The sequence below is a fragment of the Capnocytophaga sp. oral taxon 338 str. F0234 genome, assembly GCF_000192225.1.
In the GTDB taxonomy this organism is placed as follows: Bacteria; Bacteroidota; Bacteroidia; order Flavobacteriales; family Flavobacteriaceae; genus Capnocytophaga.
Genome location: NZ_GL872413.1, coordinates 1,263,298 through 1,320,968, shown reverse-complemented (window position 1 = coordinate 1,320,968; position 57,671 = coordinate 1,263,298). Strand labels below are relative to the sequence as shown.

The window sequence follows — 57,671 nt, the reverse complement described above, 5'->3', positions numbered from 1 at the left end:
ACTGTTAGGCATAAAATTCAAAGTTTGCTTTCCTGTAAAAGGATTTGTCTTACAAGCTGAAAGTACTAATAATAACCCTGCAAATACTATTTTTTTCATATTCTTTACTTTAGATAAATCACGAGGCAAAATTACATTATTTTTTTGAATTATATATACCTAATTCAAAAGACACTTATTTTTTACATATAATATAACCTTATCTATATAAAAATGTTAAAATAATAAAAAAATACTTTTATATCGTTATTTTTTATATCTTTGCACCCAATAACAAATTAATGCAATTACGTATGAAACAGATGTTTTTACTATTAGTTATGGCTATGGCTCCTATAGCTATGAATGCACAAGACCGTACCACACAAGTACAACCTGAAAAGGCTACTACCCAAGCTTGTTGTAACAAAAACAAAAAGGATGGGGTTGCTTGCCACAAAGACAGTAAAGGAAAAGAAGCCTGCTGCAAAGATAAGAAATCTGAAAATACTTGTTATGACAAGAACAAGAAAACAGAATGCAAAAAGGATGATAAAAAAGGCTCTTGCTGTGCAGGAAGGAAAACTGCTTAGTACTCCCTTTGCAAAAATAAAAAGCTATCCCCTCATAAGGATAGCTTTTCTTTTTATAAAATAACCAATTGATATTCAATTTATTAAAAATGATTACTACTTACCAACAGCTTTTAGAACAAGCCACTCTCTCAGAGCAACAACTCGCTAAGAAAGCCCATATTATAGGAACAATACGGCTGATAATAGCACTGAGTACTTTAGCTGCCATTTATTTTATATTCAAAGAAAATTCATGGGTTTTCGGTACAATAACCTTACTTTTAATCATATTATTTTTCTATTTAGTAACTATCCATAAAAATACAAACCTTCTGCGTAAAATTGCTCAACAAAAAATAACTATTAACCAAAATGAGATAAATTTTTTACAGAAAAATCAATTTTTCTCAGCAAATGGAAAGGAATTTCAGGATGATTCACATCCCTATTCTTATGATTTGGACATTTTTGGAACACATTCTTTGTATCAATATATCAATCGAACTCATACTTTTTTAGGACGTAAAGCCTTAGCTGAACACTTCTTGCATCCTGAAGTATCAGAGATCGCTCCCTTGCAAGCCACAACTGAAGAACTCTCTCAAGAAGAACATCTTAGATGGCGACAGGAGTTTATGGCAACCACCACTCTAATAGAGGATACTAAGGATTTCTACCAGCAAATAAAGCAATGGGCTATGAAGAAAGAAAAACCTTTTTTCCCATCTCTTGCAAATCTTCGTATGGGGGGCTCCTCTATTGCTCATCATTAGCCTTATTGTAGGATATATGTTTGAATATGAGTTTTTTAAAACTATATTTAAAATATTAGCAGTAACAAACCTATTCATATTTTTTTCCTTCATCGGGAAAATGCAAAAAAGCAAACCTGGATTTGAAAACACCTATCATCTGCTATATGCTTTCAAAAGAAGTATCACTCAGATAGAGAAAGCAACTCATTTAAGGTCTGTACAATTTCAGCGCTTACGAGCACAATTACTTACTCGCTCGCAAAGTGCCAGCCAAAGTATTTCCCAACTTTCTCGCCTTTTGGATGATCTGGACAATGTGGGGAATATATTGGTCTCTATCCCCTTGAATTGCTTTACTTTCTATCATTTGCACACCTACAGAAAGCTCCTTGCTTGGAAAAGAATATATGCTGAACATATTGCCTCATGGTTTTCTGTGATTGCTGAGGTAGAGGTACTTAATAGCTTTGCCAACTTCAGCTATAATAATCCCTCCTTTGCTTTTCCCTCACTCAATGATAAGCAAATACTCTCTTTTGAATCCCTTGGACATCCTTTGATACCTGCCAAAGAGCGTGTAAGCAATACCATTTCCTTCACTTCACATCGTTTTGTTATTCTCACTGGTTCCAATATGTCCGGGAAAAGTACCTTCCTCAGAGCCCTTGGAGTGAATATGTTACTGGCAATGATGGGGCTCCCTGTATGCGCTAAGAAAGCTACTGTATACCCTATGAAATTATTGGTATCCATGCGCCTTTCTGATTCCTTAAATGACGGAAAATCATACTTTTTTGCTGAAATCAATCGCCTGCGATCCATCATAGAACAACTCGAAGAAGCGCCTTGTTTTGTCCTCTTAGATGAACTACTCAGAGGTACTAATTCCGAAGATAAACAGTTGGGAACCTTTAGGATTATAGAGAAAATGGTAGCTCTTAAAGCAATAGGTGTCATTGCTACCCATGACTTAGAGGTATGTTCTCTTAGCAATAAGTACCCTGATATACTGCAAAACAAGTGTTTTGAATCCCAGATTATAGCAGGAGAATTACATTTTGATTATACCCTGAAGGAAGGTATTTGCCAGAATAAAAATGCTACTTTTCTTATGGAAAAAATGGGCATTATCTAATATGCATAATCCAAAAAAATAATGTATCTTTGCCCCTTAAACGTGTTTTTACACCGATATATACCCTAACGAATGAAAAATATCCGTAATTTCTGCATTATTGCACATATCGACCACGGGAAGAGTACCTTAGCCGACCGTTTGCTCGACTTTACCCAAACCGTAACCGAACGCGAAAAACAAGACCAATTGCTCGACAATATGGACTTGGAGCGGGAGCGCGGTATCACTATCAAGAGCCACGCAATACAAATGGAATATGTGTACAAAGGCGAAACGTATATCCTCAACCTTATCGATACCCCCGGTCACGTAGATTTCTCTTACGAGGTATCGCGCTCCATCGCTGCTTGCGAGGGGGCGCTCCTGATCGTAGATGCTGCCCAAAGCATACAAGCACAGACAATTTCTAACCTCTACTTGGCTCTCGAAAACGACCTTGAAATCATTCCCGTACTCAACAAAATAGACCTACCCAGTGCTAACCCCGAAGAGGTGAAAGACGATATAGTAGACCTACTGGGCTGTTCGCCCGATGAGATTATCCCAGCCAGTGGTAAAACAGGTTTGGGCGTAGAGGCAATTTTAGAGGCTATTATAGAGCGCATTCCTGCCCCTACTGGCGACCCTAAGGCACCACTACAAGCGTTGATATTCGACTCGGTATACAACTCTTTCCGCGGGGTGGAAACCTACTTCCGGGTGATGAACGGTGAAATACGCAAAGGGCAGAAAATCAAGTTTATGTCCAACGGCAAAATCTACGATGCCGACGAAGTAGGTACCTTAAAGCTCAATCAAGTGCCTAAGCAAGTGATTGGCACCGGCGATGTGGGGTACCTTATCACCGGTATTAAGGACGCGCGTGAGGTGAAGGTAGGTGATACGATTACCTCGGCAGTAGATGGTTGCAAAGAAGCCATTGACGGTTTTGAGAACGTAAAACCGATGGTATTTGCAGGGATTTATCCGGTAGACACCGAAGATTACGAAGAACTGCGCGCCTCGATGGAAAAACTCCAACTGAACGATGCCTCGCTGGTGTTTACCCCCGAAAGTTCTGCCGCTTTGGGCTTTGGCTTCCGCTGTGGATTCTTAGGAATGTTACACTTAGAAATCGTGCAAGAACGCTTGGAACGCGAGTTTGGTATGACCGTGATTACCACCGTGCCCAACGTAAGTTACCACGCTTTTACCAAGAAAGAACCTGAAAAAGCGATTATCGTAAATAACCCTTCTGACCTTCCCGACCCGTCGAAATTAGACCGTGTGGAAGAGCCGTATATCAAGGCGAGCATCATCACCAAATCGGATTTTATAGGACAGGTGATGTCGCTCTGTATTGAAAAACGCGGACAAATAACTAACCAGCACTACCTCACCCCTGAACGTGTGGAACTGAACTTTGATATGCCACTTGCCGAAATTGTATTCGACTTCTACGACCGCCTAAAGACTGTCAGCAAGGGGTATGCCTCCTTTGACTATTCACCTATTGGGATGCGAGCTTCTAACCTTGTGAAGGTGGATATCCTCATTAACTCGCAGTCGGTAGATGCGCTCTCTGCCCTTATCCACGCCGATAATGCTTATAATATAGGCAAAAAGATGTGTGAGAAGTTGCGCGAGCTCATACCGCGTCAGCAGTTTGACATACCTATTCAGGCAGCTATTGGGGCTAAAATTATCTCTCGCGAGACTATTAAAGCCCTCCGCAAAGACGTTACCGCCAAGTGTTACGGAGGGGACATCTCGCGTAAACGTAAACTCTTAGAAAAACAGAAAGCCGGTAAAAAACGTATGCGCCAAGTGGGGAATGTAGAGATACCACAAAGTGCATTTATGGCGGTGTTGAAGTTGAATGATTGACCGTAGCACGGTCGGGCGGTTGCTTTGGTAAAGTTGGAAATTATTAGTGTAAACTACTATGAAAGAAGAAAAGAATATAAAAGCTTATAAAGGAAAAGAACACAAAATTTCAACAGTAAGAGGATTCCTCTATTTCATATTTAATTTTAATAAGGAAGAAAAAGTTGTAAGGAATATCTTTTATAGAGGACATTCTGACAAAACTTATGATTTAGAGCCCTCTATCTATCGAAAAGATAAAAAAACAAACAAACTTCTTTATATAGAAAATGAAGACAAAATCTATAGAGAGACTATAGCTAAAGTACCTTATGATTTTAATGGGAAAAATACCATAGAATCATTAGTACTAATGCAACATTATGGTGTTCCTACACGAATATTAGATTTAACAACCAATCCTTTAGTAGCTCTTTATTTTGCTTGTGTTGGAGATGAAGATAAAGATGGAGAGGTTATAGTATTTGATATTCCTAATGAAAGCGTTCGCTTTTTCGATAGTGATAGAATTGCTATTTTAGCTAATCTTGCAAAGTGTGATAATATTTTTTATACAAATGGAGACTTAGAAAAATACGAGCAATATAAAAATGATTTAAATATTTTAAAAAGAAAGGTTGATTTACTTGATAGTAAAAGTTTGAAAAAGTTACTTGGTTTAGAGGAAGGAAATCGAGTAAACTCTATTGAAGAAAAAATAGATAAGTTTGTTAGTCAAATAAAAGAAATAGATTTTTTAATCTCCACTGAAATAAATGATAAAATAACAAATTTTATTAAAGAGATTAAAGATTCTCTTAAAGAGAAAGAGAGTTCTTCAAGTGAAAAAGAGGACATAAAATCATTTTCCGTTTATCAAAAAAATATGAGATTTATTACTAAACTTGAAGATAAAATACTTTCTTTTATTAATAAAGAGATTTCTTGGATTAATATGCGTTATTTTGAAAAATTACTAAATTTTGTAAAAGAAGACAAACCTTATTTTATCTCTGTAATAGACCCAAGAGATGTAAGTAATGTTTTTGCAATTAAACCTAAACTGGACAATCCTCGTATTGTAAGACAACAAGGAGCTTTTCTAATATTTGGAATAGAAAAACAAGAAGTTCCTTATTGTAATGAAAACACAAAAAAAATGGCAAAAATTCCTTCTGAATGGGTAATTAGAGGGAAAATAGAGATTGAGGAAAACGAATTTGAAGACTTAGGAACAGATACTTCTTCTAAGTCTGATAAGCAGGTAGAGATCAAAGAGAGATTAATAATAGAAAGCTCAAAAAAAGAATTAATCTTAAAAGAATTAGATAAATTAGGAATAAACCAAAGCACTTTATTCCCTGAAATAGATAAAGTAGCTGATTATATTAAAGAAAAGTATACTCAAAAGGGAAACAAATAATTAACCATTTAATTTTATATTTTATGCCAGTAAAATTTAATGTAGTAGAGCGTAAGAATCTGTTAGATAAAACAGCAGCTCCCAAGTTTTATGCCAGTGCCAAAGCCGATGGCGAAGTCTCTTTGAAGGCACTTGCCAAAGAAATTGCACAGGGTAGCACCACCGTATCGGATACCGATGTGTTGGCTGTGCTTAACGACCTTACCAAAGTGCTGATTAGGCACCTATCGGAAGGCAAAATCGTGAAGTTGGGCGACTTTGGTAACTTCCAAATTACCCTTACCAGCGAGGGCGCTCCCACCGCCGAGAAGTTCACCGCTTCGCTCATCAAAGGCAACAAAATTCAGTTCCGCCCAGGTGCCGACCTCCGCGAGATGCTCAAAACCGTTAAGTACGAAAAATACAAGAAGTAGCACCCCGTATCACACCGATATATATGCGTGAGCCTACGGGTATATACCTATGGGCTCACGGGTATATACTGATAACACGACGGGTATATACCTGTGAAGTGATGAATATATATAGAATGATATATTATATGTTTTAGAATTGATATAACTATGGGATATCATATCATTAATATTACAGGAAATGGTATTAAAAGTGAGTATATTAAAGATATAAAAGAATTAATGTACTTAGATACAATTACCGAAGATACTATTATCTATCAAGGAGAACCACATTGGACACCCTTACAAGTGAAAGATACTGAATTTAAAAGCTATTGTATAGATTGGTATCGTGCTGGATTAAAAGCTCAAGAGTATTTTAAAATTCAAGCCAAAGAGGAAGGTCTTATTTTAGAAGAGCTTAATCAAGATAAAGAAAGTTTTCAGCAATATTTGGTTTCTGATAAATACATAGAAATTAAAAGAGGTGATTTTTTAGTAAGAAACTATGAGAATCTTGAGGTAGACGTAAAATGTAGAAGTTTTCGATACCTTTCTGATGGAGAACTTTCTTTCCATTTCAGTTGTAAAGATGTAGAGAAACATCTTAATATGCAAGAGTATACTCAGACACCTATTATTATAGCAGTATATCAAAGAAATGGAGATAATTTCAAAAAAGGAATTCCTTTTTTTATTTCCATAGATAGAATTAAAGAGCTTTCTTCTTCATTAGAGAAAGTTCTTGTTAAGAATATAGGTGAATGCTATGAAATTCCACTTAAATTAACAGTACAAAGTTTTGATTATATTATCGATTTTGACAGATATAATATAAGAAAAATTTATCCTATTGATAAAATGAAAGATACCTATCCTAATGCCGGTAAAAAATGGACAACAGAAGAAGATGACAAATTAGAAGTTCTTTATTGCGAAAAGACAAAAATCGTAGAAATTTGTAATATTTTAGAAAGAAGCAAAACCGCTATATTATTACGAATTGAAAAATTAGAGCTAAGAGAAAAGTATGATATTTAGGAAATAAGAATTCCTTATAATTAACAGAATATAATTATACCTAATACTATGGACTTTTTAACAGGAAAACCACTATCCGATACTATTTACGATACCCTTTTTAAGGCGGAAAAGGAGCTTATTATCATTTCGCCTTATATTCAGCTGGGAGATTACCTCAAAGACAATGTTTTTAAACAGCTTTTAAACAACACCAAACTGCATATACTCATTGGGTTTGGCAAAAGTACCTCTAATGGAGAAGAAAATTGTAAGCGTGAAGATATTGAGTACTTCTTGAGCTTCCCGAATATCACAATGGTGTATATTCCACAGTTACACGGACAATATTATGCCAACGAAAAACAATCGGTAATTACCTCTATGAACCTTTTGGATTACTCGCTGGAAAACAAGGTAGAGTTTGGCGTACTCGCCGAAAAAGCCCTCACCGACCTTGTAAACAAAAACAACTTCTTCGAGACTTCCAAAAACACCATTATGAGTGTACTCGACAGCGGTTATACTATCTTTGCCAAACGTCCTAACTACAACAAGAAGTTTTTAGGTCTAGCGAAAGACTATGTAGGCTCTACCGTGCATTTGGATTTGGTAGACGATGTATTGTCCAACAGAGAGGTGAAGCCTATCCGCTACTCCTCTTTTATACCCGAAAACTATACCCATACCGATAACAGACCACCCGTAGAACCTGAATCTACTCCTGAAAAAGTAGTACAAGAGGATACTCCGACAGAAAACCTACAAACAACCTCGCCTCAAGAGGCACCGCAAGCCACATCACAGGAAAAGAAAGGACACTGTATTCGTTGTAATACAGAAATACCCTTTAACCCATTGATGCCCTTGTGTAACAGTTGTTACCAAGAATGGGCAAAGTCCGGCAATCGCTTTTATGAGGAAAACTACTGCCATTGCTGTGGAGAGGAGAAGAAAGTAACGGTAGCGACACCTTTGTGTTATAATTGCTATGCCAAACAATCATAATAAATAAATGATGGCTCTTTTTTTTACAAAAGATAACATCATTGTTCAAAGGCATAATTATCTATAGACAGATTAGGGGATGTATCATCATATCATCCCCTACCTATCTGTTTTAAGATATGATGAGTAATAAGATAAGTGGGTTTCACTCCTATTAAGCCCAAACTACCAGAAGCTAAAGTACTACCTGTCTCCAAAGGGTTATCAGAAGCATAATAAGCATAGCGTACTTTGACATCTCTGCGGATGCTTTTACGAATTTTGGAAGCAGATTGTATGGCTTTTTGATAATGTGCTCCTTCCATCTCAAGACCTATCACATTCCAAGTGGATTTGTGGAAGTAAGTAAGTACATCTCTATTTTGCAAAGAAGTCCCTAAAACAGTAACCATTGTTCCCTCAAATACTCTGAGTCCATTACCTTCAAAATCGGATTTAGAAAGCTCGTTCTCAAAGGGATAGTTATCAGCAGTCCCTTCAAAGATATGTGCATTAGGAATCATAATATCACCCTTTTCCCCTTCCAAAATTCCTGCTTTTCCCATAATAGAGACAGAAATAACATTAAGGAAATAGCTTTTTCCTTCTACTTTATAAGGTTTGAGAAGTTCATCTATAGTTTCATAAGCCTGTTCTCCAAAAGCATAATCCATCACCAAAAGTACAGGAGCCTCTTCGGTAGTAGTTTTCTTGAAAAAATCATTTTCAGGAATGAGTGCCGTATCTACAATCTGCACATCTATATTGGTGCCCGATTTGTCCTTGATAAAAAGCATGCCATGTTGTAGAGCATAGTCCATCACCTTATCCCTAAGAGCATGATTCTTTTCCTCACTTAATGAAATATAGGTTGTCCACTGAGAATTCTCTTTCTCCTTGACAACCAATGCTTTCTTAGCAAAAAGAGCATTCATTACACTATGCATATTAGCACTGATAATATGTAAGGGACGTTCTAAAAGGCGATGTTCCTTGAGTGTTTTCTTCAAAGTATTCGCCCATATTTCTCCGTAAATATGGTGTCCCAACCTCTCTCTTAGAATAGGAGAAAAAGTAATTACCCGCTTATTGTCAGAGAGTATCTCCTCTAAGGCAATTTTGCCCAACCAATAAATAACTTGTATAAAACGTTCAGGATTTTTCTCTGTGGAAAGTTGATGATAAGCAGGAAGTATTTCTTCAAAGGTACGCCCCAGTACCTTCCCTATATGAATCAGCGCCAATTCTCGCTCGGTTTGGCTGAGCTTCTTCTTTTGGGCTAAGGACTCTATTTTCTCCCAATCACGACTGATTTTATTGCTTTCTTCCTCCAAAACACTATGGGCTATCTTATGAGATTCTATAAAAAGAAAAGTGAGATGGGTAAGTATATCATAAATATCGGAACGACCGCGAGTAATCTCTATATTCATCTGCTCATTATCTATACGATAGCAGTTTCTGCGACGTTTAGGAGGAATAATAGGTTCAAAATGAGACTGACGATACCCCTCATCAGAAATCATATTAATAAATCTACATTGTTCTATTCCAATAGGTAGACGATCAAGTACATAAAGTAATCCATTAAGCTCCGTTTGGTTTTGAGCAATGGTACCATATATCTCCGGACGCAGAAGCAAAAGAGACTCTCTGAGACTTTCCCCAGAAACTCCCATAGGCTTATAGAATCCTCGATTGAACAGGTGGCGCATAGTAGTATAGAGTTTCTCAATAGCATCGGTGGACTCTTGCGCACGACTTCGTTTCATTTGCATAATAAGTGTTTTTTAAAATCCTAAAATAATTTTAGCAATCATAAAATAGATCAAAATCCCTAAAATATCATTGCTAGTGGTGATAAAGGGACCTGTAGCCACTGCTGGATCTACTCCTTGCTTATCCAAAAATATAGGAATGAAAGTACCTATTACCGCAGCATTAATAATCACTGTTACTAAAGCTATACACACGGTAGCGGATTCCCAATAGGAACTCCCAAAAATAAAATGGCTCATAATCAGCACTAAAAATGCTAAAGCGAGTCCATTAATAAGCCCTAAGAGGAATTCCTTGAGGAGCCTACCTAAAAGGGCTCCATCTATACTTTTATTTGCCAAACCTTGTACCACTATAGCAGAAGATTGTACTCCTACATTCCCTGCTGTGGACTGTATTAAGGGAATGAACAGCAAAAGTACAGGGTAGGAAGTAAGCCCATCCTGAAATCCATTGATAATACTAGCCGCTCCTATCCCTCCAATCATTCCGATGAGCAGCCACGGCAGGCGCGCACGGGTAAGCTTCCAAATAGTATCATCTGCCTCTACATCTTGGGTAATCCCCGCAGCCATCTGATAATCATGTTCAGCCTCTTCCTTAATGACATCTACAATATCATCAATAGTAATACGTCCTACAAGGCGATGCATCTTGTCAACCACAGGAATAGCCTCCAAATTATACTTTTGCATTACATGGGCAACTTCCTCTGGAGTGTCATGCACAAAGACAAAATCCACCTTAGGAATGTAAATATCCCTGATATGTGCTCCTTGGGGGGAGGTCATTAAGTCCTTTAGAGAGAGACGACCCTTGAGTACTTCATCATTATCCACCACATAGATAGAGTGTACACGTGTTACATGTTGCCCTTGTTCTCGTATTTCCTTCATACAAGTATCCACGTCCCAGTTCTCATTGACCTTAACTAATTCCTTAGCCATGAGTCCACCTGCAGAATTATCATCATAACGAAGCAAATCCACAATGTCCTGAGCATGCTCCTTATCCTCCAAATGAGAGAGAATTTGTGTTTGTCTCTCTTCAGGAAGTTCCGCAATCAAGTAAGCGGCATCATCGGTATCCAGTTCCTGTAGGTCACGGGCAATCTCTTCATTAGAGAGATTATCCAAGATGTGCTCCAGCACTTCCTCATCTACCTCAGTCAATGTCTCAGAAGCTTTTTCTCGGTTCAGAAGGCTCACCAAGTAAGCAGCTTCTTCCAGCTCTAATTCACTGGTAATCTCTGCTATATCAGCAAAGTGAAGGGACTCAAGGTATTCCTTGAGTTGTTGCTTTTGGTCAGAAGCTATCAACTGACGAATATGAGCAATAATTTCTTCGGTGAGTTTAAATCCTTGCATTTTTTAGAGTGATGAATGAAGAATGAAGAATTTACTTTTTATTCTTCACTTTTCCCATTCCTTAATTATAGGGCGCAAAGATACAACATTTGAAGAGGAAAGTCAAGAAAATAAAGGTAAGAAATAATAAAAGGATTACTCAACATCGTTTACAAAAATAATACTTCCACCCCCTGAATTTCCCACTTCATTATCATAAGAGAGAATTATATTTTTCTTTAGAAAAAAAGCCATCCAATTCATGGATAGCTTTTTGTTAATTACTGAAAAACAGATATCTAATAAGTTACATTTCTTACCATTTGATATTCTTCAAAAGTTCTATTTGTTCTTTGATAGAAGCTGAATTAGGATTCTTCTTAAGTAAATCTTCCTTAATTCTCAACCCTTCTTCAGCCACTTTGCGAAGCTGTTTCTTTTGATCTTCACTTACCCAGCCAAATACATTTCCAAGAGTTTTAGTTACTTTCTTGGTAAGTTCAGTATTATCAGTACTCATAAGCCAAGTGAATCCTTCCTTGAAAGGAGCTTGATACTGTTCTGGATACAAAGGATAATAAATGACTCTATTGGCAAGTACGGGTAGATATTTGTCATTTCTACTCTTTAGGATATAAGGTAAAAAGAACATGAATTGTTGCCTATCAAGCTTATTCAAATCAATAATATCCACATATTGTCCTGCCAAAGAGGGATCTAAGGATACCAATCCAGAGGCAGCTGCTACTTTTATAGCACGAGAAGGTATTTTTACAGATTTTTCATACAATGGTCTAAACTTGGTATCTCTTGTACGAGAGAGTTGTGTAATAGCCGCTGCTTTCACCAAATTCTCAGGATCATTATTAGCTAAGTTCTCTACTATAGGAATCCATTCATTCATTCTATCTTGACTTAAACCTTGCATAGCTAAGATACGCAAACGGAAGAAAGGATCCTTAAGTGCTAATAAGAGAATGTCTGTATTTCCTGCATTTACAGCATACTCAACGGCTTGATTACGGCTCTTGAAATCTTTAGCATTTTTGTATTGGAAAAGATATTGTGCAGGAGTTTTGTAATCTGCTTCATCTCCAACGATAAGACCACGAGGATCTATATTAATGAGGCTATAAGAAGCAGATACAGGGAAACGGAATTCATTCTTGGCTTTAGCATCTACCCATACTTGTTTGCGTACATACTTACCACCGTCATATATATCCACCTCTAAAGGGAATTGGAACATAAGTTTTTCATCCTGAGTAATTTCCAATACTGCTTCTTTTTTAGTATTATCATAAGTAACTTTAGGAGTCATTACTACATTACCATGATTAAAGTACCATTGGTTAAAGAACCAGTTAAGGTCTCTTCCACTTACTTCTTCTAAGGCAAGACGTAATTGGTGTGCTTCCCCTGTTCCATATTGGTGTTCCTTAAGATATCTAGAAATACCTTCAAAGAAAGCTTTGTCACCTAAGTAATTACGAAGCATGTGAAGAATACTTCCTCCTTTGTTATAGGAAACAGCATCGAACATATCTTCACGCCCTTTATAGTCAAAGCGTACCAAATCCTTTTCGAAAGAGCCACTATTTTTGTAGCCTGTAATATCACGATATAGATGATAGTCTGCATAATCCTTCCCATACTTATACTCAAACCAAAGATATTCAGAATAATTAGCAAAAGATTCATTTACAGTAAGGTTAGCCCAGCTCTCTGCAGTTACCAAGTCGCCAAACCAGTGATGGAAAAGTTCGTGAGCTACTGTAGCTTCCCATATATTTTGGTCATTGAGTGCTTCAGCATCTTGCTGAGCCATAGAACTATGAAGAACAGCTGTAGTATTTTCCATAGCACCACTTACATACTCTTGAGCTGTAATCTGATGATATTTTTGCCAAGGAAAGTCATAGTTTAATCGTTTGGAATAGAATTCTATCATTTCTGAAGTTTTTCCAAAGATTCTTTTGGCTACATTGGCATATTCTTTTTCTACATAATATGAGATAGGTACTTTTCCCCTCCAGGGTTTATCCTTTACTTCTACATATTCTCCAGTTCCAAGGAAAAATAAGTAAGGAGCATGTTTTTTGTTCATCACCCAATAATCTGTACGCATACCTTTACCATCTTTGATGGAAGAAGCAAGGATTCCATTAGAAAGAGTAATAAACTGATTTGGAACTGTAATATACATCTCTTGAGTAGACTTCTGGTTAATCTCATCAATGGTAGGGAACCAGCAAGAGTTAGCTTTAGTTTCTCCTTGAGACCATACTTGAATAGGTTTTTCCTTATCTTCCTTATTGGAATTAATAAAGTATAATCCTTTAGCATCGGTAATAGCCAGACTACCATGCTTACCTACTTTTTCTGGCTGAGCAGTATACTTAATGTAAACAGTATATTTTTCTCCACGTTGGTAAGTCTTATTAAGATGGATAGTAAGCTTATCATCAGCATACTTATAAGTAAGAGGAGCCCCTTTGGTTCCTTTCTTATCACTTAGGTTAACACTATGAATAATCATAGCTTGTGCATCCAGCACTAAGGAATCCGTTGGATAGAAATAAGGAGAGGCAGTGAGCCACTCTTCCCCATAGAGCTCTTTCTTTTCAAAATTAAGAGATACACGCAATTTGGTATGGTCAAGAGCGTTGTACTTAGTAGCTTCGGCATGATATAAGGAACGTCCCGAAGTTTCTGTTTGTGCCACTGCAACCAAAGAAGAAGCAAACATGGCTAATAATAAATATTTTCGTATCATATATCAAAATAAATTAAAATATTTTCTCTATCTTAAATTCTATTTTCTTGGGTGATAAGTATTTATCACCTGTGAAAGATAAGAATGGTCAATATGTGTATATATTTCCGTAGTAATAATACTTTCATGTCCTAACATCAGCTGAATAGCCCTTAAGTTTGCCCCATTCTCCAACAGATGAGTTGCAAAAGAATGCCGAAAAGTGTGAGGACTGATCGTTTTAGTAAGTCCTATGGCAGAGGCGGCTTGCTTTATAATAGTAAAGATCATAGCTCGTGTAAGTTGCTTACCTCTTCGGTTTAAGAAAACAATATCCGAAAACTCTTTAACTATAGGAATATTTTTTCGCTGATGTAATATATAGTTATTAATTTCTTTTTGTGTATATTCACTAATGGGTACTAGGCGCTGCTTATTTCCTTTCCCTAACACACGTATGAACCCTTCTGAAAAAAACAAATCAGACAAATGCAAATTCACCAGCTCCGATACTCGCAATCCACATCCATAGAGTGTTTCTATAATAGCTCTATTACGATGTCCTTCCTCTGTAGAAAGGTCAATCCCTGCAATGATAGCATCTATTTCTTCCAAAGAAAGTGTATCAGGAAGTTTCATTCCAAATTTAGGAGTATCAATAGTCTCCATGGGAAAATCCTCTCGGTAATTTTCCAATAATAAGAACTTAAAAAAACTTTTTAAAGCAGAAATAAGCCGGGATTGAGAACGTGCATGTAACTCCTTCCCTACTTCATAAATGAACATACGAAGCGTCTCTGCTGAGATATTAACAGGTGTTTCTTCTATCTGATGAATAGCAACAAACTCACGGAGTTTCTCCATATCAAACAAATAGGAATGTACTGAATTCTCTGACATCCCTCGCTCTATCTTCAAATAATGTTCAAAATCTTTTAAAAGTTTCTTCCACATACCATAAAGCAAAAATACGAATTATTAATCAAAAAGACTAATAATCCGTATATTTTTTTTTAATTTCTTTATTTACTAAGATTCACAACTACTACAATTAACAAAATTCATAATCATTTCTTTGGCAACTGACTGACTTCGTTGGTAATAAAGACTCTTCACTCCCAACTTCCATGCCTCTAAAATTACTTTATTTACATCTCTCACAGGCATAGTAGGAGGAATATTGAGATTAAGACTTTGAGATTGGTCAATATACTGCTGTCGTTGTGCTGCCTGAGTTACTATCTCCATAGGAGAAATTTCCTTAAAAGTCTTAAATACATTTTTTTCATGAGTTGTAAGTTCCGATAAATGTTGTACAGAGCCATCCGAAAGACGAATACTGCGCCATACATCCTCATTATTAATTCCTTTTTCTTCCAACAGCTGAGTGAGATATCTGTTCTTTCTCATGAAATTTCCTTTGGAAAGTCCCACCTTATAGTAATTACTTGAGAAAGGTTCTATTCCAGGAGATACCTGTCCTAAAATAGCAGAACTTGAAGTAGTAGGAGCAACAGCCATAGTAGTTGCATTCCTTCTTCCATATCCTTTGAGTAATTCAGGTTCTCCATAGATGTGTGCCAACTCTTGTGTTGCTTTTTCAGCTTCATTTTGGATATGCATGAATGCACGTGCATTAAATTGAGTTGCCTCAAAACTCTCAAAAGGAATCATATTCTTCTGCAAATAAGAGTGATATCCCAATACTCCTAACCCTACTGCCCTGTGACGTATTGCAAAATTACGAGCTGACTGCAAATAATAGTTATCCTTCGTTTTTTCAATAAATTCAGAAAGTACGGCATCTAGAAAGAAAATAGCCAATTTCACGGCTTTGGTATCCTTCCATTCATCAAAAAGCTCTAAATTCATAGAAGAAAGACAGCAGATAAAGGATTCCTCTGCACTAGAAGGCAACATGATTTCACTACATAAATTACTGGAGTGGATGAACATATTATTATCCTTATATACCTGTGGACGTTTACGATTGACATTATCGGTAAAGAAAATATAAGGAAGCCCCTTTTGTTGGCGAGATTCCAATACCCTTGCCCATAGCTTTCGCTTATCGACATCACCATCAATCATTTCCTGTATCCAATAATCGGGAACACATACTCCAAAGAACAGATTCTGAATATGATAACCTGTATCCTTAATCTGCAAAAATTCTTCAATATCGGGATGATCAATATCCAAATAGGCAGCAAAGGCACCTCGCCGAACTCCTCCTTGAGATACAACATCCATAGCAGAGTCAAAAAGTTTCATAAAACTTACAGCCCCGCTGGATTTTCCATTATCAGTAACTGCAGAACCACGATGTCGTAATTCACCAAAATAACCAGAAGTTCCTCCTCCTATCTTCGTTTGCATAATTACCTCTCCAAGCTTATGAGTAATCCCTTCAATGCTATCGGGGATATGTACATTAAAGCAGGAAATAGGAAGTCCTCTTTCAGTACCCATATTTGCCCAAATAGGAGAGGAAAAACTAATCCACCCCTTGGTAATCATCTCCTTAAAAGCAGGTTGCAATTCAGGCTTAAATAATCGCTTGGCGGCAGCATAAGTAATACGGTCAATGGCTCCTTCTACACTTTCCCCTTTAAGGAGATAGCCACGATTAAGAATTTGTTCGGACTCTTCGTTGAGCCACCAAATTTGATTTTCTTGGTTCATTATTATGTACTTTTTATTTCCACTAATAGTAAAAAAGCTACCTAATAATAATAACTAGGTAGGATTTTATAAGTTAGAAAATAAATTGTTTTTACCTTTAGAGTGCGCAAAGATATAAAAATAAACTTTAAACACAATCCTCACAAAAGAAGATTTAACAATGTATTTTTATACCCAAAAAGTAATGAGATGTATATCTGATTTATAGATAAAGAATACTATCTTTCATTAACAATAGTTTAAGGGAAATATGTTTTTGATTCTTCCCATAGTTCATTCATCTCTTCTGAGGAAAGTTCTGTTATCTCTCTACCTTGCTCTTTGGCTCTATTCTCAAGGAAACCAAATCGTTGTATGAATTTTTCATTAGTCAAAGAAAGGGCATTTTCCGGATTTATCTTCAAAAAACGAGCATAATTAATCAGAGAAAAGAATACATCCCCCATTTCTCTTTCAGCTTCCTTTTTATTTTTTTTAGTTACTTCATCCTGAAGTTCTTGAAGTTCTTCATGAATTTTTTTCCAGACCTGTTCTTTGTGCTTCCAGTCAAAACCAACCCCTGCTACTTTCTCTTGAATACGATAGGCTTTTACAAGAGAAGGAAGACTCTTAGGAACTCCCGATAATACTCCCTTACTTCCTGTTTTGAGTTTTATCTTCTCCCAATTCTGCTTAACCTCCTCCTCATTAGCTACAGATATATTTCCATAGATATGTGGATGTCGCTCGATTAATTTTTCACAAATTGAATTAATAACATCCTCCAAATCAAAAAGCTGTGTTTCACTAGCTATTTTAGCATAAAAAACAATATGTAGCAAAATATCCCCCAATTCTTTTTGAATTTCTCTAGGATTTTCTTGGAGAATAGCATCAGTAAGTTCGTATAATTCTTCAATAGTCAAAGGACGAAGTGTCTGCATGGTTTGCTTTCTATCCCAAGGACACTTTTCACGAAGTTCATCCATAATATCAAGCAATCGTGAAAAAGCTTGCAATTGTTTTTCTCGTTCTACTTTCAAGGTCTTTAGTATTTAAAGTTCTATGTAACAAATTATTGGTGTATATGTTCCAAATCCAAGAGGAAGGCATATTCCCGAGCTATTTCTTTCAAAGATTCATAACGACCGGAGGCTCCACTATGTCCTGAGGTCATATCTGTATAGAGGAGTAATAGGTTATCATCGGTTTTGAGTTCTCTAAGCTTAGCAACCCACTTAGCAGGTTCCCAATATTGTACTTGGGAATCATAATATCCTGTAGTTACCAACGTATTGGGATATTCCTTTGCCTCGATATTATCATAAGGGGAATAGGACTTCATGTAGTCATAATATTGTTTATCATTAGGATTCCCCCATTCATCATATTCTCCTGTAGTAAGCGGAATAGAATCATCTAACATAGTAGTTATCACATCTACAAAAGGAACATTGGCTACTACTCCATGAAAGAGTTCAGAGGCTTTATTCATTACAACCCCCATTAGAAGCCCTCCTGCAGAACCTCCCATAGCATAAAGATGATTTGTAGAAGTATATTTTTCCTCTATTAAGAACTTAGCACAAGCTATAAAATCATCGAAAGTATTTTTCTTATGCAATAACTTTCCGTCATCATACCAAGGTCTCCCCAAATATTCTCCCCCACGAATGTGAGCAATAGCAAAGATAAAACCTCTGTCCAATAAGCTAAGCCGTGTGGTAGAGAAAGAAGGTTCTATAGTAATACCATAAGATCCATACCCATAAAGGAGTAAGGGATTGCTTCCATCTCGCTTGATTCCTTTATGATAAACAATAGAAATAGGAACTCTTGTACCATCCTCTGCAGTTGCCCAGATTCGCTGTGAAAGATAATTCTCCCTTACGAATTTTCCTCCTAAAACTTCCTGCTCTTTCTTGATTTCCCTTTCCTTAGTACGCATATTATAATCAATAATAGAAAAAGGAGTCGTCATAGAATTATAAGAATATCGAAGAATTTCAGTATCAAAATCTATATTAATCCCTGTAGCGGCTGTGTATGTTTCATTATCAAAAGGAATATATTCATCCTTAGTACCATCCCAGCTCATAATACGAATTTGGCTCAATCCTTTATACCGCTCGGAAACTACTAAATAATTCTTAAAGATATCTATCCCTTCCAGTAGTGTATCCTCTCGATGTGGAAGAACGTTATCCCAATACTCCTTTCCAGTATTGGTTATAGGTGTTTTATCCAACTTAAAGTTAGTAGCTCCATCTGCATTATTGAGAATATAGAAAAAGTCTTGATAATGAGCAATCTCATATTCCAAACCACGTATACGAGGTTGAAATATCCTAAACGAATCTAAAGGAGTATCCGCATCTAAAATTTGACATTCGGAGGAAAGAGTACTATCAGACTGAATAATAAGATATTTATCTGACTTTGATTTGTATATTTCTACATTAAAAGTATCATCTTTTTCATGAAAAACTAATACATCCTGCTTTGTACCCTGTCCTATTTGATGGCGATATACTTTATATGGGCGAAGTGTTTGAGTATTGATTTTAGTATAGAAAATAGTTTTATTATCATTTGCCCAACAACTATTTCCATCTGTATTTTTAATTTCAATAGGAAGAATTTCTCCCGTTTCCAAATTCTTAACAAAAAGAGAATACATTCGCCTGCCCTGTGTATCTACAGAGAAAGATGCCCATTTGTTATCAAGACTTACAGCATAATCCACCAGTTGATAGAAATCATATCCCTGAGCCATCTTATTAACATCAAAGAGTATTTCCTCTAGCATATTCTCTGAGTCTCTTTTACGCAGAAAGATGGGGTATTCTTTTCCTTGTTCATAACGGGTATAATACCAATAGCCATTATACTTGTAAGGAACAGATTCGTCATCCTCCTTGATACGACTTTTCATCTCCTCAAAGAGCCTTTTTTGAAAAGTTTCTGTGTGCTTCATCTCCTGAAAGAAATATTCATTCTCAGCATTTAAATACGCCAATACTTCAGGAGTATCACGCCTATTAAGCCAATAATAATTATCAATGCGCTTATCCGAATGAATTTCTAATATCTTTTCCTCTTTAGGTGCTTTAGGTGGATGTATATTCATAAAATTTTCATTTTAAAGTTAAATAAAAAAAGGGTTATTGAAACCCTCTTTGTCGTTGAATACTTTCATAAGCCTCTTGTATACGCTTGAACTTTTCTTCGGCGCCTTTCCTAATGGCTACATCATCAGTTTCTATACGGTCAGGGTGATATCTCTTGACCATATCGCGATAGGCTTTTTTCACTTCAGCATCAGAAGCATCCTTATTAATTCCAAGTATGGTATAATCATCATCTTTTTCTTGTCTAAACATAGCCTTTACACTCTCAAAATCCGATTGACTAATATTCAAATTTTTATTAATACGTTCCAATAATGCCATTTCATTCTCTTTAATACGTCCATCTAGACTGGCTATATCAAATAAGAAGTGAATAATAGATAAACGAGCTTCATAATTAGTACGAGCGCGAATATACAGACAAATGCGTGTAATAGGTACTTCTGCATGCTTTATCTGATTAAAAGCACGGAATATCTCATTGGCTTTTTCTTTTCCATAAAGAGAGACAAACTTATAACGTACATAATCCAATTCCTTTTGAGTAGGTTTAGTTCCATTAGCTTTAATAATGAGAGCACACAAGGAAAGTAGGTTTAATTCAAAGTCAGTAGGATTATATCCTCCTTCTAATATATTTTGAGGATTCAGATTTCCTTGATTACTACTCCTACCTTTAAAAATAGTTAAGCGAAGCAATAATCCTAAACATAAAATTGCTATTGCAATCCATATATTTCTAGTAATTATTCCTATAATTATAGCAACAATATACTCCAAATATTTTTCTACAATTCTTGACATATTTCTTCTTATTTTTCGCGGGCAAAGTTAAAGATTTAATTCTTTATACACAAATGATATTCTAAATTTTTGCAAAATATTTAATTTGGTTTTTAGTATATATCTTTAAAAAACTTTAGAGATAATTTGAATAACATTCTCCGATTTTCCCATAGAATAGTAATGCAGAGAAGGGACTCCTGCCCTTTTCAATTCCTTACTTTGTTCAATAGCCCATTCTATTCCTACTTGCTTTACTTCATTATTATTCTTACACTTTTCAATTTCTTTAACCAATTCCTCTGGAAGATCTAAGAAAAATGCTTGAGGAATTATATTAAGATGCTTTTTAATGGTGATAGGTTTAATGCCAGGAATAATAGGAACTTGAATACCTATCTGCCGTGCCTTTTCTACAAACTCGAAATATTTTCTATTATCAAAGAACATTTGGGTAACAATATAATTAGCCCCATTATCTATCTTTTCTTTAAGCTTCTCTAAGTCAAAAGTTTTAGAAGGGGACTCTATATGTTTTTCAGGATATCCTGCTACTCCTATACAGAAATCCATACCTGCATTATTCTCTAAAGTATCATGTAAATAGATTCCTCTGCGCAAATTATCTATTTGTTTTACTAAATCAAGAGCAAAAGTATGTCCACTTTTAGTAGGACGAAAGTATTTTTCTTCTTTCATAGCATCTCCTCTTAGCGCCATCACATTATCTATCCCTAAGTAGAAACAGTCCACCAAAAGATCTTCTGTTTCCTCTTTGGTAAAACCGCCACAAAGTACATGAGGAACTGTATCTACATTATATTTGTGCTGAATAGCTGAGCAAATCCCTACTGTCCCTGGTCGCATTCGGACTATCTTCTTTTCTAACAGTCCACTGGGATATTCTTTGTAGAAATATTCCTCACGAGAGGTAGTTACATCAATAAAAGGAGGCTTAAATTCCAATAAAGGTTCTATATTTTTATAAAGTTCCTCTATATTATTCCCTTTTTTAGGAGGAATTATTTCAAATGAAAAGAGCGTTTCTCCCTTTGCTCTTGCTATATGTTCTGTTACTTTCATCTAAACAATCCTAATAAGTTATCTATATTATTGATAATACTCAATAACACGCTCAGTTACCTCCACAGGTGTCCTATTCTTATATTGTGTTCTTTCTACCCAATTCCCTTTTTCATCAAAGGTATAGATGAAGGTTTTTTTCTCATCCAGTATTCCCTTACGAAATATCTGTTCTTCTGTTACATTTCCATTTTTAGCTCTGCTGTAATGAACTTCCCAAGCATCTTTTTCATTTTTATGCTTTTCTTTTACCAAATATTGGTTTTTATCATATTGGTAGAGTATTTCGGTATCGCCTAAATAATAAGATATAATATTTCCAGACTCATTATAGACAACCTTCAGGTCAAACCGTGTACCATTCTGATACAGATAACCTCCTGTCATATATCCTTTTTCATCATAATTAATTAAAAGATAATCACTGTCATTGAAATACATTTTTCCTTGTGTACGCCAGCCTCCTTTGTCATATTCATAAGCAAATGTTTTCTCATAACTATAGAGATTATCCTTATCATAATAAGTAATCCGGCTAAGATATCCCTTTTTAGTGAATATAGAAAGAGTATTCTGCCCATTATCTTTCTGCTTATGGTTTTGTCCTGTATAAGTCCTTACTCGTAAGGATTTCACTTCTCCTTTGAGTTCTTGGTTCGTCCAATCATTTTTTCGCACAGAAGAAGAAGATGGTTGTTTTTCAGGAGCTGTATCCATCTGAGCTATAGGCTCTCTAAGTTCCTTTTGACCTATACCATAGCCTATTTCTCTTTCTGTTAGGTAAGTTGCCTTACCATTAATATATTCAATTCTCTTAATCCAATTATTTTGTTTATCAAAAGAATACGTATAGGTATGGTTAGCGATTGTTTTTCCTTCTTTATCATACTTTTTTCTCTCGATCATATTATTTTCATTATCATAAAGGTAAGTATACCGAAATTTTAGTTCTCCCGTTCCTGTATAAAGATTACTCTCTGAACAAAGCCCTTCATTATTATAGATATTAACTTGCTTTTGCTCTAAATCTCCTTTCCCATTATAAGAGATTTCCTCCAAAGGATTCTGATTAGAATCATAGGTACGTGTCTCTTTCTCTATAAAGGCTCCTTCTCCATTATATGCATTTACCTCCAACTGATTCCCTTCTTGAACATAAGTATAGATGTACCTAACTTTCAAAGAACCATCTTCTCGAAATTCATTTACCAGTGCTCGCTTTCCTTTCATATCATACTGATAAGTAAATTTTCGTATAGGCTTATCTGTAGGAGAAAAAAGTGTTTTCTCCACCTGATTTCCCTTGTCATTGAATATTAGTAAGAAATTCTCTCGCTCAGTAGTTTTTGCTTTTTTCTCTACCTGATTGAATTTTTCTACTACTGTATAAGAGGACACCTTAAGCTGTTTAATCTCACCTTTTAGATATAATTGTTGTAAGTCATTTCTACTCTCCTTTCTACCACAATTAGTTAGAAAGAGAATACAAAAAGAAAAAAATAAAATCCTCTTCATAATAATATTTTTTTGGCAAAAATACATATTTTTTTAGTATTTACAAATTTTTAAAACAAAAAACTATTAATCAAATATGAAAATTTTTGGCATTCTTTTTGCAATTAACCTGCAAATAACTCTTGCCATTTTAAAGGATTCAATCTACAAAATGATAAAATATTTATATAAAGAATTTGAATAAAAGAAAAATGTAGTATATTTGTTGCGATTTTCCAATATAAAAATAAGTCTATATGATAAAAAAACTAATTATATTAATCTCACTCATAGTAACTTATCCCTGTTTTTCACAAAATGAAAGTGCTTATCAAGAAGGGGAATACCTCAAGTTCCGTGTGCGTTATGGTATTTTTAATGCCAGCTATGCTTCTCTTGTATTAAAAAATAAAACTTACGAAGGAAAGACCGTATACCATGCTTTAGGAAAAGGAGAAACTACTGGTTTGGCAAAGCTATTTTTTAAAGTAAATGATACTTATGAGAGCTACTTTGACAAGGTTACAAATAAACCCTATTTCTTCAATAGAAATATATACGAGGGAGGATATACGAAAAAACTTAATTTCTTTTTTAACTTTGCAAACAATAATGTACACATCAAAAATTTGGAGAATAACCAAGAAAAAAATATGCCCATTCAACCAGAAATAAAAGATGTGATCTCTGCTTTATATTATCTACGTAATAACCCTAAAATGAATACATTGAATATAAATGATGAAGTAAGTATGGACATGATTTTTGATGATGATGAAGTATTCAAATTCCGTTTGAAATTTTTAGGAAGAGAAAAGGTAGACACTCCTTTAGGGAAGATTGATACTCTCATCTTCAGACCATTAGTGCAAGATGGACGTGTATTCAAGGAGCAAGAAAGTCTTACATTATGGATTAGTGATGACCTTAACAAAATCCCTGTAAAAATAAAGGCTAGCCTTCGAGTAGGTTCTTTAGTAGGGGAAATTATTAGTTTTAATGGGTTAAAGAATCCTACTGTATTAAAGAATAAATAGTTATGGAAAAAGATTTAAGTAACTTACGCCTTGTATATTCACAAGGAGAACTTCTAGAAAAGGACTTGAAGGAGAATCCAATGGAACAATTTCAACAATGGTTTTTTCAGACTCAACAATCCAATACCGAGCGGGAGCCTAATGCAATGTCTGTTTCTACTATAGGGCTTGATGGGTTCCCGAAAACACGTATAGTATTGTTAAAAAAGTATACTGATGAAGGATTCATCTTTTACACTAATTACAATAGTGAAAAAGGGAAAGCTATCATCGCCAATCCTAATATCTGCTTATCCTTTTTCTGGCCTGTGTTAGAACGACAAATTATAATCAAAGGAGTAGCCGAAAAACTCGCTGAAAACCTTTCTAATGGTTATTTTGAATCTCGTCCCAGAGGAAGTCAATTAGGTTCTATTATTTCTGCACAAAGTGAAGTAATCCCCTCTCGTGAATATTTGCAAGAAAAACTTAATTCTTTAGAAAAGGAAATGGAAGGAAAACCTTTAAAACGTCCTACTCATTGGGGAGGTTTCCTAGTCAGACCCATATCCTTAGAATTTTGGCAAGGGCGTCCTAACAGATTACATGATCGCGTACGTTATACTCTTGAGGAAGACTATGATTGGAAAATAGAACGTTTAAGCCCTTAAAAAGTGTTAAACGAAATAGAATTAAGTAAAGAATCTAAAAAAATTATCAACAATATAGGTGTTTTTTTTCACATGTAATAAAAAATGTGTACTTTTGTGCCGAAAATTAAAAATCTCTAATAGATATTGACCTATGAAAAATTTAGATACTTATATAGAGGATTTATTATTCAAGCACCAATGTGTAATTATTCCTGAATTTGGTGCTTTTGTTTCCAATAGAAAAGCTGCTGAATTGGCGGCAGATAAGTCTTTTTCACCTCCTCAAAAAGAACTTACTTTCAATTCTCGCCTCACCTATAATGATGGTTTGGTAGCCAAGCATATTTCTGAGGTTGAACGCTCCTCCTATGAAGAAGCTCAGGAATATATAAAATCTGTCGTAAATCGATGGAAACAAGAACTTAGCTTAGGAAAAGAAATTCGTTTAGCTAATATAGGAAAATTCACCAAAGGAACTGATAACAATATTATTTTTACTTCTTTATCTAAAGAAAATTATCTTACAGATTCTTTTGGAATGTCCAATGTAACTACCAAAGAAATCAACAAAAGTGAATCAGGAGTTGAAGTAGCTAATCCCTTATATTCGAATGAACAAAATAACAAACCTGGATTAGTAGAAAATCCAAGTGTTACCCCTCAAGAAGCAGCAGCAGGGAAGCCCAAACCTAAAATGCCAATTTCTATAAAGTATGCTGCAGTCACTATTGTTGGGCTTTCTGCCATAGGATACGCCGCCTATTCAATTCTCACAACTCAAGAGAATCCTACAATAGTAGAAGTACAACCAGATCAAGCCAAAGTAGATGAACTTGTAAATCAGGAAATAGCAAAAGCAACTTACTTACCTGATGTACAACTAACCCCCACTACTGTAAAAGTAGTCAAAGACCCTGCTTTAGTAAAAAAGCGTAAGGAAGAGCTTAAAAAAGCTGAGAAAGAAGCTAAAGAAGCTGAGAGACGAGCCGCCATTGCTGCTCAGCAACAAACAAAGCAAACCAATAATACAAGCACTACGACCGTTTCTCATACAGATACCTCTAATAGTTCAAAAATCTCAGGAAATTTCTTCTTAATCGCAGGAGCCTTTAGCTCAGAAGCTAATGCTCATAATCGCATTAAACAACTTAAGAATGAGGGATATAGCACAGCAGGAATGGTAGGTCAGAATGAAAAAGGATATTACTTAGTAGCCTACAAAGGCTTCTCTTCAAGAGCACAAGCTGAAAGTTATATGCCTGAGATAAAGAATAAAGGCTTAAGTACTTGGATTTATCCTCCAGCAAAGTAAGCACTTGACTATGGTGAAAGGCTGTTCAAAAAATTAAAAAACCTCCTTTTCTAAAGGTACAAGGGAGAACGAGCATGTATAAGATTCAAGATGGCTTTCTAAAAAATGCTGTATATTAATACTTGCTTATGAAACTCCCTCCTTGAGAGAAGAATTCTTAAGATAATAAAAGAGAAAATGGTTAATAGTTATATTTTTGAACAGCCTTTTTTGTATTCATACATTTATATCTTTTTTATTATTTATATATATTGCTTTTTATGGAAAACTATGCAATGGTTGCGAAAACATTTTTCGGCTTTGAGGATATTTTAGAGGAAGAATTACGACAATTAGGAGCAATGAAAATAGAAAAGGGAATACGTAGTGTTTCTTTTTTAGGAGATAAGGGTTTTATGTATAAAGCAAATCTATGTTTACGTACTGCTCTGAAGATTCTCAAACCCATTCACTCTTTCTATGTTAGGAATGAAAAAGAATACTACCAAGCACTTTATGAATATCCTTGGGAGGGACTCTTTACTCCCTCACAAACTTTTGCTGTAGAAGTTACACTTGCTTCTGACTTATTCCATCATTCTCAATATATGACTCTTAGAGCCAAAGATGCTATTGTGGATAGGTTCCGTAACAAAACAGGAAAACGTCCTAATATAGATACATTACATCCTGATATACAGCTTTTTATTCATATTCAAAAAGAAAATAAAGTTATTGTATCTTTAGATACCTCTGGAGCTTCTTTGCATCATCGTGGTTACCGTACACAAACAAATATAGCTCCTATTAACGAGGTACTTGCGGCAGGTATTCTTCTCTTGAGTGGTTGGCAGGGGCAATGTGATTTTCTTGACCCTATGTGTGGTAGTGGTACTTTCCTAACAGAAGGTGCTATGATTGCTTGTAATATTCCTGCCAATCTTCATCGTAAAGAATTCGCTTTTGAGAAATGGGAAGACTATGATGTAGATTTGTTTGAAACTATTTTTGATAGTTGCCTAAATAAAGCAAAAGAATTCCCTTATCAGATTATGGGTTATGATAAAGCTCCTTCTGCAGTGAATAAAGCTAAAGAGAATGTGAAAAATGCACGACTTTCGGACTATATTGCTATAGAACAACATGATTTCTTCAAAACACAGAAACAGACAGAAAGACCTCTCTTTATGGCTTTTAATCCTCCTTACGGAGAACGCTTAGAAGTAGATGCTCCTACTTTTTATAAGCAAATTGGAGATACTCTTAAGCAACAGTATCCCAATACCCAGACATGGTTCATTACCTCCAATTTGGAAGCCCTAAAATGGGTAGGCTTACGGCCATCTCACAAAATAAAACTATTCAATGGAAAATTAGAAAGCCGATTAGTAAACTATAACATATATGAAGGAAGTAAAAAACAGAAGAAAAATTCATAAATTATAGAATTACATAGTCATTTTTGCTAAGTAATTATAATCCTCTCCTTCTTGTATAAGTTCACAATTAAGACCGTTATTACTAGCTGCTCTCTGTAAAGTATTATAATCTATAAAAAGCCAAGGAAAAGATTCCTTTTGTCCTTTATAATAGATAGTATAAATAAGTTCGCCATAATAATCAACTTCCTCATCCATAGGGATAATGTAACTACCATCTTCATCCTGGTCAAACATATAAATAATATCTGTAGATGTAGTAAGGATTTGTCCTCCTTCAGTAAGAAGTGATTTTAATTTTTGTAAGTATATATCTATCAAAGAAAGTCGCTTACAAATGCCTATACCATTCATGAGAAGGAGGATAGTATCAAATTTCCCTTGATAATCCAATATATCTCCTACAACTGTTCTCTTCACACCTCTTAACTTACAAGCTTCAATTGCTGAGGGAGATATATCCAATGCTACTGCTTCTAATCCTTGTTTTTGTAAGTATAATACATGAGAGCCCACTCCTGCCCCTACATCCAATACACGACCTTTAGCTAAAGTAAGTGCTTCTTGTTCTAAAGGAATCATCTGAGAGAAAGAGCGAAAGAAATGTGATCTAAAAAGATACTCACTTGCAGAAATATTAGTCTCCACACGTACATCACTTTCACGATCATTAAGCTGATAATCCAACAGAGATCTTCCTAATAGGTCTTTCATAAAATAAAGTTATTATACAAACTAATATTATTACTAATAATAAAGTTATAAAAGTTATGATTAGCTTTCTTCTTATTTTCTTCTCTTAAAGAATAATTTTTCAATAAAGTGCACCAATTCTCCAAAGTTACCTACAGGTTTATCCTCATTAACAAGTATTGTAAGATAAATACCCAAAGGTAATAAGAAAAATGTAGGTATCCAGGGGGCTATATAAGGATTGATATTACCATTAGTCGCCATATTTTTGGTAAGCAGTCCTGAAAAATAATAAGTAAGAAATAGTCCTATAGCAACCACCAAAGGCATTCCTATACCTCCCTTCCGAATAATTGCACCTAAAGGTGCTGCTACAAAGAAAAGCACAAAACAGGTAATTGCCAAAGCAATTTTATCACTAAAAGTAAGACGATATATATTAATCAACTTCTGTTGATATTCCACATTATCCTTATTATTATCCAAATTATTAATAAGGGAATTAATGTTATCTTTTGCAAGGTTATATACTTGTGAAAGTTTATCCTGCTCTTTATATTTTTCTAAGACAAGGCTCATCTCTCTTATGGAGCCTATCGGAGGAACTTTTGATACTTCGTCTTCCTCTTGTTCTAACAGATAAGGCATCCCTGTTCGTCTATAGAAATTATCTCCAAAATCTTTAGCTTCTTGTTTATAATTTGTAACAATAGAGTCCAATGCATGAGAAAGTTGATTTATATTCATTGTTTTGTAATAATCTCTTTCACCACTTTCATCATAACTAACTTCTGTATTAAGAGAACTAATATCAATATTAAGGGTATGTACCTGGAACTTTGCCTTTACAAAAGGAAAGGTAATATCACTATTCGCACTCTTAACATCTTCGTAATAAGTACCATCCTTTAAAATAAGTTGGAGCACATTAGAGCCTTTTTTATGTCCTGAAAGCTCTCCCTCTTTGGCTTTAATAACAGTACGACTAAGTCCATCTACCCCTAATTTATGTATCACAATATCATGAAGGAATTCTCCGTTTTCACCTGTTTTCTTTTCCACCTTAATAGAGAAATCCTGTACGTTATTGAATATGCCCTGACTAATAGCCAGCGATGGTTGCTTGTTCTTAATACTATCACGCAAAGCTACCGCTTTACGATTTGACCAAGGTTGCAAATTATTAAAAGTGAAAAATACCCCAATACTAAGCAAAAGCATGAAAAGAATAAGAGTACGAGTTCCCTTAAGTAAAGAAACACCTGAGGCTTTCATTGCTGCAAGCTCATAACTCTCACCAAAAGCACCTAAGGTCATAATGGAAGAGAGCACTACTGTAAGAGGAAGAATAAGAGGTATTAAGTTAGGAAGCATCAACGCTACAAACTTTATAATGATAAATATACTAAGTCCCTTCCCTGCTAACTCATCTATATAAAGCCAAATAGTTTGAAAAATAAATATCAGTATAATTATCAAAAAGGAACTAACAAAATTAAATATAAAGCGTGATAATATATAACGATCTAATATCTTCATAAAAAATATGCAAAGCAATCAAAGTGGCAAAGTTATAAAAAAAGGCGCAATTAATTGCGCCTTTACATAAAATTATTTATTAATGTAATAGCCTTGCTTTTTATACTTATCCTCATTGAAAACAAATTCATTTCCGCTTAGGGGCTGATTTGTTTTAAACTCATTAATTGTAATGGTTGTTTTTGCTTCATTTTTGCCCACCTGTATAAGGTTATAGATATGCTTAGTGGTAGTATCTATCCCTAGAAGAATAAGCTTGATATCAGAAGATTGTTTGATTGGTTTAAGTTCTATATACTGAATTTTTCTTCCTTTCACTTGTTGGACAATATCCCATTTGTAAGAAAAGTCTTTCTTATAGAAAGTAAGCATTTGGGATGGCATGATCATCTGCTCATCTTTATTATTAGCAGTCTCTATAGTAACCTCTTCGTTTTCAGGGATGATAGTATATATCTTTTTCCCATCAAAAAGTTTAGTAACCCCCATATAATTAAGCAGATATTTCTCACCACTTAAGGTTACATTACCCCGAGTATCCTGCTTAATATGTTCTTTTGAATTTTCAAAAGAATAGCGAAAATCAATATAAATATTTTTATAAGAAGACACCTTTTTATATACCTCATCTAACAGAGCCTTAGCCCTATTAGCATTTTGTGCTTGAGAAAAAGAAGTAACAAGTACAAAAAATAATATAAAACATTTTTTCATCATTTCCTTATTTATAAACAGCATTGGGTTATAGCAATAATTATGCCAAATTCTTGTTTAAAAAAATATATAGGTAATTTTTGTTAGCTAAAAAAATAGTTGTACTTTTGGCGCAAAATCTGGAAATTATCATTTAAAAATGAGAGCTTTATTTAAGAAGGAAATTCGTTATTTTTTCACCTCCACTATAGGATATGTCGTCATAGGTGCTTTCATACTTTTCAATAGTCTATTCTTATGGGTATTATCAGGAGATTATAATATCTTTGAAAGTGGTTTTGCCTCATTACAACCTTTCTTTTTGCTTTCTGCGTGGATTTTTGTCTTTCTTATTCCAGCACTCACTATGCGCATTATCTCTGAGGAGAAGCGCAATGGCATGCTCCCCTTGCTCTTTACTCGCCCTATCTCTATTTGGAAAATCGTTCTTGCTAAATATTTTTCAGTATTTGTATTTGTATGTATTCTTTTATGTTTTTCAGGTATATACATATATATAGTCTGGCAACTGGGGAATCCTAAGGGGAATATGGATATAGCCAGTACGATTGGGTCTTATATTGCTTTATTACTCTTAGATTCTACGTTTATAGCTGTAGGAATTGCCGCTTCTGCTATAAGCCAGAATCAAATCATTGCTTTTATTATCGCTACCTTCTTGAACTTCTTCTTTTTCTTTGGATTGGATGAACTTATAGGTATATTTACAGAAAATACTCTTTTCTCTTTTGGCTTTAAAACACATTTTGAAGATATAAGTAGGGGAGTCATTGATTCACGAAATATAATCTATTTTCTCTGTATTAGTTTCTTTTTCTTATACTTAACACAACTATCTTTACAATTAGAAAAAAAATGAAAAATATAAAACCTCACTTTATTTCCCTATTTTTAGTTATCATTAGCTTAGTAGTTATTTTAGGTATTAGCAGGGTTTTCTACCAACGATTTGACCTTACTTATGATAAGCGCTATACTCTCTCCCCTACTACCTTACAAGTACTCTCAAAAATAAAAGAGCCTTTGGTGATAAAAGTATTACTCAAAGGAAATATTCCTGCTGAGTACAAGCGTTTACAGATAGAAACACTTCAGTTACTAGAGGAATATAAAGCAAAGAACCAATATATTCGCTTCGAATTCATTAATCCTTTAGAAGGTAAAAAACCTGAAGATGAAATACAAAAACTTAGTTATGAAGGACTCACTCCCCTTATGATCACCTCTATGACAGAAGGTAAAACCTCTGAAGAATACCTATTTCCCTGGGCAATAATTACCAAAGGAGAAAAACAAGAGAAAGTCTCTTTACTTCGGAATAAGTTAGGAGCTACTAATCAAGAAAAAATACAGTTTTCTGTACAGAACTTAGAGTATGCCTTCTCTGACGCCTTATACAAGTTATTATTAGAAAAAGATAAAAAAATAGCAGTCCTCAAAAGTAATGGTACCCTTGCTGATATCCAAATTGCAGATTTCTTACGCTCAGAACAGGCATACTACCATATTGCTCCTTTTACATTGGATTCTGTAGCTACTTCTCCTGAGAGGACACTTAAGCAACTTTCAGAATTTCAGTTATGTATCATAGCAAAACCTACAGAAAGATTCACCGATAAACAAAAACAAGTTCTTGACCAATACATTATGAACGGAGGACGAGTATTGTGGTTATTAGATCCTGTAGCCGTTTCCTTAGAAGATATGTTTCACCAACAAGGTCATACTATGGCTATGCCTCTTGATTTGAACTTAGGAGACATGCTTTTCAAGTATGGCGTACGTCTGAACTATGACTTACTTAATGATTGGTATTTTACTCAAATTATGGTAGCTCAAGGTAGTGGAAGCCAAACACAATACACTCCTATCCCTTGGGTATACTCACCTATGATTCTTTCTTCTAATAATCACTTAATAAACAAAAACCTAGATGGAATTCGATTACAATTTGTCAGTAGTATTGATACCTTGAGTAATGGAATCAAGAAACAGATACTTCTCACATCCTCTCCTATCTCCAAGCAAGAAGGAACCCCAAGAGAAATTATTCTTGAATTCCCTGAAAAGACAATGGAAGGTTACGAAAAAGGTAATTTTCCTGTAGCAGTACTCTTAGAGGGTACTTTTTCTTCTGTCTATAAAAATAGAGTGAAACCTATTTCTCAAATAAAAGACAAAGACCTAAGTACTCCTACCAAGATGATAGTAATCTCTGATGGTGATATCATTAGAAATGATATTGTTCAAGGAGAACCTATCGAACTGGGCTATGATAAATGGACGAACCAATTCTTTGACAACAAAATTTTCCTTCAAAATTGTGTAAATTACCTCCTTGATGATACTTCCTTTTTACAACTAAGAAATAAAAAAGTTTCTTTAGCTTTCTTAGACAAAAAGAAATTGGAAAAAGAGTCAAATTATTGGAAATCAATATCACTTATAATCCCCTTAACTTTTCTTCTATTCATAGGTTTAATTAGTAAGTTCTGGTATAAGAAACGATTTTCTTAATTTTTAGTGAAAAATTTTATAGTTCCCTTTTTTTGAAATATCTTTGCATTTATTTTTACTAACGCAAACAAACGTCATGAGATTTATTGTATCAAGTTCGTATTTGTTGAAAAAACTTCAAATTATAGGTGGAGTTATCAACACCAATAATACTATGCCTATCTTAGAGAATTTTCTATTTGAATTATCCGGAAATAAGCTAGTGGTTTCTGCTTCTGACTTAGAAACAACTATCAAAGGAGTCATTGAGGTGGAAAGTTCTGATACTGTAAGTATTGCTGTTCCTTATAAAATTCTAATTGAGACTCTTAAAACATTTACCGAACAAGCACTTACTTTTATTATTAATGATAATAATACTGTTGATATCGTTTCCAATAATGGGAAATACACTTTAGCTTATTTAGATAGTGCAGAATTTCCTACTATAGTAGAAATAGAAAATGCTAATCATGTAAGTCTTATGGGAGACATCTTAGCTACTGCCATACAAAGTACCCTTTTTGCTACAGGAAATGATGATCTGCGTCCTATTATGAATGGTGTTTTCTTTAACCTTACAGAGGATGCCCTTATCTTTGCAGCTACCGATGCTCACAAATTAGTAAAATATGAACGACAGGATATAAAATCTGAATACCCTGCTTCTTTTGTTATTCCTAAGAAACCTCTTAACCTTCTCAAAGGTATTTTAGCAGGAAGTGAAAGTGAAGTTACCATTGAGTACAATGAAAGTAATGCTAAATTTTCCTTCGATCAATTAGATTATGTATGTCGCCTCATTGATGGTAACTATCCTAATTATGAGGCTGTGATTCCTAAGGAAAATCCAAATAAACTAATTGTGAACCGTAATCTCTTGATGAACTCTACCAAACGTATTTCTAACTTTGCTAGCAAATCCACTCATCAAATGCGTGTAAAAATAGTGGGAAACTCCTTACAAATCTTTGCTGAAGACATAGAATATAATAATCGTGCTAATGAAACTATTCCTTGTAATTATGAAGGTGATGATATGGAAATTGGTTTTAACTCAAAATTCTTTATAGAAATGCTCAGTAACCTCTCCTCCGATGAGGTGCTCTTGGAAATGTCCTACTCCAATCGCCCAGGAATCCTTACTCCTGCCGATGGACTGGATGAAGGAGAGAAAGTGTATATGCTTGTAATGCCCACAATGCTTTCCAACTCATAAACATGGTTATTAATTTGAAATTCCACTTTTTTAAAAGCTGTCTTTAATAAGATGGCTTTTTTAATACATATATGTTCAAATTAAGTAATACACTTTCTATATCAATATATCTTAAGTCAATAACTTCTTTTTGCAATTTTTATAAATTTTGTCTATTACAAAGAATATTTCAGTAATTTTGTCTGTTAATTATATAGAGGATATTTTTTAGTTAAACTATTGATTTACAAATAGATAAGTTACTAAGAATATTTCTTTTCTCAAAAGTTTTTCTTACATAGAACCCTTGTTAATATTATCCTATGAAAATATACAAATTTGGAGGCGCCTCCGTAAAAGATGCCAATAGCGTACGCAATGTAGTGTCTATCTTAAAGAAAGACAACCAAAAGAATATTCTTATTGTTGTCTCTGCTATGGGAAAAACAACCAATGCTCTAGAAAAGGTTGTAAATAGTTACTTCAATGATAAATCTTCCTTAGAAGAGAATCTGCAGAAAGTAAAAGATTTTCATTACCAAATTATCAATGAACTTTTTGAAAACAAAAATCATCCTGTATATTGGAAAATTGATGGTTTTTTTGGAGAAATTTCTTCTTTTTTAGAGAAGAACAAATCTCCAAAACATAGCTTCGTATATGATCAAATTGTTAGTTTTGGAGAACTTATCTCTACCAGTATTATTAGCCATTATTTAAATGACCAAGGAATTCGTAACACTTGGTTAGATGTACGCAATTTGTTAAAAACCAATAGTAATTATAGAGAAGCTGAAGTAGATTGGCAAGAAACACAGCGTAATATTTCTGATAATATCAACCCTTCTCTAATGTACATTACACAAGGATTTATAGGAAGTGATCCCAATTTTTTTACCACCACCTTAGGCCGAGAAGGCTCTGACTATTCTGCTGCTATTTTTGCCTATTGTTTGCAAGCGGAGAACGTCACTATTTGGAAAGATGTTGCAGGAGTACTCAATGCAGATCCTAGATATTTTTCACAAACACAATTACTTGAGAAGATTCCTTATCAGGAGGCTATTGAGCTTGCTTTTTATGGAGCTTCTGTAATTCACCCCAAAACTCTCCAACCCTTACAGAAAAAGGGAATTCCTCTGAATGTTCGTTCTTTCTTACAACCTGAAGCTTCAGGCAGTTCTGTTTGCAATACCAAGGAATTAATTCCTAAGATTTCATGCTATATTCGCAAGCAAAACCAACATCTTCTTTCTCTTTCTTCTTTAGATTTTTCTTTTATTGCTGAGGAAAATATTAGTTTTATTTTCAATCTTTTAGCTACTTATCAGATAAAGGTAAGTTTATTACAAAATTCTGCTATTAGCTTTAATCTTTGTATAGAAGACAAATTCAATAATCTTCCCTTTCTACTTGAAAATCTGCGAGAAAAATTCAAAGTGAGCTGTATTGAAAATGTTATTTTGTATACAATTCGTCATGCTAAAGAAAGTGATTTTGACTTTCTAAAAGAAGACAAAGAAATCCTCTTAGAACAATTTTCATTAGATACTTTACAGAAAATAGTACGTGAATAAGTAAATAAAATAGTTGAAAAACTATAAAATAATGTTAATTTCTTAGATTTACCATTATTTTTCGGTTTTTATTTTTTCAAATCAAAAAAAGGTCGTAAATTAGCACCTTGAAATAAAAAGAAGATTTTACAATGGTTGAAGGAGAAAAACTCATTCCTATTAATATTGAAGACCAGATGAAGAGTGCCTACATTGATTATTCAATGTCGGTAATTGTTTCACGTGCTTTACCTGATGTGCGAGATGGATTAAAACCTGTACATCGCCGTGTCCTTTTTGGTATGCACGAGTTGGGGGTTCGTAGTAATACTCCTTATAAGAAATCTGCCCGTATTGTAGGGGAGGTATTAGGTAAATATCACCCTCATGGAGATTCCTCTGTATATGATACTATGGTGCGCATGGCTCAGGACTGGAATATGCGTTACATGCTTGTAGATGGGCAGGGAAACTTTGGTTCTATTGATGGAGATTCTCCTGCTGCTATGCGTTATACGGAGGCGAGAATGCGTAGAATGGCGGAAGATATGCTCATTGATATTGAGAAAGAAACTGTTGATCACAGGCTTAACTTTGATGATACTTTGGAGGAGCCTACCGTTCTTCCTACACGTATTCCTAACTTACTTGTTAATGGGGCTGCAGGGATTGCTGTAGGAATGGCTACGAATATGCCTCCTCATAACCTCTCTGAAGTTGTAGATGGGATAGTTGCTTACCTTGAGAATCAAAATATCACGATAGATGAGCTCATTGAATATATCAAAGCCCCTGACTTTCCTACAGGAGGTACTATCTATGGTTATGATGGAGTAAGAGAAGCGTTCAAGACAGGACGTGGACGAATCATCATTCGTGGAAAAGCCCACTTTGAAGAGGTGGATAATCGCGATTGTATCATTGTTACAGAAATTCCCTATCAGGTAAATAAAGCCTTGATGGTAAAGCAAACTGCTGACCTTGTCAAAGAAGGAAAATTGGATGGCATAGCCGATGTATTTGATGAAACAGGCAAAGGAGGGATGCGAATTGTATATGTCCTTAAAAAAGATGCTATACCTAACGTAGTATTAAATAACCTATTCAAGCACACCCCCTTACAATCCTCTTTCAGTGTTAATAATATTGCGTTAGTTAATGGGCGCCCTGAACAGCTGAACCTTAAGGATCTAATATATCATTTTGTAGAACACCGTCATGATGTAGTATATAGGCGAACCGAATATGAACTAAAGAAAGCTAAGGAAAAAGCTCATATCTTGGAGGGTTATATGAAAGTTATTGCCACCCAAGACACATTGGATAGAGCTATTTACATTATTCGCCATTCAGATAATCCCCAAATAGCTAAAGAAGAACTCATCAAAGAATTCGAACTTTCTGAAATTCAATCGCAAGCAATATTAGACCTTCGATTAGCTCGCCTCACAGGAATGGAACTTAACAAAATTCGTGAGGAATATGAACAGATTATGGCGCTAATTATGGATTTAGAAGATATCCTGGCTCATAAAGAACGTCGTACTGAAATTATAAAAAATGAGCTTATAGAAGTGAAAGCCAAATATGGAGATGATCGCCGCTCTATTATTGAATATTCAGGAGGAGATATTTCTATGGAAGATATTATTCCTAATGAACAAGTGGTTATTACTATTTCCAACGCAGGATATATTAAGCGAACTCCCGTTAATGAATATAAAACACAAGCCCGTGGGGGGGTCGGTCAAAAGGCGTCCGCCACTCGTGATAAGGACTTTATAGAATATCTGTTTGTAGGTACTAACCACCAATATATGCTTTTCTTTACTGAAAAAGGTAAATGTTTCTGGCTCAGGGTATATGAAATTCCTGAAGGAGGAAGAAATACTAAGGGAAGAGCCATCCAAAACCTTATCAATATTGATTCCGAAGATAATGTAAAAGCATTCATCTGTACACAGGACTTAAAAGACCAAGAATATATCAATAGCCATTATGTAATTATGGCTACCAAAAAAGGTATCATCAAAAAAACTGCTTTAGAGCAATATTCCCGTCCTCGCCAAAATGGTATTGTTGCCATCACTATCAAGGAAGATGACGAATTACTGGAAGCACGCCTTACGACAGGAAGTAGTCAAGTAATGATGGCTGTGAAATCAGGTAAGGCTATTCGATTCCCAGAGGAAAAGGTTCGTTCTGTAGGGCGAAGTGGATCAGGAGTGCGAGGAATCTCTTTTGATGATGAAAAGAATGACGAAGTAATTGGTATGATTACCATTGAAAATCCAAAAGAGGAAACTGTACTGGTAGTCTCTGAAAATGGATATGGAAAGCGTACTTTTATAGATGACCCTGAAACAGGAGAAGCTGTATATCGTATTACCAACCGAGGTGGAAAAGGAGTAAAAACTATTTCCATTACTGAGAAAACAGGAAAGCTTGTGGCTATTAAAAGTGTTTCTCAGGAAGATGATCTAATGATTATTAACAAATCAGGAATGGCTATTCGTATGTCTGTAGAAGCTCTTCGGGTTATGGGACGTGCCACACAAGGTGTCAGACTCATCAATATCAAGGAAAATGACTCAATTGCTGCAGTAGCTAAAGTAATGAAAGAAGATGATAATGAAATAGACAGCGGTGAGGAGAAAACTATTTCTAATGAATAAATAATTATAAGTTTAATATAAAAATTAAGTTACAATGAGAAAAAGTGTTTTATTAATAGCAACTCTTGCACTTTCTGCTGTTTCTTTTGCTCAAAAAAAAGAATTAAAAGAGATTAAAAGAGCCATTGACAGGAACAATCTTTCCCAAGCTCAAGAACTATTAGAAGGAGTGAAGAGTGCTGCATTATCCGATAGAAAGTTTTCAGCTGAATATTACTTTTTAAAAGGAGAGATTGCCTTAAGAAAAGCTATTGCAGGAAAGGATGTGATGAACTCTTTAACTGAAGCGTCCACTTCCTTAGCTGAAGCTAAAAAAGCAGGAGGTAAAATATCTACGGAGGTAGAAAATCTCAAAGCAGATGTAGCTAAGCTCGCCGTAGATAAGGGTCAAGCTTTCTATCAAAAAAATGATTTCAAAAATGCAGCTATTGCTTTTGAACAGGTTTATCGTTTCAGTCCTAAGGATACCTTATTCTTATATAATGCCGCTGTCTCCGCCAGCCAAGCCAAAGAAAATGATCTAGCATTAAAGTATTTCTTAGAATTGAAGAATTTAAAGTATGATGGATCTGAAATCCTATATGCTGCTAAAAATAAAGAAACTGGGCTCATAGAAAAATCTGCTGATAAGAATACTCGTGACATGAAGATGAAAACAGGTAATTATAGCGACCCTACTCAAGAGAGAACCCCTTCCAAAAAAGCAGAAATTATACAGGCTATTGCTTATATTTATGTAGCACAAGGAAACAAAGAGGAGGCAATTAAAGCTTTTGAATATGCTCGTAAGCATTATCCTAAAAATGCAAACCTTATTATGCAGGAGGCTAATGTATATTACCAATTGGGGGATATGAATAAGTTTGAAGCTCTTATGAAAGAAGCCACTGAACTCCAGCCTGATAATGCTGATGCTCAATATAATATTGGGGTAATGAACCTTCAACAGGGTAAAAATGAGGAAGCAAGAAAGTATTTCCAAAAAGCACTAAAAATAGCTCCTGACAATGCAAACGCAGCCTTAAATTATGCCATTAGCTATACCAATGAGGGAAATGCTCTTGTAGAACAAATGAATGCTTTGGGAAACACTGCTGAAGACATTAAGCAATATGATGAGCTTAAGAATCAAAAGGATAATCTGTTTAGAAAAGCAACCGATGTATTGAATGATTATATAAAGAATAATGCCAAAAAACCTAATCACGATGTTCTAGAACAACTCAAAAACATCTATATGGCTTTGAATGATATGGATAATTACAAGAGGATTAAAACATTACTTGAAAAAAATAAATAGACATTTTCTACAAAAGAGAGAGGCTACCCGAAAAGGGTAGCCTCTCTCTTTTACACTAAACTCACTAAAAATCTACTTATCAGACCATTAAGTAGGCTTCTCCGTTTCTTACTTTAGCTGCAAAATATTCTATACTGTGCTTTTCTAATTCTTCTAAAAATCGTACTTTAAAAGGTTTTACTGCATAATGCATTGGACAAGGAATCTCCTCAGAACACGACCTTATTCCTAAAAGACAAACAGCAAATTTATCACTACCATCTATATAATGAACTATACTCGCTAAAGGAGCTTTTGCTTTTTCTTCCGTTAAATAGAATCCCCCTCCTGGTCCTTTTGTTGAACAAATAGCTTCTTTCTTTGCTAAAACCTGTAGAATCTTAGCTAAAAAAGCAGTGGGAATCTGTAATGTCTCTGCTATCTCCTTTACTCCTTTCTTATTATTTACCGATGAATTGATAGCCAGATATAACACGGCATTAATTGCATATTTACTTGAATTTGATAACATACTCTACTGCTTTATAATTAAACTTCCTTAAAAATTAATTTTCTTATTCTGTTACTACAGTGTAAGCATCTCCACCATTGGTATTTTCAATAACAGAAATAAGATTTTTTATAGAAAGTTTATGACTATCATAAGAGATAACAGCTGCTTTTGTATCAAAATTCACCTCAGCCTCCTTTACTCCTTGCGTATTTTTAAGATTTTTCTCTATCATGGCAGCACATCCATGAGGACATTTCATACCCTCTATTTTGAGAGTTATTTGTTCTGTTTGTAAAGCAGTAGTCCCTTCCTCTTTAGAAACTTTTTCTTTCTGCTTGGATTCAGGTGCACTTGAATTAGCACAATTACTTAGAAAAAAAGAGAAGACAACTATTAAAACAATCTTTTTCATATAATTAATGATTAGTATATATTACAATTAGTTAGAAAATCAACACAAAAAGCCCTTCACATGGAAGAGCATTTAATATTTTTTTAAATCTATCATTAGAAGAATAATCTCCTCCTTACAGTTTGTTGTTCTTCTGCTGAAGGTACATAACTGTCCTCTACAGCTTTGAAGAATTTTTCATGTAACATTTTTGTAATGGCAATATTGTATTTTGTTCCATCAAGAATCAAATGTACCAAGAACTGGCGATTTTTAGAGGAAAATAACACATGTAACTGTTCTTTAAGGGCAATTTCAATACGTTCAATATTTTTATCATTAAGCCCTTCTACATATCCTAATGCTTTAGTGGCTTGTCTTAAAATTTCTACTTGGAAAGCACTGGACAAGCGATTATCAACATTAGAAGCTGCCTCATACGCAATAGTATTACCATCATTTGTACTTACCACAGTGATAGAAATAAAACCAGGCACCTCCTGGTGCATAGCTTTTACATAAGTTTCAAATAGATTTGTATCCATAAAATTACTCTTTTACTTGTTTAAATTTTGCACAAAGGTATAAACTTTTTTCTTATTTGAAAATAAAATACTACTTTTTTTATTTTTTTTCTAAATTTATTTTCTTAGGTACCCAATCTTATTTTTATCAAAAGAAAAGGCAACTCTTAATAATTACTAATTAATAGTTAATAAACAAACATTTTTCTCTTCTAAAATACTAATTACACATAATTTTTGTTAACGTATTTACAACTATTTTTTAAAAGCTTTCTTATTAAAAATTATCAACAATCCCACAGCTATACTAATAGAAGCATCGGCAATATTAAAAACAGGATCAAAAAATGTAAATCTACTTCCTCCATAATAAGGTACCCATTCCGGAAGGGTGGTATCTATCAGAGGAAAATAAAGCATATCCACTACTTTACCATGAAAAAGTGTCCCATAAGGATGGTTACTCATGAAAGTAGCTACATTATTCACACTACTATCAAAAATCACTCCATAAAGTATAGAATCAATAATATTTCCCAAAGCTCCAGCAAAAATAAGAGCAATGGAAATAATTAAAATCTTAGGAGCTTTCCTCTTTACTGAATCCCATAACCAATAACCAATCCCCATGATTGCTATGATTCTAAAAATAGTCAGAATAAGTTTACCATACATTCCTGGTATCTTAACTCCCCATGCTGCTCCTGGATTTTCAATGAAACGTATATGGAACCAATCGAATACATGGATAGACTGATCTATCATGAAATGGGTTTTTATATATATCTTACTGACTTGGTCTAACAATAATACCAAGAATATTATAAGGCTAGCATGTGATAATTTCATAATTAAATAAAAGACAAGGTAAAAAAATTATAGCTAATTACATTATACTATCCACTCACCCAAATGGAGTACAAAGATACAACTTTTTAATGATTAGTGCTCAATAATTAGTGATAATTTTTAGAAAATTATTTAAAGATAAAAATCAGGAAGTTCTTTAAGGAATATATACGCTTTCTTTTCACCATTTATTTGATAAAAAATGTGTTTCAATCCATTGGTTATCATCAAATTTTCCGCTTTCAGTGTCATATTATAGCGAGCTATTTGATCAAATACCTCTTGAGTTATCTCCATATGTGGTGCCTTACATTCCACCACCAAGAAAATGCTACCATCAGAGCGATAAAGAACTATATCATACCGTTTAATAAGATGATTAACTTGTATTCTTCTCTCTACATTCATTAAGGATTTTGGGTATTTCTTCTCTTCTAAGAGAAAATGTATAACATGTTGCCTAACCCACTCCTCTGGAGTGAGCACCACAAATTTTTTTCGGATAACATCAAAAATATATGATTTATTTTCATTACTTTTGAACCGAAATTCATATATTGGAAAATTCAATGCTTGCATAGGTGCAAATATACAAAAAAGAAGCTTACAAAAATAACATGAACGAAGTAGAAAAAATCTTAGCCGAACTGAAAAAAAATAATTATAGTCCTATTTATTATCTCTCAGGAGAAGTACCTTATTTCATTGATCTTATCAGTAATTATATTGAAGAGAATGTACTTTCTGAAGAGGAAAAGGCTTTCAACCAACAGGTTATTTATGGAAAGGATATCACTATAGATTCACTTATCCACTATGCAAGAGAGTATCCCATGATGGCACAAAGAAGAGTAATCATTGTTAAAGAAGCACAGGAACTTAGCCGTACCATTGCACAACTACTCCCTTATGTAGAAAATCCTTCTCCGACAACTCTCTTGGTACTATGTTACAAATATGGAAAAATAGATGGAAAGACCAAATTAGCTAAAGAACTTAAAAAGTATGTCTATTTTGAAGGTAAAAAACTATATGAAAATGATACAGCAAAATGGATTAGTAGCTATTTAAAGGAAAGTGGATATACTATTACCCAAATAGCCAGCCAACTACTCATTAGCTTCTTGGGGACAGATCTGAGTCGTATTGCCAATGAACTGAATAAACTAAAAATAATCCTTACCAAAGGTACTGAAATTACCCCTGCTCATATAGAGCAGAACATAGGTATTAGTAAGGATTTCAATGTATATGAACTACAAAATGCCATCGGACAAAAGGATATTCCCAAAGCCATACAAATTATTAAATACTTTAATGAAAATCAAAAGGATAATCCCATAGCTATGATTACAGAAAATCTATACAGATACTTCAGAAACCTATTTATCTACTCTAGTTCTACTGGAAAATCCGATGCAGAATTGGCAAGAGAAATGGGAATAAATCCCTATTTTTTGAAAGATTACAGGCTTGCTGCTGCCAAATATCCCTTGAGAAAAATCAGTTTTTGTATGGAGGTTATTAAAGAAGCTGACCTTAAAAGCAAAGGTGTGGAAAGTGGTTCTATCTCCTTCTATGATATTCTTAAGGAACTTATGGTGAAAATACTTAACTGATAATACCAACAAAGTTAATCATTGGGTGATTTGTCTTTACTCTCTGCCCTTTATTTGATTAAAAAGTTGCACTACCTCACTATAAGAGACTGTTTTATTCTTAAAGTATGTTATGATTTGCTGCTTTTCCTCTGAAGTAGCGCCTAATTGGTTAAGGATGTTTGCTAAGTGCATTTTCATGTGTCCCTTTTGAATACCATGAGTAATTAAGGAACTCACTGCTGCAAAGTTCTGTGCTAATCCCACACAAGCAATAATTTTCATAAGTGTTTCTGCTGAAGGATTTTCAAGAATTTTCATAGCTGTCCTAACCATAGGGTGGAGCTTGGTTAGTCCTCCTACTGTACCTATAGCTAGAGGAATTTCTATACTAAAATGAAAAATATCATCCTTGATACAGGCTTGAGTAAGACTCTTATATCTACCGTCTTTAGTAGCATAAGCGTGAGCTGCAGCCTCCACTGCGCGAAAATCATTTCCGGTAGCAATAACTACAGCATCTATTCCATTCATAACACCCTTATTATGAGTAACTGCCCTATATACATCGGCATTGGCTATAGCTATAGCGCGAACAAAATCAGTGGCAAAAGTAACACCTTCTATATCCTCAAATGACATCTGGGAAACAGGAGTTGATACCTCTGCTTTCACTAAGCATTGAGGAGTATAGTTGGAGAGGATGCTCATAAGCACTTCTAAGGAGCCTTTGGTCAAGCGAGCTATTGACTCTCTTTCTATCGTTTTGGTCATCTGTTCCAGACATGAATTGATAAAGTTAGCTCCCATAGCATCCCCTGTGAGAAAAGTAACAAATACTTGATAGTAATGTTCTAAGGAATCTGTCATATCCTTAAGCATAATGGAAGAAATTCCTCCTCCTCTCCTTCGCATATTTTCAGTAAGTGGCTGGGTCTCTTTATATAACAAGGGCTCTATCTGGCTAAAGAACTGAAATAACTCTTGTTTATTACCATCAAAAAATAAGTGTATATGCCCCACTTTTTCCATGCTACGTACCCGACAATGGAAGCCTCCATGCTGCGACCAGAATTTAGCAGCTTTACTTACTGCTGCCACTACAGAACTTTCCTCCAATACCATGGGAACTGTATAACAATGGTCGTCAATAAAGAAATTCGGAGCTACTGCTAAGGGTAGCACATAGTTTCCTATTGTATTTTCTATGAAATCATCATGTAGCTTCTGTAACTTATCATCAGACAAATCATAGATAGAGAATACTTCTTCCGGAAAATATTGGAAAAGATAGTTCTGGTAGATCCATTGTCGTTTTTGTTTCTTAGTAAGTTTTGAGAAACCGTTAATCATTTTTATTAGATTAGATTAGATAAAATTAAAAAATACACTTTGATTGTCTGAGACACACTACAATCAAAGTGTATTTCTTCAATCAATTATTTATTCTGCATAAAAACGCATTGTCCTTTCTATAGCACGAGTACATACAGGACAAAATTCATTGCTCTGTATGGACTTCATTCTACAATCCTGCATAGGGCTATACATCCCCTTAGAGAGATATCCCCCTCCTTCAAAAGCGCCTACCTTGTCTTTGTATTTCTCCGTACGTGGAGTAGGGATTGGTGTTTTTTTATCTACTAGATCCTTCCATTTACTTTGGAAGTTCACTAAGGTAGTAATATTTGCTTCCCAAGGTTCTATTTTTAGATTGTAACGACTTCCCATTCCCTCTTCATAATAATATTCATCTGCCAAACCTACTAATCCATGACCAAACTCATGTACAAAAGTCTTTTCGGCATATTTGTTATCTGATACATTCAGATTTATTAAATTATAAAAGGCTCCTCCTCCATATTCTTTTGTATTGACAATTACAAATAACTGGTCATAAGGCACTCCACTGGCAACATCTGCCACCTTAAATAAGGAGGGGCAGGTTAGGTATCTGTCCAAGCCAAAGGAATAAAAATGAGAATCAAATAACGTATTCTTATAATTGGTTGGGCTTCCCTCCATATCTGTCCCACTTTCCTGAGAAGGACTTAATATAGCATAAATATTAAAATTTTTCTTATACTTATCATATGGAGCAATAGAGAAAAGATAATCAAAAAGTCTTTTTGCATCTGAAAGGAACTTATCCATCTCTGCTTGAGTATATCCTTCGGGAAGTACAGCAATATCCAATTTCTTTTCATAACTTCCATTCTCAAGAATAGTTTTGATGGGATACTGAGGTGGAGTATCCTTTATAATTCTATAGTCAGTAGGATCTATTTTCGTTTGGAAAATAGTCTGAAAGCTACCGTTTCTGAGCCTTCGATCAAAGGTTACCTCTACCACTTGTTTAGGAAAAGGTACTTGGCAGGGAATTTCAAAGAATTCTACTTTTTTATCATCTGTCTCCATACTTTGCCATTCTTCAAAGAGCGTAACCATTCCTTTGGAATAAAGTACTTTATGAGAGTCTTTCTCCTTCACTTGTACTCGATATTCTCCCTGATTAGGATGTATCAGATGTGTATGAGAACCGCCAAAAAGAGGTTCTTGCTTAAGCCCTTTAAGGGTGGCATTGATTGTATTTTTCGTTCCATAAAGGTAAAAATCCAATCGCAACGCCTCCTTTGTAAAATAAGTGTCATAGGACTGTGCCTGACTTACTCCTACGAATAATAAGGCTACAAGGGTGATAATTTTTTTCATTATGTAATAGAATTAATGTTACTCTCGCAAAATTACAATTTTTTTTGAAAATAAACAATCTTTTCTACGATTATATTATATTAATTATCGTTTTCCTATACATTTTCTTTAAAAAGTAAATTCCTTATATTCTTTTTTTAAATTGTATCCATTCAATATCCAATAAAAATAGGATTCATGTACAAAATAAAAACTTATTCTAAATCATATTGTTTTATTTTTCGGTAGAGCGTTCTTTCAGAAATACCTAGTTCCTTAGCAGCTTCCTTACGCTTACCACGATGCCGTTCTAATGCTTTCCTTATAAGTTCTACTTCCTTATCTTGCAGGGAAATAGGTTCTTCTTCTTGAATCTCTTCAGCAAAATCATAATGGCGATGCCCACGCACCAAAGGAGATTTTTCATGAGAGAGTAACATCATAGCTGGTTCGCTATTTGTATCAGAATAAGGGGTTCCCTGTGAGCCATACAGCTTGTGAATAAGTGTTTGATTTTCCTCCTGTACTTTAGGCGTATTACCTTCTTCAATAAGTTTAAAGGTAAGTTGCTTAAGGTCATTCAGATCATTACGCATATCAAAGAGTACCTTATAAAGAATTTCTCTCTCAGAGGCAAAATCACTTTCCGTTTTAGTTTGTGAAATCATAGCTGGCAAATTACTACCTCCTTCTTGAGGTAAATAGGAAAGAAGCGTTTCAGCAGAAATTTCTCTTTTTTGTTCTACCACGGAAATTTGTTCTGCAATATTCTTAAGCTGACGAATATTGCCAGGCCAGCGATAACGAATAAGTTCTTTTACAGCTTCTTCAGAGAGTTGTATAGTAGGCATTCGGTACTTCTGTGCAAAATCCGAAGCAAACTTTCTAAATAATAGATGTATATCCTCCTTTCTATCTCTTAACGGTGGCAAGAAAATTTCTACTGTATTAAGTCTATAATATAAGTCTTCACGAAAGCGCCCTTTCTTGAGAGCTTCTTGCATTTTTACATTCGTTGCTGCCACAATACGCACATCGGTTTTTCGAGGAGTAGAGTCTCCCACACGGATGAACTCTCCATTCTCCAACACCCGCAAGAGTCGTACCTGTGCTGAAAGAGGGAGCTCCCCTACTTCATCCAAGAAAATAGTGCCTCCATTGGCTTCCTCAAAATACCCTTTTTTATCCTCTTTCCCTGCATGAGTAAAACTTCCAGCCTTAAAACCAAATAACTCAGAATCAATAGTTCCTTCTGGAATAGCTCCACAGTTAATAGCTATGTACTTGCCATGTTTTCTGCTGGAGAGGGTATGTATAATATGTGCAAATGCCTCCTTTCCTACTCCACTCTCACCTGTTATCAGTACAGAAACATCGGTGGGAGCTATACGGACTGCCTTTTCTATAGCAAGATTTAGTTTGGAGTCATTTCCTATAATTCCAAAACGTTGTTTTACAGATTGAATGTCCATTCTATGGATTTTCCTTGATTAAATATAAAAACTTTGCAAATGTACAAAATTAATTTACAATATGCAATTTTAAAGAACTTTTTGATATTTCTAAAGGATATTTTAGTACCTTTGCACACGTCAAACAGAACCTTTGAGAAGATGATACAATCCATGACTGGCTTTGGAAAAAGCACGCTTCAATTAGAAGATAAGAAAATTACTATTGAGATAAAGTCCCTTAATAGTAAGGCAATAGATCTTAATACCCGCATTGCTCAAGTTTATAGAGAAAAAGAACTTCCTTTAAGGAAACTTATTTCAGATACTTTAGAACGTGGAAAAATTGATTTTATCCTTACAGTAGAAAACACCTCTGAGAGTACCAACTCTACTATCAATGCTCCTATTGTACAAGGATATATCAAACAAATGCAAGCCATTACTCCCAATGCCCCTCAATGGGAACTTCTGAAAATGGCTGTACGTATGCCTGATGCCCTTACTATTCCCATAGAAGAAGTTGATGAAGAAGAATTCACTCAGATAGAGATACATTTACTTGAAGCACTCAAGCAGTTACAGGAGTTTCGTACCACCGAGGGAGCTATTCTTGAAAAGGACTTCGTACTACATATCCAAAATATTCAACAACTCCTACAAGAAATAGAACAGCTAGATTCCGAAAGGTTAGCAGCTATCCGCAATCGTATGGAGAAAGCCATTGAGGAAATAAAAGACCGAGTGGATGAAAATCGCTTTGAACAAGAGCTAATCTTTTATTTTGAAAAACTGGATATCACTGAAGAAAAAGTGCGCCTTGCCAATCACCTAAACTATTTCCTTACTACTTTAAATGAACCTCAATCCAGCGGACGAAAACTTGGCTTTATTGCTCAAGAAATAGGGAGAGAAATTAATACATTAGGTTCAAAAGCCAATCATGCACAAATGCAACAAATTGTTGTACTAATGAAAAACGAACTAGAGAAAATAAAAGAACAAGTACTCAATATCTTGTAAAGAAAAAAGTAAAAGGTAATAGAACATTATTAACTACTATCTTTTACCTTATTAAAAAATGTCTCCCTCCTTAAGTTTTTCAGTATTTTCAGCCAATTGAAGTTCGTCAATAAGGCGCTGAATATCTCCATTGATGATATTGCCTAAATCGTAGAGGGTAAGCCCGATGCGATGATCAGTAACACGCCCTTGAGGATAGTTATAAGTACGTATTTTAGCACTTCTGTCACCACTGGACACCATACTCTTACGACGAGCTGAGTCGGCCTCCATCTTCTTAGCAAGTTCCATCTCATATAGGCGAGAACGGAGCACTTTCAGTGCCTTATCAAGATTCTTATGTTGAGACTTTTCATCTTGGCAACGTACTTCTATTCCTGTAGGGATATGTTGAAGTTGAATAGCTGAATAAGTTGTATTGACAGACTGCCCTCCAGGACCTGTGGAAGTAGTTCGGATAATCTTAACGTCCTCCATATTAAGTTCTACATCAAACTCTTCTGCCTCAGGCAATACTATAACAGTGGCTGCAGAGGTATGTACACGTCCCTGTGTTTCAGTTTGTGGCACGCGCTGTACCCTATGTACACCTGCTTCAAATTTCAATGTGCCATATACATCCTCTCCGTTGATTTCCAAGATGATTTCCTTAAATCCCCCTGAAGTACCTTCATTCATATCCATTACAGAAACACTCCATCCCTTATCCTGACAATACTTACTATACATACGATAAAGATCTCCTGCAAAGATTGATGCTTCATCTCCTCCTGTCCCTGCACGGATTTCCATCACTGCATTCTTACTATCCTCAGGATCTTTAGGAATAAGTAAGAATTTTATTTCCTCTTCAAGCTGAGGAAGTCTTTCTTTGGCTTCTTCCAATTGAAGATGTGCCATCTCTACCATTTCAGCATCACTTCCGTCCTTTATGATTTCCTCTGCCTCAGCAATATTTCCTGTTATAACAATATATTCCTCACGCTTATCCATAAGTTGTTTAAGCTCCTTATACTCCTTTGTAAGCTGTACATAGCGCTTTTGGTCAGCTATGATATTCGGTTGGATAATAAGGTCAGAAACCTCATCAAATCGTTGTTTTACAATATCTAATCGTGCTAACATATCCCATATTATTTTATCAAGGTGCAAAAATAATACAATTTTGTGAAATGAACACCGTTTTCTCCTAATCTTTTAACATATCACAAAGATACAACATTATTAAAGTAACTGAAAAAGGAATTGTTAGAAGCGTGCAATATTCTATTGAAAGCAATAATCTACCTATCCCTATTATCGCAGGTAGCGATACAATAATTGTTATTATCGCTTAAAACAAAGACGAAGAATAAGAAAAATACTTATACAAAAAAGAAGAAGAAAGATGATGTAAAAGAGATCGCTATCATCGCCAGTTTTTCAAATTATTTATCATCAAAAGTTTTTATATCTTATTGTTTTAATAAATTTTTAACTTGACAAAACTTCAAAAATGTCGTACATTTACAATTGGATTGTAAGGTTTTATTAAAAGAAAAAACAGAGATATGTGGAATATCTCTGTTTTAAAGCTAATCAAAAATTATTTTATGAGACTTCTGAGGATTGCTATTTTTTTATAATGCTATCATTGATCGCTTGAAAAGTGCCTTGTGGAAGCATACTTCCTCTCTTCATTGTGGGAAATGAAGAGAAATTGACTACCTTTCCTGAGGGGACAAATAACTTTATATACACTTCCTGAAAGCGAAAAGGGTTTCCCTTTTTTAGTGAAAATCCATTAGGAATTTGAATATTGTTATCTTTAATCTCTAAAGGGAAGTTTATTTTTTGGGCATTCTCTAAAGCATCATCTATATTTCTCCCTTTAGAATAAGTCTCCACAAGTAAAAAGGGCGTTTTCTCCTGTGTAGAGGCTAATTTTAAGAAATGTACTTTTCCACTTTTACCATCACCTTTACTATCCAAGAGTATGCTATATTGCCAGGGAGCTATATGCTTTTCCTGAATGAAAAGTGTATCGGAAGAGACGTTTATTGGTATTTTTTCCTCTGCTCTATTCTCAGCCACAAAGTTCTTACAGACACTTGCTGCAAGAGTAAGCCCTCCCAGAAGAGAAAAAACAAAGAGTAGAATATTTGCCAAGAACCAAGCCTTTGGCGTTTTGTAATGCGATGAGGAAAAGATTTTGAAACAGAATAATACAAGTATAGAAAACAACAACACAAAAGCTATTGCTAAAATAATATAAAATAATACTTTTTGCCATTCTGATAAAATAAAAGGAGCATAATCAGTAAGCAATACCGAGGTAATTCCTCCCGCAAATCCTACTCCTAATAAACTGAGGAGCAATGATAAAAATACAGAAAATAGAACTATAAAAATAATCGTAGCAATAAAATATCCTATAGCTTTAAAAAATATTCTAAAAAAACTCCAAAAGAAAGAGGAACTATGGGACTCTTTAGAGATTTTGTCACTACTCTCCTTCACTGCATTTCTATTTTTTTCATCTTCTTTTCCTTCTTTCTTAAGCAAAACCCATAAAATAAGGTAAAGAATAACAGGAAAGAGCATCCCCACATTCCTTGTGAAGAAGAAAAGTAAGCTAAAGATAACATATCCTATTCTCAGCCAAGTGCTGTTGAGCGAATAACACTGAGCAAAACCTCCCAACACGCCTCCTAATTTCCAATCTGTCACACTTCTATACCATTCTTTTCTCTGAGAATGAGTATTTTCCTTGAATGAGGAAAGTGTATCCAAATTCACTGCTACTCCTTTCATCTCCAACTTTTCTGCAGTTGTATTGGCTGGTGGCACTACTACCCAAAAAATAATATAGAGCAATAACCAGAAAGAAGTACTAAAGAAAAAGGCAAAACTATTAGTTAAGAACAGTAATAAAAAGATAATTCGTAACAAAGAAACATCTATCTGGAAATAATAACTAATTCCAGAGAGTACTCCACCTATTTTTTTATCATCCATATCGCGGTAGAGCTTTCTTCCTTTAAAGGAAAATTTAGTCCTTTTCTCTTCGGTAATAGCCTCTTGGGATTCATCTACATATTGTTCTGGCTTACCCAAAACTTCTATAAGGTAATCCACATCTTCTTGGGTAACCACTTCAACTGTTTGTGTATGAGCTTTTAGTAGTTCTGCCATACGTTGCTCTACATCAAAGATAATCTCATTGGTATCGGAGGAGTCTCCTAAAAATTGACGCACCTTCATAAGATAAGTGGAGAGTTTCTGATAGGCATCATTTTCTATTGTAAAAGAAAAACCGCCTAAGCTAATATTATGTGTTTTGTCCATGATTAAATAAGTTTGGCTATTGTTGTTTGTAATTCATTCCATGAGGCAAGGGCTTCCCTAAGGAAGGAATATCCCTTGTCAGTAAGTGTGTAATACTTTCTGGGTGGTCCTGAGGTGGATTCTCGCCAAGAATAGTTTAGCAGTTCAGCATTTTTCAGACGAGTCATGAGTGGATAGAGGGTACCCTCCACTACAATCATGTCTGCTTGTTTGAGTGCTTCCATAATGTCCGATGCATATACTTCCTCCTTCTTATGAATAATGGAGAGGATACACATCTCCAATACACCCTTTCGCATTTGGGTTTTGATTTTTTCTAAATTAATAGCTTCCATAAGTATCCTTTTTGTGCTACAAAATTATAAAAAAAATTCAGTACCTTGCAAAACAAAGTAGTATTATTTTTTAATATTTTTTATTTTTTGTTATAACTATAAGAATATCAGCGATTAAAGAAAAGTTAAATTTGATAAGGAATATATTTAATAATTAATTATTATTTTTATTTAATTAATCACTAATCATTTAACCAATAATCATTATTATTCGTATTTTTGCATCCTTAAAAAGATTACCATGCACACCCTACAACAAAGAATACAAGCCTTTGCTACTTTAGGCAATATGCTTAATGACTTTTTCCTATGTGGAAAACAGGCTTCACTGTATCATGATTTAGAAATAGTGCTACAGAAGGCTGAACAACACAATGCTTGGTTTAATAGAGAAAACTGTCTTTTTGCATTACAGCATTGGACAAACCTCCTGAAAGAAGAAAGTTTAAGCAAATGGCTTTCCGCCTATTCTATTAAGAAAAAATCTCCTAAACAGGTAGCTCTTATCTTAGCAGGAAATATCCCCTTAGTAGGCTTTCATGATCTACTCTGTGTACTCCTTTCTGGCAATAAAGCTATTGTCAAGCTCTCCTCCCATGATGAGGTTTTACTCCCTTTCCTCATGGAAAAGCTCAAAGCTATCAATTCTATTTTTGCAGATTTAACTCACTTCTCTCAAGAGAGAATTACCGACTTTGATGCCGTCATCGCAACAGGAAGCAATAATACTGCTCGTTACTTTGAATACTATTTTGGAAAAAAACCTCATATTATTCGTAAGAATCGCAATTCAGTAGCTGTACTTACTGGAGAAGAAACTCCTGAGGAGTTGCATAATTTAGGAGAAGACATTTTTAGATATTTTGGTCTAGGTTGTAGAAGTGTCTCTAAAATATTCGTACCTGAAACATATAATTTTAATCCCTTCTTTGAAGCTATTTACTCCTATCATACTCTATTACAGCATCAGAAATATCTCAACAACTACGATTATAACAAAGCAGTATACCTTATGAGCCTCTTCAAACTTTTAGAAAATGGATTTCTTCTACTGAAAGAAGACCAAAAATATGCCTCTCCTATCGCAACTCTTTTTTATGAACGATATAAAAATATATCGACACTCACACAACACTTAGAGGCTGACAAAGAGCAAATACAATGCATTGTAAGCAAGGGAAATATTCCTCACACTATTCCCTTTGGACAAACACAAATTCCTTCCTTATCTGACTATGCCGATGGGGTGGATACAATGACTTTCTTAAATAATATTAATTAATTTGTTTACCTTATTTTTTAATAGTACTTTTGCCCCGTTTTCTTAAATAAAACCCTTATTAAGAGACAAATTTGTACCTTATTGTTAAGAGAGAAAATTATTATAGAGATAAATACGTTAAATAAAGGAATATGAAAAAACATAATTTCAATGCAGGTCCTGCTATCCTGCCTTCTTCTGTATTGGAAAAAGCATCTCAGGCAGTTCTTGAGTTAGAGAGTACAGGACTTTCTATTTTGGAAATATCCCACCGTAGTAAAGAATTTGTTGACATCATGGAACGTGCCAGAGACTTAGCTCTGGAATTAGCAGGACTCACGGGAAAAGGATATCAGGCATTATTTCTACAAGGAGGTGCTAGCCTCCAGTTCTACTCCACTGCTTTGAACCTGCTTGAACACAAAGGAGCTTATATAGATACAGGTACCTGGTCTCACAAAGCCCTTACAGAAGCTCAATTTGTAGGAAATATTGATATTGTTGCCTCTTCCCGAGATAATGGATATAGGAATATCCCTACTTCTTACACAATCCCTAAAGATGCTGATTATTTGCATATTACTACCAATAATACTATTTATGGAACAGAATATTTCGAGTATCCTGAGGTAAATATTCCTTTAATTGCAGACATGAGTTCAGATATTTTTTCTAAAGAAATGCCTTTTGATAAGTTTGCTCTCATCTATGCAGGGGCTCAAAAGAACATAGGAAGTGCGGGAGCTACTTTAGTTATTGTTCGCGAGGACATACTAGGAAAGGTAACCCATAAAATTCCTACCTACCTCAACTATCAAGTACATATCAAGAACCAAAGCATGACCAATACTCCTCCCACTTTTGCTGTGTATACATGTTTGCTTACTATGGAATGGCTCAAGAAGCAAGGAGGTATCAAAGCTATCGAAGCTAAGAATAAAGAAAAAGCACGTATTCTTTATGAAGAAGTAGATAGAAATCCATTATTCAAAGGCTATGCTGATATAAAAGACCGTTCTCGTATGAATGTAGTCTTTAATCTTACTAATGAATCCCTCACTGATCGCTTTAATACGCTTTGGAGTGAAGCAGGTATTAATGGCATTAAAGGTCACAGAAGTGTAGGAGGTTACCGAGCTTCTATCTATAATGCTTTGCCTATAGAAAGTGTACAACTTCTGGTTGATGTGATGAAACATTTTGAGAAAACTGTATAAAAAATACTTATGAAAATATTAGCCAATGATGGTATCAGCCAACAGGCAATAGATACACTCAGTAAGGTAGGTTTTGAAGTGATTACCACCAAAGTAGCTCAAAACCAATTAGCTGACTTTATTAATAAGGAACAAGTAGAAATACTCCTAGTACGTTCAGCAACCCAAGCCAAGAAAGATCTCATAGAGGCTTGCCCATCTCTTAAACTCATCGGACGAGGGGGGGTAGGGCTGGATAACATAGATGTAAAATATGCACAAGAAAAAGGTATTAAAGTAATTAATACTCCCAATGCTTCCTCCTATTCAGTAGCAGAACTCACATTTGCTCACCTCTTCAATGGCGTACGCTTTCTCTACGATGCCAACCGAAACATGCCCTTAGAAGGAGATACTCATTTTGCTCAACTTAAGAAGAATTATGCCAAAGGACAGGAACTCAGAGGAAAAACCTTGGGTATTATAGGATTAGGACGTATTGGGAAAGCAGTAGCCACTATCGCTTTGGGATTAGGAATGAAGGTCATAGCTCATGATCCTCATCATGAAAAGGCTACTATTACTCTTTCTTTCTTTGACGGTCGCAGTCTTGACTTTGATATATATACTATCAAAAAAGAGGAACTGCTAAAACAAGCTGATTTCATTACCCTACACGTCCCTGCCCAAAAAGATGCTATTATAGGAGAACATGAGTTCCAGCAAATGAAAGATGGAGTAGGAATTATCAATTTATCTCGTGGTGGTGTAGTGGATGAAGATGCGCTTCTACATGCCTTAGAACACGAGAAAGTAGCTTTTGCAGGCTTAGACGTATACAGAAATGAACCTACACCTTCTATCAAAATACTCATGCATCCCCATATATCACTTTCTCCTCATATAGGAGCCTCTACCATAGAAGCACAAGAGCGCATAGGAGATGAACTAGCCGAACAGATCATTAAAGAATTTAAGAAAAACTAAATAAACTCTAAGCTATAAAAGGTAATTCCTATAACATGAAAAAGAAACAGAGGCTATTCTTTTTCGAATGGCCTCTTGCAAATTAAAAACTCCTCAAGTTTTTTCAAGCTAAAAATATTATGTAATGAGTCAAAATCTACCTTAGTTATTCTATTTGAGTATTTCAAGGAGATATCTTAAAAATTGGTAATCAGTTTGTACATCTACTTTTGCTTTATTTTGTGTTTTTTAATTTTCTCTTTCTTCCTATGGGAGTACTATCCAGTATTTTTTGTATTTTTTGTTTATTCCTACGTACTGAAAAACTTCTATTATAATAGAAAACAAGTAAAACAGTTCCTATTATAAATAAAATAAACAGTATAAATAACACAATTGTTGATAAATATAAATTAGCTATATAAAATAATATAAATACTATAAAATTAAACAATGTCAATACTAAACTTGCCTGTATATGAGAGAGTTTCATATAATCTATCATAATATGATGTATATGATTTCTATCAGCAAAAAAGGGACTTCTATGTTTGAAAATACGAATAAGGAATACTCGCATAGTATCTACAAAAGGAATAAATAAAATAATAAATATAAGAACATACTTGTTATAATACTTTATATTAGCTAAAGCAAGATTTTCAACGGACAAATTCAGAAAACGAAGTGTACAAATACCTATAATAAGTCCTATTAAAAGAGAACCCGTATCTCCCATAAATATATTTTTTGTTTTCGATATATTATATCTAAGAAATGCAAGCAAACAGCCTATGCAACTCAAAGAAAGCAATACAAAGTAATAATCTTTTGTTTGGTAAAAAATGAAAGAAAAAATACTAAATATCATAATTCCCAACATAGATGCAGACCCATTTATTCCATCTATAAGATTATAAGCATTCACAATAGCTATAATGATAAATACTCCTAAGAAATAAGAAATCCATAATGGCAATTCATAAACACCTAAGAAACCATCAAGAGACATAATTGATAATTCCTGACTATCTATTACAAACATAAAAGCAAGTATTTGTCCTATTATTTTAGTACGAGGAGCAACTCCTATTAGATCATCCTTTACTCCTATGTAAAAAAGTATTAAAAGCCCTATTACTAATGATAATCCTAATTTATAAGTATCATATTCTTGTAGAAAATAAAAGCTACTGAGCAGACTTGCAAAAAAGGCAACCCCCCCCATAGTAGGAGTCTTTTCCTTATGAGAGCTTCTCCGATTTGGATTATCCATCAAGTTTTTTATTTTGACTATAGCAATAATTCTTGGTATTACTAAGTAAGAAACTATAAAGGATTGTAAAACAACAAAAAAAGATAATAATTCAAAGGAAAGATTACTATACACGTATTGCATAACCATACGATTTTTTACTCCTGCAAAGATAAAAAATTATTTAGGAAATAAAACAATAATCTCTAAAAAATATTACAAAAAAATCCAAACTTCTTTCAAATTAAGGGGTTATAAAAAGATAGAAAATTTTCGGAAAAATTTTTTCTTTATAACAAATAAAATTCGTAATTTCGTGCCGTTTTTTAGAACATAAAATATTTTACAATGAATAAGTACGATGTTATAGTATTAGGTAGTGGTCCCGGTGGATACGTAACCGCTATCCGTGCCTCTCAGTTAGGCTTCAAAACAGCTGTTATTGAAAAAGAGAATCTTGGGGGGGTATGCCTTAACTGGGGATGTATTCCTACCAAAGCACTTTTGAAATCTGCTCAAGTGTTTGAATATCTTAAGCATGCCGAAAGTTACGGAATTAAAGTAAAAGACAAAGGATTTGATAAAGATT

General features: G+C 34.6%; 48 protein-coding genes and 1 pseudogene (2 of these 49 only partly in view). 23 read left to right on the top strand and 26 right to left on the bottom strand.

Features of this window, described 5'->3' with window-relative positions; genetic code table 11:
- Positions 1 to 99, bottom strand: the 5' end (the start) of a protein-coding gene (locus HMPREF9071_RS06020; RefSeq protein ID WP_040358049.1) for a M48 family metallopeptidase. 708 nt of this gene lie to the left of the window's left edge; only the first 99 of its 807 coding nucleotides appear in the window; the start codon lies at positions 97 to 99; the stop codon falls past the left edge of the window.
- Between the two features lie 194 nt (positions 100 to 293).
- On the opposite strand from HMPREF9071_RS06020, the gene HMPREF9071_RS06015 reads away from it, so the two are divergent.
- From HMPREF9071_RS06015 to HMPREF9071_RS05985, 7 genes and pseudogenes are all read left to right on the top strand, one after another.
- On the top strand, positions 294 to 572 hold the full coding sequence (locus tag HMPREF9071_RS06015; RefSeq protein ID WP_117601762.1) for a chaperonin: 279 nt from the start codon (positions 294 to 296) through the stop codon (positions 570 to 572).
- Between the two features lie 89 nt (positions 573 to 661).
- Positions 662 to 2,444, top strand: a pseudogene (locus HMPREF9071_RS06010) (DNA mismatch repair protein).
- A gap of 72 nt (positions 2,445 to 2,516) precedes the next feature.
- Positions 2,517 to 4,313, top strand: a complete 1,797-nt coding sequence (lepA, locus tag HMPREF9071_RS06005) for a translation elongation factor 4 (RefSeq protein ID WP_009745702.1) — start codon at positions 2,517 to 2,519, stop codon at positions 4,311 to 4,313.
- Between the two features lie 58 nt (positions 4,314 to 4,371).
- On the top strand, positions 4,372 to 5,715 hold the full coding sequence (locus tag HMPREF9071_RS11795) for an FRG domain-containing protein (protein WP_009745701.1): 1,344 nt from the start codon (positions 4,372 to 4,374) through the stop codon (positions 5,713 to 5,715).
- 23 nt (positions 5,716 to 5,738) lie between these two features.
- The gene (locus tag HMPREF9071_RS05995; protein ID WP_009419543.1) at positions 5,739 to 6,128 is read left to right on the top strand and encodes an HU family DNA-binding protein; all 390 of its coding nucleotides are present in this window, start codon (positions 5,739 to 5,741) and stop codon (positions 6,126 to 6,128) included.
- 150 nt (positions 6,129 to 6,278) lie between these two features.
- Positions 6,279 to 7,151, top strand: a complete 873-nt coding sequence (locus tag HMPREF9071_RS05990) for a hypothetical protein (RefSeq protein ID WP_009745700.1) — start codon at positions 6,279 to 6,281, stop codon at positions 7,149 to 7,151.
- Positions 7,152 to 7,199: 48 nt separating this feature from the next.
- Positions 7,200 to 8,138, top strand: a complete 939-nt coding sequence (locus HMPREF9071_RS05985) for a hypothetical protein (RefSeq protein WP_009745699.1) — start codon at positions 7,200 to 7,202, stop codon at positions 8,136 to 8,138.
- Positions 8,139 to 8,230: 92 nt separating this feature from the next.
- Here HMPREF9071_RS05985 and HMPREF9071_RS05980 read toward each other — a convergent pair whose 3' ends face one another.
- From HMPREF9071_RS05980 to HMPREF9071_RS05935, 10 genes are all read right to left on the bottom strand, one after another.
- Positions 8,231 to 9,895 (bottom strand): hypothetical protein, encoded by a 1,665-nt coding sequence (locus tag HMPREF9071_RS05980; protein ID WP_009745698.1) that lies wholly within the window; start codon positions 9,893 to 9,895, stop codon positions 8,231 to 8,233.
- A gap of 12 nt (positions 9,896 to 9,907) precedes the next feature.
- Positions 9,908 to 11,263, bottom strand: coding sequence for a magnesium transporter (mgtE, locus tag HMPREF9071_RS05975; protein ID WP_009745697.1), 1,356 nt, complete (start codon positions 11,261 to 11,263; stop codon positions 9,908 to 9,910).
- Positions 11,264 to 11,558: 295 nt separating this feature from the next.
- On the bottom strand, positions 11,559 to 14,018 hold the full coding sequence (locus tag HMPREF9071_RS05970; protein WP_009745696.1) for a M1 family aminopeptidase: 2,460 nt from the start codon (positions 14,016 to 14,018) through the stop codon (positions 11,559 to 11,561).
- A 39-nt stretch (positions 14,019 to 14,057) separates the two neighbouring features.
- A complete protein-coding gene (gene xerD / locus HMPREF9071_RS05965) occupies positions 14,058 to 14,951 on the bottom strand; it encodes a site-specific tyrosine recombinase XerD (RefSeq protein WP_009745695.1) in 894 nt (297 codons plus the stop codon).
- 75 nt (positions 14,952 to 15,026) lie between these two features.
- Positions 15,027 to 16,688, bottom strand: a complete 1,662-nt coding sequence (locus tag HMPREF9071_RS05960; RefSeq protein WP_256378938.1) for a ribonucleoside-diphosphate reductase subunit alpha — start codon at positions 16,686 to 16,688, stop codon at positions 15,027 to 15,029.
- 233 nt (positions 16,689 to 16,921) lie between these two features.
- Positions 16,922 to 17,704 carry a nucleoside triphosphate pyrophosphohydrolase gene (mazG, locus tag HMPREF9071_RS05955; protein ID WP_009745693.1) on the bottom strand — a complete coding sequence of 261 codons (783 nt, stop codon included), beginning with the start codon at positions 17,702 to 17,704 and terminating at the stop codon, positions 16,922 to 16,924.
- Between the two features lie 32 nt (positions 17,705 to 17,736).
- Positions 17,737 to 19,791, bottom strand: coding sequence for a S9 family peptidase (locus tag HMPREF9071_RS05950; protein WP_009745692.1), 2,055 nt, complete (start codon positions 19,789 to 19,791; stop codon positions 17,737 to 17,739).
- Between the two features lie 34 nt (positions 19,792 to 19,825).
- Positions 19,826 to 20,596 carry a TerB family tellurite resistance protein gene (locus HMPREF9071_RS05945; RefSeq protein WP_009745691.1) on the bottom strand — a complete coding sequence of 257 codons (771 nt, stop codon included), beginning with the start codon at positions 20,594 to 20,596 and terminating at the stop codon, positions 19,826 to 19,828.
- Positions 20,597 to 20,701: 105 nt separating this feature from the next.
- Entirely contained in the window at positions 20,702 to 21,658 is a 957-nt protein-coding gene (metF, locus tag HMPREF9071_RS05940) for a methylenetetrahydrofolate reductase [NAD(P)H] (RefSeq protein ID WP_009745690.1), read from the bottom strand.
- Between the two features lie 27 nt (positions 21,659 to 21,685).
- The gene (locus HMPREF9071_RS05935; protein ID WP_040358372.1) at positions 21,686 to 23,173 is read right to left on the bottom strand and encodes a hypothetical protein; all 1,488 of its coding nucleotides are present in this window, start codon (positions 23,171 to 23,173) and stop codon (positions 21,686 to 21,688) included.
- 236 nt (positions 23,174 to 23,409) lie between these two features.
- Between HMPREF9071_RS05935 and HMPREF9071_RS05930 the strand changes: the two genes are divergently transcribed.
- The 4 genes from HMPREF9071_RS05930 (at position 23,410) to HMPREF9071_RS05915 (ending at position 27,551) form a co-directional block, all read left to right on the top strand.
- Positions 23,410 to 24,189, top strand: coding sequence for a DUF3108 domain-containing protein (locus HMPREF9071_RS05930; RefSeq protein ID WP_009745688.1), 780 nt, complete (start codon positions 23,410 to 23,412; stop codon positions 24,187 to 24,189).
- A 2-nt stretch (positions 24,190 to 24,191) separates the two neighbouring features.
- Positions 24,192 to 24,839, top strand: coding sequence for a pyridoxamine 5'-phosphate oxidase (gene pdxH / locus HMPREF9071_RS05925; RefSeq protein WP_009745687.1), 648 nt, complete (start codon positions 24,192 to 24,194; stop codon positions 24,837 to 24,839).
- Between the two features lie 133 nt (positions 24,840 to 24,972).
- Positions 24,973 to 26,133 carry an SPOR domain-containing protein gene (locus HMPREF9071_RS05920; protein ID WP_009745686.1) on the top strand — a complete coding sequence of 387 codons (1,161 nt, stop codon included), beginning with the start codon at positions 24,973 to 24,975 and terminating at the stop codon, positions 26,131 to 26,133.
- A 260-nt stretch (positions 26,134 to 26,393) separates the two neighbouring features.
- On the top strand, positions 26,394 to 27,551 hold the full coding sequence (locus HMPREF9071_RS05915; protein WP_009745685.1) for a class I SAM-dependent RNA methyltransferase: 1,158 nt from the start codon (positions 26,394 to 26,396) through the stop codon (positions 27,549 to 27,551).
- A 9-nt stretch (positions 27,552 to 27,560) separates the two neighbouring features.
- On the opposite strand, the gene HMPREF9071_RS05910 is transcribed toward HMPREF9071_RS05915, so the two are convergent.
- The 3 genes from HMPREF9071_RS05910 to HMPREF9071_RS05900 form a co-directional block, all read right to left on the bottom strand.
- Positions 27,561 to 28,265, bottom strand: a complete 705-nt coding sequence (locus HMPREF9071_RS05910; protein ID WP_009745684.1) for a bifunctional 2-polyprenyl-6-hydroxyphenol methylase/3-demethylubiquinol 3-O-methyltransferase UbiG — start codon at positions 28,263 to 28,265, stop codon at positions 27,561 to 27,563.
- 72 nt (positions 28,266 to 28,337) lie between these two features.
- Positions 28,338 to 29,783: an LptF/LptG family permease gene (locus tag HMPREF9071_RS05905; RefSeq protein ID WP_009745683.1), complete on the bottom strand. Its 1,446-nt coding sequence runs from the start codon at positions 29,781 to 29,783 to the stop codon at positions 28,338 to 28,340.
- Positions 29,784 to 29,855: 72 nt separating this feature from the next.
- Entirely contained in the window at positions 29,856 to 30,497 is a 642-nt protein-coding gene (locus tag HMPREF9071_RS05900) for an outer membrane lipoprotein carrier protein LolA (protein WP_040358364.1), read from the bottom strand.
- Between the two features lie 139 nt (positions 30,498 to 30,636).
- On the opposite strand from HMPREF9071_RS05900, the gene HMPREF9071_RS05895 reads away from it, so the two are divergent.
- From HMPREF9071_RS05895 to HMPREF9071_RS05870, 6 genes are all read left to right on the top strand, one after another.
- Positions 30,637 to 31,356 carry an ABC transporter permease gene (locus HMPREF9071_RS05895; RefSeq protein ID WP_009745681.1) on the top strand — a complete coding sequence of 240 codons (720 nt, stop codon included), beginning with the start codon at positions 30,637 to 30,639 and terminating at the stop codon, positions 31,354 to 31,356.
- Positions 31,353 to 33,014, top strand: coding sequence for a gliding motility-associated ABC transporter substrate-binding protein GldG (gldG, locus tag HMPREF9071_RS05890; protein WP_009745680.1), 1,662 nt, complete (start codon positions 31,353 to 31,355; stop codon positions 33,012 to 33,014). Before HMPREF9071_RS05895 ends, gldG begins: the two co-directional genes overlap by 4 nt.
- A 76-nt stretch (positions 33,015 to 33,090) precedes the next feature.
- The gene (gene dnaN, locus HMPREF9071_RS05885) at positions 33,091 to 34,212 is read left to right on the top strand and encodes a DNA polymerase III subunit beta (protein ID WP_009745679.1); all 1,122 of its coding nucleotides are present in this window, start codon (positions 33,091 to 33,093) and stop codon (positions 34,210 to 34,212) included.
- Positions 34,213 to 34,514: 302 nt separating this feature from the next.
- A complete protein-coding gene (locus HMPREF9071_RS05880) occupies positions 34,515 to 35,768 on the top strand; it encodes an aspartate kinase (RefSeq protein ID WP_009745678.1) in 1,254 nt (417 codons plus the stop codon).
- 131 nt (positions 35,769 to 35,899) lie between these two features.
- On the top strand, positions 35,900 to 38,422 hold the full coding sequence (gyrA, locus tag HMPREF9071_RS05875) for a DNA gyrase subunit A (RefSeq protein WP_009745677.1): 2,523 nt from the start codon (positions 35,900 to 35,902) through the stop codon (positions 38,420 to 38,422).
- Positions 38,423 to 38,456: 34 nt separating this feature from the next.
- Positions 38,457 to 39,722 carry a tetratricopeptide repeat protein gene (locus HMPREF9071_RS05870; RefSeq protein WP_009745676.1) on the top strand — a complete coding sequence of 422 codons (1,266 nt, stop codon included), beginning with the start codon at positions 38,457 to 38,459 and terminating at the stop codon, positions 39,720 to 39,722.
- 79 nt (positions 39,723 to 39,801) lie between these two features.
- Here the strand turns inward: HMPREF9071_RS05870 and HMPREF9071_RS05865 are convergent, their stop codons facing one another.
- The 5 genes from HMPREF9071_RS05865 to HMPREF9071_RS05845 all read right to left on the bottom strand — a co-directional run bounded on the left by HMPREF9071_RS05865 (position 39,802) and on the right by HMPREF9071_RS05845 (position 42,558).
- Positions 39,802 to 40,233, bottom strand: coding sequence for an Rrf2 family transcriptional regulator (locus HMPREF9071_RS05865; protein ID WP_009745675.1), 432 nt, complete (start codon positions 40,231 to 40,233; stop codon positions 39,802 to 39,804).
- 43 nt (positions 40,234 to 40,276) lie between these two features.
- Positions 40,277 to 40,627, bottom strand: coding sequence for a heavy-metal-associated domain-containing protein (locus HMPREF9071_RS05860; RefSeq protein ID WP_009745674.1), 351 nt, complete (start codon positions 40,625 to 40,627; stop codon positions 40,277 to 40,279).
- A 95-nt stretch (positions 40,628 to 40,722) separates the two neighbouring features.
- Positions 40,723 to 41,151: a hypothetical protein gene (locus HMPREF9071_RS05855; RefSeq protein ID WP_009745673.1), complete on the bottom strand. Its 429-nt coding sequence runs from the start codon at positions 41,149 to 41,151 to the stop codon at positions 40,723 to 40,725.
- 234 nt (positions 41,152 to 41,385) lie between these two features.
- The gene (locus HMPREF9071_RS05850; RefSeq protein WP_009745672.1) at positions 41,386 to 41,979 is read right to left on the bottom strand and encodes a lipoprotein signal peptidase; all 594 of its coding nucleotides are present in this window, start codon (positions 41,977 to 41,979) and stop codon (positions 41,386 to 41,388) included.
- A 132-nt stretch (positions 41,980 to 42,111) separates the two neighbouring features.
- A complete protein-coding gene (locus HMPREF9071_RS05845) occupies positions 42,112 to 42,558 on the bottom strand; it encodes a type I restriction enzyme HsdR N-terminal domain-containing protein (RefSeq protein WP_009745671.1) in 447 nt (148 codons plus the stop codon).
- Positions 42,559 to 42,596: 38 nt separating this feature from the next.
- Between HMPREF9071_RS05845 and holA the strand changes: the two genes are divergently transcribed.
- Complete coding sequence (holA, locus tag HMPREF9071_RS05840; RefSeq protein WP_040358362.1) at positions 42,597 to 43,598, top strand: DNA polymerase III subunit delta; 1,002 nt, start codon at positions 42,597 to 42,599, stop codon at positions 43,596 to 43,598.
- Between the two features lie 36 nt (positions 43,599 to 43,634).
- Here holA and HMPREF9071_RS05835 read toward each other — a convergent pair whose 3' ends face one another.
- The 3 genes from HMPREF9071_RS05835 to HMPREF9071_RS05825 form a co-directional block, all read right to left on the bottom strand.
- Complete coding sequence (locus HMPREF9071_RS05835; RefSeq protein WP_009745669.1) at positions 43,635 to 44,930, bottom strand: hydroxymethylglutaryl-CoA reductase, degradative; 1,296 nt, start codon at positions 44,928 to 44,930, stop codon at positions 43,635 to 43,637.
- 90 nt (positions 44,931 to 45,020) lie between these two features.
- Positions 45,021 to 46,289 (bottom strand): M64 family metallopeptidase, encoded by a 1,269-nt coding sequence (locus HMPREF9071_RS05830; RefSeq protein ID WP_009745668.1) that lies wholly within the window; start codon positions 46,287 to 46,289, stop codon positions 45,021 to 45,023.
- Between the two features lie 194 nt (positions 46,290 to 46,483).
- A complete protein-coding gene (locus HMPREF9071_RS05825) occupies positions 46,484 to 47,740 on the bottom strand; it encodes a sigma-54-dependent Fis family transcriptional regulator (RefSeq protein WP_009745667.1) in 1,257 nt (418 codons plus the stop codon).
- Positions 47,741 to 47,881: 141 nt separating this feature from the next.
- On the opposite strand from HMPREF9071_RS05825, the gene HMPREF9071_RS05820 reads away from it, so the two are divergent.
- Complete coding sequence (locus HMPREF9071_RS05820; protein ID WP_040358046.1) at positions 47,882 to 48,742, top strand: YicC/YloC family endoribonuclease; 861 nt, start codon at positions 47,882 to 47,884, stop codon at positions 48,740 to 48,742.
- A gap of 51 nt (positions 48,743 to 48,793) precedes the next feature.
- Here HMPREF9071_RS05820 and prfA read toward each other — a convergent pair whose 3' ends face one another.
- The 3 genes from prfA to HMPREF9071_RS05805 form a co-directional block, all read right to left on the bottom strand.
- The gene (gene prfA / locus HMPREF9071_RS05815; protein WP_040358045.1) at positions 48,794 to 49,867 is read right to left on the bottom strand and encodes a peptide chain release factor 1; all 1,074 of its coding nucleotides are present in this window, start codon (positions 49,865 to 49,867) and stop codon (positions 48,794 to 48,796) included.
- 486 nt (positions 49,868 to 50,353) lie between these two features.
- The gene (locus HMPREF9071_RS05810) at positions 50,354 to 52,069 is read right to left on the bottom strand and encodes a PspC domain-containing protein (RefSeq protein ID WP_009745663.1); all 1,716 of its coding nucleotides are present in this window, start codon (positions 52,067 to 52,069) and stop codon (positions 50,354 to 50,356) included.
- Between the two features lie 2 nt (positions 52,070 to 52,071).
- Positions 52,072 to 52,404, bottom strand: coding sequence for a PadR family transcriptional regulator (locus HMPREF9071_RS05805; RefSeq protein WP_009745662.1), 333 nt, complete (start codon positions 52,402 to 52,404; stop codon positions 52,072 to 52,074).
- 241 nt (positions 52,405 to 52,645) lie between these two features.
- Between HMPREF9071_RS05805 and HMPREF9071_RS05800 the strand changes: the two genes are divergently transcribed.
- From HMPREF9071_RS05800 to HMPREF9071_RS05790, 3 genes are all read left to right on the top strand, one after another.
- Positions 52,646 to 53,686, top strand: a complete 1,041-nt coding sequence (locus HMPREF9071_RS05800; protein ID WP_009745661.1) for an acyl-CoA reductase — start codon at positions 52,646 to 52,648, stop codon at positions 53,684 to 53,686.
- Between the two features lie 131 nt (positions 53,687 to 53,817).
- Complete coding sequence (serC, locus tag HMPREF9071_RS05795) at positions 53,818 to 54,882, top strand: 3-phosphoserine/phosphohydroxythreonine transaminase (RefSeq protein WP_009745660.1); 1,065 nt, start codon at positions 53,818 to 53,820, stop codon at positions 54,880 to 54,882.
- A gap of 9 nt (positions 54,883 to 54,891) precedes the next feature.
- A complete protein-coding gene (locus HMPREF9071_RS05790) occupies positions 54,892 to 55,848 on the top strand; it encodes a D-2-hydroxyacid dehydrogenase (RefSeq protein ID WP_009745659.1) in 957 nt (318 codons plus the stop codon).
- Between the two features lie 214 nt (positions 55,849 to 56,062).
- Here the strand turns inward: HMPREF9071_RS05790 and HMPREF9071_RS05785 are convergent, their stop codons facing one another.
- Positions 56,063 to 57,226 carry a glycosyltransferase family 4 protein gene (locus HMPREF9071_RS05785; RefSeq protein ID WP_050784930.1) on the bottom strand — a complete coding sequence of 388 codons (1,164 nt, stop codon included), beginning with the start codon at positions 57,224 to 57,226 and terminating at the stop codon, positions 56,063 to 56,065.
- Between the two features lie 204 nt (positions 57,227 to 57,430).
- Between HMPREF9071_RS05785 and lpdA the strand changes: the two genes are divergently transcribed.
- Positions 57,431 to 57,671: the start of a dihydrolipoyl dehydrogenase gene (gene lpdA, locus HMPREF9071_RS05780; protein ID WP_009745657.1), read on the top strand. Its footprint extends 1,157 nt past the window's final position; 241 of the gene's 1,398 nt are visible here — the first part of the coding sequence; it begins with the start codon at positions 57,431 to 57,433; its stop codon lies off the right edge, out of view.

What these genes read in the sequence shown, in the direction of transcription:
- HMPREF9071_RS05915 (WP_009745685.1), top strand. Translation starts at nt 26,394, where the DNA reads ATGGAAAACTATGCAATGGTTGCGAAAACATTTTTCGGCTTTGAGGAT.
- HMPREF9071_RS05970 (WP_009745696.1), bottom strand. Translation starts at nt 14,018, where the DNA reads ATGATACGAAAATATTTATTATTAGCCATGTTTGCTTCTTCTTTGGTT.
- HMPREF9071_RS11795 (WP_009745701.1), top strand. Translation starts at nt 4,372, where the DNA reads ATGAAAGAAGAAAAGAATATAAAAGCTTATAAAGGAAAAGAACACAAA.
- HMPREF9071_RS05985 (WP_009745699.1), top strand. Translation starts at nt 7,200, where the DNA reads ATGGACTTTTTAACAGGAAAACCACTATCCGATACTATTTACGATACC.
- HMPREF9071_RS05930 (WP_009745688.1), top strand. Translation starts at nt 23,410, where the DNA reads ATGATAAAAAAACTAATTATATTAATCTCACTCATAGTAACTTATCCC.
- HMPREF9071_RS05945 (WP_009745691.1), bottom strand. Translation starts at nt 20,596, where the DNA reads ATGTCAAGAATTGTAGAAAAATATTTGGAGTATATTGTTGCTATAATT.
- serC (WP_009745660.1), top strand. Translation starts at nt 53,818, where the DNA reads ATGAAAAAACATAATTTCAATGCAGGTCCTGCTATCCTGCCTTCTTCT.
- HMPREF9071_RS05860 (WP_009745674.1), bottom strand. Translation starts at nt 40,627, where the DNA reads ATGAAAAAGATTGTTTTAATAGTTGTCTTCTCTTTTTTTCTAAGTAAT.
- HMPREF9071_RS05880 (WP_009745678.1), top strand. Translation starts at nt 34,515, where the DNA reads ATGAAAATATACAAATTTGGAGGCGCCTCCGTAAAAGATGCCAATAGC.
- prfA (WP_040358045.1), bottom strand. Translation starts at nt 49,867, where the DNA reads ATGTTAGCACGATTAGATATTGTAAAACAACGATTTGATGAGGTTTCT.
- HMPREF9071_RS05990 (WP_009745700.1), top strand. Translation starts at nt 6,279, where the DNA reads ATGGGATATCATATCATTAATATTACAGGAAATGGTATTAAAAGTGAG.
- HMPREF9071_RS05950 (WP_009745692.1), bottom strand. Translation starts at nt 19,791, where the DNA reads ATGAATATACATCCACCTAAAGCACCTAAAGAGGAAAAGATATTAGAA.
- gldG (WP_009745680.1), top strand. Translation starts at nt 31,353, where the DNA reads ATGAAAAATATAAAACCTCACTTTATTTCCCTATTTTTAGTTATCATT.
- holA (WP_040358362.1), top strand. Translation starts at nt 42,597, where the DNA reads ATGAACGAAGTAGAAAAAATCTTAGCCGAACTGAAAAAAAATAATTAT.
- HMPREF9071_RS05835 (WP_009745669.1), bottom strand. Translation starts at nt 44,930, where the DNA reads ATGATTAACGGTTTCTCAAAACTTACTAAGAAACAAAAACGACAATGG.
- HMPREF9071_RS05905 (WP_009745683.1), bottom strand. Translation starts at nt 29,783, where the DNA reads ATGAAGATATTAGATCGTTATATATTATCACGCTTTATATTTAATTTT.
- HMPREF9071_RS05805 (WP_009745662.1), bottom strand. Translation starts at nt 52,404, where the DNA reads ATGGAAGCTATTAATTTAGAAAAAATCAAAACCCAAATGCGAAAGGGT.
- HMPREF9071_RS05830 (WP_009745668.1), bottom strand. Translation starts at nt 46,289, where the DNA reads ATGAAAAAAATTATCACCCTTGTAGCCTTATTATTCGTAGGAGTAAGT.
- HMPREF9071_RS05790 (WP_009745659.1), top strand. Translation starts at nt 54,892, where the DNA reads ATGAAAATATTAGCCAATGATGGTATCAGCCAACAGGCAATAGATACA.
- HMPREF9071_RS05895 (WP_009745681.1), top strand. Translation starts at nt 30,637, where the DNA reads ATGAGAGCTTTATTTAAGAAGGAAATTCGTTATTTTTTCACCTCCACT.
- mgtE (WP_009745697.1), bottom strand. Translation starts at nt 11,263, where the DNA reads ATGCAAGGATTTAAACTCACCGAAGAAATTATTGCTCATATTCGTCAG.
- HMPREF9071_RS06015 (WP_117601762.1), top strand. Translation starts at nt 294, where the DNA reads ATGAAACAGATGTTTTTACTATTAGTTATGGCTATGGCTCCTATAGCT.
- HMPREF9071_RS05845 (WP_009745671.1), bottom strand. Translation starts at nt 42,558, where the DNA reads ATGCAAGCATTGAATTTTCCAATATATGAATTTCGGTTCAAAAGTAAT.
- xerD (WP_009745695.1), bottom strand. Translation starts at nt 14,951, where the DNA reads ATGTGGAAGAAACTTTTAAAAGATTTTGAACATTATTTGAAGATAGAG.
- HMPREF9071_RS05920 (WP_009745686.1), top strand. Translation starts at nt 24,973, where the DNA reads ATGAAAAATTTAGATACTTATATAGAGGATTTATTATTCAAGCACCAA.
- HMPREF9071_RS05820 (WP_040358046.1), top strand. Translation starts at nt 47,882, where the DNA reads ATGATACAATCCATGACTGGCTTTGGAAAAAGCACGCTTCAATTAGAA.
- HMPREF9071_RS05810 (WP_009745663.1), bottom strand. Translation starts at nt 52,069, where the DNA reads ATGGACAAAACACATAATATTAGCTTAGGCGGTTTTTCTTTTACAATA.
- HMPREF9071_RS05910 (WP_009745684.1), bottom strand. Translation starts at nt 28,265, where the DNA reads ATGAAAGACCTATTAGGAAGATCTCTGTTGGATTATCAGCTTAATGAT.
- HMPREF9071_RS05865 (WP_009745675.1), bottom strand. Translation starts at nt 40,233, where the DNA reads ATGTTATCAAATTCAAGTAAATATGCAATTAATGCCGTGTTATATCTG.
- HMPREF9071_RS05980 (WP_009745698.1), bottom strand. Translation starts at nt 9,895, where the DNA reads ATGCAAATGAAACGAAGTCGTGCGCAAGAGTCCACCGATGCTATTGAG.
- HMPREF9071_RS05825 (WP_009745667.1), bottom strand. Translation starts at nt 47,740, where the DNA reads ATGGACATTCAATCTGTAAAACAACGTTTTGGAATTATAGGAAATGAC.
- HMPREF9071_RS05870 (WP_009745676.1), top strand. Translation starts at nt 38,457, where the DNA reads ATGAGAAAAAGTGTTTTATTAATAGCAACTCTTGCACTTTCTGCTGTT.
- HMPREF9071_RS05935 (WP_040358372.1), bottom strand. Translation starts at nt 23,173, where the DNA reads ATGAAGAGGATTTTATTTTTTTCTTTTTGTATTCTCTTTCTAACTAAT.
- HMPREF9071_RS05900 (WP_040358364.1), bottom strand. Translation starts at nt 30,497, where the DNA reads ATGAAAAAATGTTTTATATTATTTTTTGTACTTGTTACTTCTTTTTCT.
- dnaN (WP_009745679.1), top strand. Translation starts at nt 33,091, where the DNA reads ATGAGATTTATTGTATCAAGTTCGTATTTGTTGAAAAAACTTCAAATT.
- HMPREF9071_RS05800 (WP_009745661.1), top strand. Translation starts at nt 52,646, where the DNA reads ATGCACACCCTACAACAAAGAATACAAGCCTTTGCTACTTTAGGCAAT.
- lepA (WP_009745702.1), top strand. Translation starts at nt 2,517, where the DNA reads ATGAAAAATATCCGTAATTTCTGCATTATTGCACATATCGACCACGGG.
- pdxH (WP_009745687.1), top strand. Translation starts at nt 24,192, where the DNA reads ATGGAAAAAGATTTAAGTAACTTACGCCTTGTATATTCACAAGGAGAA.
- HMPREF9071_RS05785 (WP_050784930.1), bottom strand. Translation starts at nt 57,226, where the DNA reads ATGCAATACGTGTATAGTAATCTTTCCTTTGAATTATTATCTTTTTTT.
- gyrA (WP_009745677.1), top strand. Translation starts at nt 35,900, where the DNA reads ATGGTTGAAGGAGAAAAACTCATTCCTATTAATATTGAAGACCAGATG.
- HMPREF9071_RS05850 (WP_009745672.1), bottom strand. Translation starts at nt 41,979, where the DNA reads ATGAAATTATCACATGCTAGCCTTATAATATTCTTGGTATTATTGTTA.
- HMPREF9071_RS05855 (WP_009745673.1), bottom strand. Translation starts at nt 41,151, where the DNA reads ATGGATACAAATCTATTTGAAACTTATGTAAAAGCTATGCACCAGGAG.
- HMPREF9071_RS05995 (WP_009419543.1), top strand. Translation starts at nt 5,739, where the DNA reads ATGCCAGTAAAATTTAATGTAGTAGAGCGTAAGAATCTGTTAGATAAA.
- metF (WP_009745690.1), bottom strand. Translation starts at nt 21,658, where the DNA reads ATGAAAGTAACAGAACATATAGCAAGAGCAAAGGGAGAAACGCTCTTT.